Annotated in this window: 46 protein-coding genes and 1 tRNA gene (2 of these 47 running past the window's edge); 17 read left to right on the plus strand and 30 right to left on the minus strand. The window is 35.1% G+C overall.

All coding sequences use genetic code 11. The annotated features are described in order from the left end of the window. A protein-coding gene (locus tag DR871_RS05780) for a M3 family metallopeptidase (RefSeq protein ID WP_113664449.1) crosses the window boundary here: on the plus strand, positions 1-599 show its 3' end. The gene continues 1,549 nt to the left of window position 1, outside the view; the window shows 599 of its 2,148 coding nt (coding positions 1,550-2,148); its start codon lies off the left edge, out of view; it ends in the stop codon at positions 597-599. An 80-nt stretch (positions 600-679) separates the two neighbouring features. Here DR871_RS05780 and DR871_RS05785 read toward each other — a convergent pair whose 3' ends face one another. The 6 genes from DR871_RS05785 to DR871_RS05810 form a co-directional block, all read right to left on the minus strand. Beyond that, the gene (locus DR871_RS05785) at positions 680-1,042 is read right to left on the minus strand and encodes a nuclear transport factor 2 family protein (protein ID WP_073352809.1); all 363 of its coding nucleotides are present in this window, start codon (positions 1,040-1,042) and stop codon (positions 680-682) included. A gap of 84 nt (positions 1,043-1,126) precedes the next feature. Next, positions 1,127-2,035 (minus strand): pseudouridine synthase, encoded by a 909-nt coding sequence (locus DR871_RS05790; protein WP_113664448.1) that lies wholly within the window; start codon positions 2,033-2,035, stop codon positions 1,127-1,129. A 271-nt stretch (positions 2,036-2,306) separates the two neighbouring features. Then, positions 2,307-3,260, minus strand: a complete 954-nt coding sequence (locus DR871_RS05795; protein WP_113664447.1) for a geranylgeranylglycerol-phosphate geranylgeranyltransferase — start codon at positions 3,258-3,260, stop codon at positions 2,307-2,309. A 92-nt stretch (positions 3,261-3,352) separates the two neighbouring features. Beyond that, complete coding sequence (locus DR871_RS05800; RefSeq protein ID WP_113664446.1) at positions 3,353-4,291, minus strand: mevalonate kinase family protein; 939 nt, start codon at positions 4,289-4,291, stop codon at positions 3,353-3,355. 56 nt (positions 4,292-4,347) lie between these two features. Next, positions 4,348-4,542 (minus strand): hypothetical protein, encoded by a 195-nt coding sequence (locus DR871_RS05805; RefSeq protein ID WP_113664445.1) that lies wholly within the window; start codon positions 4,540-4,542, stop codon positions 4,348-4,350. Between the two features lie 41 nt (positions 4,543-4,583). After that, a complete protein-coding gene (locus DR871_RS05810; protein ID WP_113664444.1) occupies positions 4,584-5,666 on the minus strand; it encodes a diphosphomevalonate/mevalonate 3,5-bisphosphate decarboxylase family protein in 1,083 nt (360 codons plus the stop codon). Between the two features lie 113 nt (positions 5,667-5,779). Between DR871_RS05810 and DR871_RS05815 the strand changes: the two genes are divergently transcribed. Then, on the plus strand, positions 5,780-6,256 hold the full coding sequence (locus DR871_RS05815) for a TspO/MBR family protein (protein WP_113664443.1): 477 nt from the start codon (positions 5,780-5,782) through the stop codon (positions 6,254-6,256). 8 nt (positions 6,257-6,264) lie between these two features. Here the strand turns inward: DR871_RS05815 and DR871_RS05820 are convergent, their stop codons facing one another. The 9 genes from DR871_RS05820 to DR871_RS05860 form a co-directional block, all read right to left on the minus strand. Next, on the minus strand, positions 6,265-6,999 hold the full coding sequence (locus DR871_RS05820) for a hypothetical protein (protein ID WP_113664442.1): 735 nt from the start codon (positions 6,997-6,999) through the stop codon (positions 6,265-6,267). 125 nt (positions 7,000-7,124) lie between these two features. After that, complete coding sequence (locus DR871_RS05825) at positions 7,125-8,345, minus strand: BaiN/RdsA family NAD(P)/FAD-dependent oxidoreductase (protein WP_113664441.1); 1,221 nt, start codon at positions 8,343-8,345, stop codon at positions 7,125-7,127. Beyond that, positions 8,342-9,019, minus strand: a complete 678-nt coding sequence (locus DR871_RS05830) for a glycerophosphodiester phosphodiesterase (RefSeq protein ID WP_113664440.1) — start codon at positions 9,017-9,019, stop codon at positions 8,342-8,344. The genes DR871_RS05825 and DR871_RS05830 overlap by 4 nt, the downstream gene beginning before the upstream one ends. Positions 9,020-9,344: 325 nt before the next feature. Then, positions 9,345-11,003, minus strand: a complete 1,659-nt coding sequence (locus DR871_RS05835) for an alpha-amylase family glycosyl hydrolase (protein ID WP_113665425.1) — start codon at positions 11,001-11,003, stop codon at positions 9,345-9,347. Positions 11,004-11,120: 117 nt separating this feature from the next. After that, the gene (locus tag DR871_RS05840) at positions 11,121-12,998 is read right to left on the minus strand and encodes a glycoside hydrolase family 13 protein (protein WP_113664439.1); all 1,878 of its coding nucleotides are present in this window, start codon (positions 12,996-12,998) and stop codon (positions 11,121-11,123) included. A gap of 194 nt (positions 12,999-13,192) precedes the next feature. After that, the gene (locus DR871_RS05845) at positions 13,193-15,496 is read right to left on the minus strand and encodes a glycoside hydrolase family 65 protein (protein WP_113664438.1); all 2,304 of its coding nucleotides are present in this window, start codon (positions 15,494-15,496) and stop codon (positions 13,193-13,195) included. A 63-nt stretch (positions 15,497-15,559) separates the two neighbouring features. Beyond that, positions 15,560-16,213: a beta-phosphoglucomutase gene (gene pgmB, locus DR871_RS05850; protein ID WP_113664437.1), complete on the minus strand. Its 654-nt coding sequence runs from the start codon at positions 16,211-16,213 to the stop codon at positions 15,560-15,562. 2 nt (positions 16,214-16,215) lie between these two features. Next, a complete protein-coding gene (locus tag DR871_RS05855; protein WP_113664436.1) occupies positions 16,216-17,577 on the minus strand; it encodes an MFS transporter in 1,362 nt (453 codons plus the stop codon). Between the two features lie 190 nt (positions 17,578-17,767). Then, positions 17,768-18,790, minus strand: coding sequence for a LacI family DNA-binding transcriptional regulator (locus tag DR871_RS05860; protein WP_113664435.1), 1,023 nt, complete (start codon positions 18,788-18,790; stop codon positions 17,768-17,770). Positions 18,791-19,024: 234 nt separating this feature from the next. On the opposite strand from DR871_RS05860, the gene DR871_RS05865 reads away from it, so the two are divergent. The 5 genes from DR871_RS05865 (at position 19,025) to DR871_RS05885 (ending at position 28,334) form a co-directional block, all read left to right on the plus strand. Next, positions 19,025-21,967 (plus strand): SusC/RagA family TonB-linked outer membrane protein, encoded by a 2,943-nt coding sequence (locus DR871_RS05865; protein ID WP_113664434.1) that lies wholly within the window; start codon positions 19,025-19,027, stop codon positions 21,965-21,967. Positions 21,968-21,974: 7 nt separating this feature from the next. Next, complete coding sequence (locus DR871_RS05870; protein WP_242497076.1) at positions 21,975-23,591, plus strand: RagB/SusD family nutrient uptake outer membrane protein; 1,617 nt, start codon at positions 21,975-21,977, stop codon at positions 23,589-23,591. 23 nt (positions 23,592-23,614) lie between these two features. Continuing rightward, a complete protein-coding gene (locus tag DR871_RS05875) occupies positions 23,615-24,613 on the plus strand; it encodes a SusE domain-containing protein (RefSeq protein ID WP_113664433.1) in 999 nt (332 codons plus the stop codon). 16 nt (positions 24,614-24,629) lie between these two features. Continuing rightward, positions 24,630-25,379, plus strand: a complete 750-nt coding sequence (locus tag DR871_RS05880) for a SusE domain-containing protein (RefSeq protein WP_113664432.1) — start codon at positions 24,630-24,632, stop codon at positions 25,377-25,379. A gap of 66 nt (positions 25,380-25,445) precedes the next feature. Further along, positions 25,446-28,334, plus strand: coding sequence for an alpha-amylase family glycosyl hydrolase (locus DR871_RS05885; protein WP_113664431.1), 2,889 nt, complete (start codon positions 25,446-25,448; stop codon positions 28,332-28,334). A 123-nt stretch (positions 28,335-28,457) separates the two neighbouring features. Here DR871_RS05885 and acs read toward each other — a convergent pair whose 3' ends face one another. The 10 genes from acs to DR871_RS05935 all read right to left on the minus strand — a co-directional run bounded on the left by acs (position 28,458) and on the right by DR871_RS05935 (position 39,826). Then, on the minus strand, positions 28,458-30,365 hold the full coding sequence (gene acs, locus DR871_RS05890; protein WP_091255686.1) for an acetate--CoA ligase: 1,908 nt from the start codon (positions 30,363-30,365) through the stop codon (positions 28,458-28,460). 14 nt (positions 30,366-30,379) lie between these two features. Next, the gene (locus DR871_RS05895) at positions 30,380-32,278 is read right to left on the minus strand and encodes an acetate--CoA ligase (RefSeq protein ID WP_113664430.1); all 1,899 of its coding nucleotides are present in this window, start codon (positions 32,276-32,278) and stop codon (positions 30,380-30,382) included. 17 nt (positions 32,279-32,295) lie between these two features. After that, positions 32,296-32,658, minus strand: coding sequence for a response regulator transcription factor (locus DR871_RS05900; protein WP_113637591.1), 363 nt, complete (start codon positions 32,656-32,658; stop codon positions 32,296-32,298). A 3-nt stretch (positions 32,659-32,661) separates the two neighbouring features. After that, entirely contained in the window at positions 32,662-35,367 is a 2,706-nt protein-coding gene (locus DR871_RS05905) for a sensor histidine kinase (RefSeq protein WP_113664429.1), read from the minus strand. Then, on the minus strand, positions 35,360-35,554 hold the full coding sequence (locus tag DR871_RS05910) for a hypothetical protein (protein WP_113664428.1): 195 nt from the start codon (positions 35,552-35,554) through the stop codon (positions 35,360-35,362). Before DR871_RS05910 ends, DR871_RS05905 begins: the two co-directional genes overlap by 8 nt. Before the next feature lie 139 nt (positions 35,555-35,693). Beyond that, positions 35,694-35,921 (minus strand): DUF6814 family protein, encoded by a 228-nt coding sequence (locus DR871_RS05915; RefSeq protein WP_113665423.1) that lies wholly within the window; start codon positions 35,919-35,921, stop codon positions 35,694-35,696. Between the two features lie 10 nt (positions 35,922-35,931). Next, on the minus strand, positions 35,932-37,467 hold the full coding sequence (locus DR871_RS05920) for an MFS transporter (RefSeq protein ID WP_113664427.1): 1,536 nt from the start codon (positions 37,465-37,467) through the stop codon (positions 35,932-35,934). Positions 37,468-37,489: 22 nt separating this feature from the next. Continuing rightward, positions 37,490-38,869 carry a porin gene (locus DR871_RS05925; RefSeq protein ID WP_113664426.1) on the minus strand — a complete coding sequence of 460 codons (1,380 nt, stop codon included), beginning with the start codon at positions 38,867-38,869 and terminating at the stop codon, positions 37,490-37,492. 102 nt (positions 38,870-38,971) lie between these two features. Continuing rightward, positions 38,972-39,391: an IS1/IS1595 family N-terminal zinc-binding domain-containing protein gene (locus DR871_RS05930; RefSeq protein ID WP_129752527.1), complete on the minus strand. Its 420-nt coding sequence runs from the start codon at positions 39,389-39,391 to the stop codon at positions 38,972-38,974. A 362-nt stretch (positions 39,392-39,753) separates the two neighbouring features. Then, positions 39,754-39,826, minus strand: a tRNA-Phe gene (locus DR871_RS05935). A 98-nt stretch (positions 39,827-39,924) separates the two neighbouring features. On the opposite strand from DR871_RS05935, the gene DR871_RS05940 reads away from it, so the two are divergent. The 6 genes from DR871_RS05940 to DR871_RS05965 all read left to right on the plus strand — a co-directional run bounded on the left by DR871_RS05940 (position 39,925) and on the right by DR871_RS05965 (position 46,174). Then, positions 39,925-40,659, plus strand: coding sequence for a type III pantothenate kinase (locus DR871_RS05940; protein ID WP_113664424.1), 735 nt, complete (start codon positions 39,925-39,927; stop codon positions 40,657-40,659). Then, complete coding sequence (locus DR871_RS05945; protein WP_113664423.1) at positions 40,652-41,902, plus strand: hypothetical protein; 1,251 nt, start codon at positions 40,652-40,654, stop codon at positions 41,900-41,902. The genes DR871_RS05940 and DR871_RS05945 overlap by 8 nt, the downstream gene beginning before the upstream one ends. 39 nt (positions 41,903-41,941) lie before the next feature. Beyond that, positions 41,942-42,496 carry an LPS export ABC transporter periplasmic protein LptC gene (gene lptC, locus DR871_RS05950; protein WP_113664422.1) on the plus strand — a complete coding sequence of 185 codons (555 nt, stop codon included), beginning with the start codon at positions 41,942-41,944 and terminating at the stop codon, positions 42,494-42,496. 12 nt (positions 42,497-42,508) lie between these two features. After that, a complete protein-coding gene (locus tag DR871_RS05955; RefSeq protein ID WP_113664421.1) occupies positions 42,509-42,706 on the plus strand; it encodes a hypothetical protein in 198 nt (65 codons plus the stop codon). Between the two features lie 3 nt (positions 42,707-42,709). Continuing rightward, on the plus strand, positions 42,710-43,969 hold the full coding sequence (locus tag DR871_RS05960; protein WP_113664420.1) for a hemolysin family protein: 1,260 nt from the start codon (positions 42,710-42,712) through the stop codon (positions 43,967-43,969). 108 nt (positions 43,970-44,077) lie between these two features. Continuing rightward, positions 44,078-46,174, plus strand: a complete 2,097-nt coding sequence (locus DR871_RS05965; RefSeq protein WP_113664419.1) for a peptidylprolyl isomerase — start codon at positions 44,078-44,080, stop codon at positions 46,172-46,174. Positions 46,175-46,275: 101 nt separating this feature from the next. Here DR871_RS05965 and DR871_RS05970 read toward each other — a convergent pair whose 3' ends face one another. Both DR871_RS05970 and DR871_RS05975 read right to left on the minus strand, forming a co-directional pair. Continuing rightward, entirely contained in the window at positions 46,276-47,193 is a 918-nt protein-coding gene (locus DR871_RS05970; protein WP_113664418.1) for a GYDIA family GHMP kinase, read from the minus strand. 51 nt (positions 47,194-47,244) lie between these two features. Then, the gene (locus tag DR871_RS05975; RefSeq protein WP_113664417.1) at positions 47,245-48,561 is read right to left on the minus strand and encodes a hydroxymethylglutaryl-CoA reductase, degradative; all 1,317 of its coding nucleotides are present in this window, start codon (positions 48,559-48,561) and stop codon (positions 47,245-47,247) included. 179 nt (positions 48,562-48,740) lie between these two features. Here DR871_RS05975 and DR871_RS05980 point away from each other — a divergent pair, with 179 nt between their 5' ends. From DR871_RS05980 to DR871_RS05995, 4 genes are read left to right on the plus strand one after another with little or no spacing between them, the layout of a single operon-like run. Next, complete coding sequence (locus DR871_RS05980; protein WP_113664416.1) at positions 48,741-50,912, plus strand: S9 family peptidase; 2,172 nt, start codon at positions 48,741-48,743, stop codon at positions 50,910-50,912. Positions 50,913-50,921: 9 nt separating this feature from the next. Next, positions 50,922-52,466 carry a peptide MFS transporter gene (locus DR871_RS05985; RefSeq protein ID WP_113664415.1) on the plus strand — a complete coding sequence of 515 codons (1,545 nt, stop codon included), beginning with the start codon at positions 50,922-50,924 and terminating at the stop codon, positions 52,464-52,466. A gap of 4 nt (positions 52,467-52,470) precedes the next feature. Then, positions 52,471-54,276 carry a peptide MFS transporter gene (locus DR871_RS05990; protein ID WP_113664414.1) on the plus strand — a complete coding sequence of 602 codons (1,806 nt, stop codon included), beginning with the start codon at positions 52,471-52,473 and terminating at the stop codon, positions 54,274-54,276. Positions 54,277-54,320: 44 nt separating this feature from the next. Then, positions 54,321-54,779: a thioredoxin family protein gene (locus DR871_RS05995; protein ID WP_113664413.1), complete on the plus strand. Its 459-nt coding sequence runs from the start codon at positions 54,321-54,323 to the stop codon at positions 54,777-54,779. A 6-nt stretch (positions 54,780-54,785) separates the two neighbouring features. Here DR871_RS05995 and DR871_RS06000 read toward each other — a convergent pair whose 3' ends face one another. From DR871_RS06000 to lpxB, 3 genes are all read right to left on the minus strand, one after another. After that, complete coding sequence (locus DR871_RS06000; protein WP_113664412.1) at positions 54,786-56,822, minus strand: ComEC/Rec2 family competence protein; 2,037 nt, start codon at positions 56,820-56,822, stop codon at positions 54,786-54,788. An 84-nt stretch (positions 56,823-56,906) separates the two neighbouring features. Beyond that, positions 56,907-57,425, minus strand: a complete 519-nt coding sequence (locus DR871_RS06005; RefSeq protein WP_113664411.1) for a C40 family peptidase — start codon at positions 57,423-57,425, stop codon at positions 56,907-56,909. A gap of 46 nt (positions 57,426-57,471) precedes the next feature. After that, a protein-coding gene (gene lpxB / locus DR871_RS06010) for a lipid-A-disaccharide synthase (protein ID WP_113665422.1) crosses the window boundary here: on the minus strand, positions 57,472-57,671 show its end. 913 nt of this gene lie beyond the right edge of the window; the window shows 200 of its 1,113 coding nt (coding positions 914-1,113); its start codon lies beyond the right edge, outside the window; the stop codon is at positions 57,472-57,474.

The following is a 57,671-nucleotide window of genomic DNA, read 5'->3' on the forward strand; positions in this document are numbered from 1 at the left end:
CAAGTGTTCCAAGAGATTTCGTAGAACTTCCTTCTCAAATTATGGAGAATTGGGCGGCTGAACCAGAAGTTTTAAAAATGTATGCAAAGCATTATAAAACTGGCCAAGTAATTCCAGAAACGTTAGTGAATAAATTGAAGAAAGCGGGTACTTTCGACCAAGGTTTTACCACAACAGAATATCTTGCTGCGTCTTTATTGGATTTAGAATACCATTCTCAAACCAAAGATATTACTGTTGATGCAAACGCTTTCGAAAAAGCAGCAATGACTAAAATTGGTTTAATTTCATCTATTATTCCAAGATACCGCAGTACGTATTTCAGCCATATATTCTCAGGAGGATATTCTTCTGGATATTACAGCTATATCTGGTCAGGTGTTTTAGATACGGATGCTTTTGAAGCCTTCAAAACAACTACTTTGTTCAATCCTGAAAAAGCAAAATTATTCCGTGAGAATGTTTTGGAAAAAGGAGGAACCGAAGACCCTATGGTTTTGTACAAACGTTTCCGTGGTGCCGAGCCAAGTATCGAACCGCTGTTGAGAAAACGTGGTCTGGACAAAAAAGCGGAGCCGCTTAAAAAAATTAAAGGATAAGTATATTTTCTTCTAAAATAAAAACCCTACGACATAAATAAATTGTCGTAGGGTTTTTTGTTTCTAATCAAAATCGGTTTTTATCCGTGATACACTCGGGAAGCAATTATTTTGTCTTCTCTGATGTCCAATACTTCGGCTACCAGCAAATCTTCTTCACCGGTAACTGTTCTTATATATTCCATGAAAACGCGGTCGCCATTGGCGGTAAGTGATTTTACCTTGTAATTCAAGCTTGGTAAACGCTCAAAAGCATCTTTCCACCATTCTCGCAAGGCTTCTTTACCGGTAACAAAACCGTTACTTTCCGGTTTGTACATTTTTAGTTTTGGACTAAAATGAACGGCATCTTCATCATATAAAGACAATAATTTTTCTAATTCTTTATTGTTGAAAGTTTCAAACCATTTAAAAGCAATTGATTGTAATTTTTCTGGTGTCATACTTATTTAGGATTGAATTTTTAATTAAAAAAATCCCATTCCGTATAAACGGATGGGATTTCATTGTATAATTTCAAAGAAATATTAAACGTTCTTCAAATTGATAATTTCTTGGTCAGTAAGCAATCTCCAGTTTCCTCTTGGTAAATTCTTTTTGGTCAAACCAGCAAAAGAAACTCTGTCAATACGCAATACATCATAACTAAAGTGCTCAAAAATAGAACGAACTACTTTTACGTTAGCTGAACGCAATTGCAATCCAATTTCACTTTTCGCTTCGCCTTCAATGTAACTTACATCTTCCACAAAAACGCGGTGTCCGTCAAGAGTCAACCCTTTATTTATTTTTTCTAAATCCTCAAATTTCAAGTTTTTATCAAGTGAAACTTGGTAAATTTTAGATGATTTTTGACTTGGTAATGTAAATTTACGAATCATATCCGTATCATTCGTGAACAATAACAAACCAGTTGTATTCTTGTCCATTCTTCCCACTGCACCAATTTTTGCAGTCGTAGAACCTTTAACCAGTTCTAATACATTACGATATTCCTGACCTTCGTCCATCGCAGTAGTAAAGTTTTTAGGTTTGTTCAGTAAGATGTATACTTTTTTCTCCGGTGTCAAAGTAGCCCCGTCAAAATTCACAACATCACCTGGTTTTACCATATATCCCATTTCGGTAACAGGAATTCCGTTTACTTTTACCGTCCCAGATTGAATATAAATATCCGCATCACGACGCGAACACGCACCAGAATTAGCGATATATTTATTCAAACGAATTTCGTCTTTTACTTTCGGTCTCTTTGGTGCTTGATTTGGTTTTTTCTCTACTTTATCAGTAGCGATATCGGCAACTTTAGTATTTACTTTAACTTTTTTCGGCCCTTGAGCGCGCTTCTGCATGGCAGGTTTTGGCTTATTCGAACTTGGTCTTGAGCTAGGTGCTCTTGGACCACTTTTCTTATTATTGCCTTCCTTGTTATTCATAATATTCCAATAATTTGTGCAAAGATACTATTTATATACTTGACAATCAATAACCACCAATTATAAAAACGCTAACTGTCTAGTTAATAAGCCAATTAATATATTTTAGTGTGGTTTTTTGGACCTATTTCCCGCTATCGTTTCAATCTTTTATTTTTTAAAGAAAAAAATAAAAGGATTTCCGCTACTATCGGGGCTATGCTAATCGGGGAATATAGGAGAATTTCGAGAATGGTTTTTTATCCTTTTTATAATTTGGAAAAAGGCAAAATTAAACCATCAACAATCTTTTCCCGTGCCATAAAACACTTGGGTTAATCAAAACAATGCAAAATACTCCGGCAACAATAAGGAATTTCAATACATTGTGAAGCAGTAAAAACTGTGGTTTCGCATTAGATTTCCATAAGTATAACAAGAAAAATATCAAAACGATGAGGCAACAGTAAAAATAAATATCCATATAACCCACATCATAAATATCAATCAAAGCATAAACTGGTAAAACAGTCAAAATGGTTAATACCGTGATGGTTTTTTTTGATACTTCCTCACCATAAACAATAGGAATCGTTTTATAATCATTGGCTAAATCCCCTTTTAGGTTTTCTAAATCCTTTATCATTTCCCGAATCAACAGTAATAAAAACAAAAAACTGGCATGCGAAAAAATAACGCCTAATTGTCTTTTATAGTTTTCAATTTCTTCATACGGAATCCGAGTGTAAAAATACAATAGTATGGCAAAAAAAGGTAAAACAGCTAATAAAGCAGCCATTAGGTTTCCTATGATTGGGTATTTTTTTATTTTGTGGGAATAAAACCAGATGAAAAATATATATCCTGAAAAGAATAAAAATACACGCCAGGAAACAAACAAAGCCATTAAAGCAACAATAAAGTTGAGTGTAAAATAGACGTTTAGTTTAGTCTTTTGACTCACCAATCGATCCAACATTGACTTGTTAGGCCTATTGATTAAATCCTTTTGACTGTCATAAAAGTTGTTGATAATATACCCGGAAGCAATTGTAAGAGAAGATGCAAAAACCAATATAAATAAATTGAAATCAAGCAAAATATCTAACGCTCTTTTTTCCGGAGCTAAAATAAATACAGCCGAAAGGTATTGGGCTAAAATAATTACTGGAATGTTATAGCCTCTAACCACAGAGAACAAACTTGCAATTTTCATTAGGAGAAGTTTGTGCTGCCTGCTTAACATTTATATTTATTTAAGAATATGTTCCCAATAATAAGGAAACTATTTTAGGATTAAATCTCCCTCTCCTTGGGAGAGGGTCGAGTAGAGGATGTCTAAAACTGATATACCACTTCTAGTTTATAATCTTTCAACGATGCTCTGGCTTTTTCTAAATCTTCGGTAAAACCTAAGATGTATCCGCCGCCGCCAGATCCACACAGTTTCAAATAGTAATCATTGCTGTCAATGCCTTGCTGCCAGATTCCGTGAAATTGTTCCGGTATCATTGGTTTGAAGTTATTCAAAACTACTTTTGATAATTTCTTGGTATTCATGAACAATGATTTCATGTCTCCACCAAGGAAATTTTCAACGCAAGCATCGGTATATTTTACAAATTGATTTTTCAACATCGCACGGAAACCTTTATCTTTTAGGCTTTCCATGAAAATATTTACCATCGGAGCCGTTTCGCCTACAATTCCTGAATCTAATAAAAAGACAGCACCTTTTCCGTCAAAACTTTGTGTTGGAATTCCGGTGGCTTCAATATTGTCTTTCGAATTAATCAAAATTGGGATACTCAAATAGCTGTTTAATGGATCTAAGCCAGAACTTTTCCCATGGAAAAAACTCTCCATTTGAGAAAATATATTTTTTAATTGCAATAATTTTTCACGAGTCAAGTTCTCTAAAACCGTGATTTTGTTGTGTGCATATTTATCATAAATAGCAGCTACAAGTGCGCCACTGCTCCCTACACCATAACCTTGAGGAATACTAGAATCAAAATACATTCCAGTTTCCACATCGTTTTTCAATGTTGCTAAATCAAAAGTTACTAAATCCGGTTGCTCGTTTTGTAACGTTTCTAAATACGTTACAAATCGTTTCAAGTGACCGTTTGATTTAATCGCTTCTTCAGATGGATTTTCTTCTTTTTTAAGTGCTCCGTTGTAAAAATTATAAGGAATTGAAAGCCCTTTTGAGTCACGAATAATTCCGTATTCTCCAAAGAGTAATATTTTTGAGTAAAACAAAGGTCCTTTCATATGATGTTTTAAATTAACAATTTGGGGTTGATAATTAGGTATTTGTATAGTAATTTTTATAAATCAACTTGATCTCCACGATTTGCTTCTAAGATTCCTAGATCAATTTCTTCTTGTTGTTCAGGAGATAAATCTTTCCAAACGTCTTTTTTTTGTGATTTGAAAATGTTTTTGATAGCCTCGATTATAGTCGTATCGTCAGTTTCTAACAGCATTTTAATCAATTCTAATTTCTCTGATTGAATATCCATAATTTTAGCTCTTTAAAAAATAAAGATAGGGAAAAAATAGGTTAAATCAACACAGCGCCATTTCCAATTTCGTCACAAATGTACTGACCATTTTGACAATAGCCAACTAATTCGTTCTTAATAAATTGTAAAACTGTTTCGGCAACATTTTCAGGATACAAAACGTGCACATTTGCACCAGCATCCAGTGTGAAACAAACTGGAATTTTAGTCTCATTTCTAAATTTCCAAATTGCATTTATAATCTCCAAAGTGTTCGGTTTCATCAATATAAAATAAGGCATCGAGGTCATCATCATGGCATGTAACGTCAAGGCTTCACTCTCTACAATTTTGATGAATTCTTCCAGATTTCCATTTTCAAAAATTGAAATCAAGTGGTCCAAGTTTTCATGCGCTTGTGCAAATCGCCTTTCGGCAAAAGGATGGTTGTGCATTAAATCATGTCCCACGGTGCTTGAAACTTGTTTTTCACCTTTGTCAACCAGTAAAATGGTGTCTTGAAAATTCTTAAAATTAGTATGAATAACATTTGGAAATTCCACTCCAAATAAATTAGAACTTCCGGAGATATTAGCATGATTTCCCCAAACTACTACTTGTCCTTTTACACTTCTGCAAGCGCTTCCAGAACCCAAACGCGCTAATAAAGATGCTTTTTGATAGAAATATTCCTCAGTCATTTCAGGGTTTAACACTTTTTCTAAACTCATCAAGTTCATCGCTAAAGCAGCCATTCCAGATGCCGATGAAGCAATTCCGGAACTATGAGGAAAAGTATTTTCAGTGTCAATTGTAAAATGATAGTCTTTTAGAAACGGCAAATAGATTGCAATTCGCTCCAAGAATTTTTGGATTTTCGGCTTGAAATCTTCTTTTGGTTGTCCTTCAAAAAGTAAATCAAAGGAAAATGTACCATCGTTTTCTTTTTTGGTGAAAGCCAATTTGGTAATCGTTTTACAATTATTCAACGTAAAACTCACCGAAGGATTTGCTGGAATTTGATTGTCCTTTTTTCCCCAATATTTTACGAGGGCAATGTTACTGGGTGCGCTCCATTGAAAATTTCCCTTTTCAACTGAATGTGTATATTTTGATGGAATAAAATCGTTTGCTGAAATCATGAATGTATAAATTTACGCAAAGATACTTTTTTTGATTTACAAGCAGATTTGTTTATTCGTCGAATTATACTAAATTTTTGATTAAATTTGGCTCACATTAGAAAAATATAAAAATGAATAAAATCACCCGAATATTAGCTGTTGTTGTTACGTGTCTTGCCATTGGATATTTCTCTGGGACGGTTACTCGTTCTGCTATTACTGCTTGGTATCCCACTTTGATAAAACCAAGTTTTAATCCGCCCAATTGGATTTTTGCACCAGTCTGGAGTATGCTTTATGTGATGATGGGTGTTGCGGCAGGTTTAGTTTGGGACCGAATTGAAGTTGAGAAAGAAGCCGTGAAAAAAGCGTTGATTTTCTTTGCGATACAGTTGGCGCTAAATGCTTTGTGGTCGTATTTATTCTTTGGATTACGCAACCCGATGTTAGCCGGATTAGAAATTATTGTATTGTGGTTGATGATTTTTGAAACGTACATTCAGTTTTCCAAAATCAATAAAATTGCAGGTTATTTGTTTTTACCGTATTTGGCTTGGGTAAGTTTTGCTGCCGTTTTAAATGGAAGTATCTGGTGGTTGAATAGATAAAATTTTGTTTACAGTTTTTTAAATTCAATATTTTTCGCAAACAAAAAATCCATTACAGTCAATACATTGTTGCTTTCGGCTAATGTTTTTGATTTTGGGTCCGCATCGCAAAATTCTAGGAAAAGCTCTATTTGGTCAGGATTTAATTTTAAAGTTTGATGATAAAATTTTTCGTCATAGCTGTTTCTTGCCAATTGTTTGAATTCAATTTGAGGAGTTCCTTTAACGACTTCTTTTTCTTTGATGAACAACTTTAAAATCATTCCGCCAATCCGCATTAAATCCATGCCGTTTTCAATACTACCATTGTAAACGCCCGTTTTTAAGCTTCTTGCTGATTTTTCTACAGCTAATTGGTCAAGTTTTCCCTGTTCGTAGGCTTTGTCAGTGCCTAGTTTTATGGATGGTATTTTTGTAATTACTACTTCTTTTAATTCTTCCGGTTTAAGAATTAATAAAATAGGAAGGTTATTTTTATCAATGGTATTTTGATCTAATGCAATTTTTTTGATGTCATGGTCTTTTGAAATAAAAATGAGTTCATCACCCGCTTTTGCTATAATAAAAAATTCCCCAGCTGCGTTTGTAACTGCGACTTTTTTAGAGCTGAAATTGACAACGTCAACTTTTTCCACAGGAAATTGTTCGTGTAAAACTTTCCCGTTGATTAATTTTTCGGTTTGCGATAAACCGGATTGAAATACAAATAATAGTAAGAAAGCAAAAAAGTAGTTTTTAATCATTCGTAGTGATTTGATTACAAACATATTCAAATCGTTTCATGAAAATGAAAACAGAATGGTAAAGTCTTGTTAATCAAAAACTAAAATTCTCTTAATTAAAGTACTGATATGTAATGACTTTGGTTTTATATAGCACTCGCCACAATAAATCCGCTCGTCCAAGCATTCTGAAAATTGAATCCACCGGTAATAGCATCAATATTTACGATTTCACCAGCAAAATAAAGGTTTTTATGAAGCTTACTTTCCATGGTTTTGAAGTTGATTTCTTTTAAATCGATTCCGCCAGCAGTTACAAATTCTTCTTTAAATGTGCTTTTTCCGTTGACCTGGAAAGTTCCGTTCGTCAATTGATTCGCTAGATTTTGCAATTGAATTTTAGACAAATCGGCCCATTTTGTTTCCGCTTCAATTCCGGAAGCGAGAACCAAGCTTTCCCATAGTCTATTGGTTAATTCGAATGGTGATTTCTTTGAAACCGATTTTTTGGCGTGTTCCTGTTTTAATTCTTTTAGTTTTTTCTCGACATCTTCTTTGTCAGCATCATTAAACCAATTCACGTAAATCGTAAACTGATAATTTTTGTCATGCAAGATTCGGGCGCCCCAAGCCGAGAGTTTCAATATTGCGGGTCCGCTCATTCCCCAATGGGTGATTAACAACGGTCCCGTTGAAGTAAGTTTGGTGTCTTTTACTTTTACGGTTACTTGTGCCGCAACTCCGGGTAATTCTTTTATTCTGGAATCTTTGATGTTGAAAGTGAATAGGGAAGGAACCGGACTGACAACTGCGTGACCAAAATTCTGTAACATTTCCCATACTTTAGGATTGCTGCCTGTGGCCAGAATCAATTTTTCAGTAAGATAGCTTTCAGTTTGGGTTTCAATTTTCCAAAAATTTTCTCCCGACACTTCGGGATTGAAAATAGATTGCACACTTTGTCCTGTAAGTACTGCAATTCCCAGTTTTTGTGTTGCTTTTAGGAAACAATCAATAATCGTTTGAGACGAATTCGAAACGGGAAACATGCGTCCGTCAGCTTCAATTTTGAGTTCCACGCCATGTTTCTCGAACCATTCAATTGTATCGCCGGAGGAAAACTGATGAAAAGGACCGCGTAATTCTTTTTCGCCACGCGGATAAAATTTCACTAATTCATTCGGTTCAAAACAAGCGTGCGTTACGTTGCATCTTCCGCCGCCGGAAATTCGAACTTTTTGCAATACTTCAGCACCCCGTTCTAAAATTGCGACTTTCAGTTTTGGATTTTTCTCTACGATATTAATCGCTGTAAAAAAACCTGCTGCGCCACCGCCTACTATTATTATATCGAAATTCTGGTTCATATTCTATTTGGGAAATCAGTGATGATTCCGTTTACGTTGAATGTTTTTATTTTTTGAATGTCTTCTAATTCATTGATTGTCCATGGAAAAACCTGCAATCCTTTTCCCTGCATTTGTGCCGTGTTTTCTTTTGTCAATAAATGAAAATGCGGATGAATGGATTTCGCATGAATGAATTTGGCGAAAGCCAAAGCCAAGTCTAAATCGGTTTCCGTTAAAACGCCAATTGGAATTTCATCATTTAAAAATGCCACTTGTTGCAATGCATTCCAATCAAAACTGGAAACTAAAAACCGGTCGTATTTCCATCCTTTTTTAGTGACGTATTTTTCAATAAGCGAAACTACTTTATCGGTTGCCTCATAACTTTTGAGCTCAATATTGATAAAACAATCTTGGTTTACCAAATCAAAAACCTCCTTCAGCGTCGGAATTTCGTATTTTCCGTCTATTCGAAAAGTCTTTAATTCGCGCAAAGATAATGCATTTACAAAACCTTTTCCATTGGTCGTTCGGTCAATGGTTTCGTCGTGAATAACGATTATTTCGCCATCAGCACTCAAATGCACGTCGAGTTCAATGCCGTCAACTTGCATATCTAATGCTTTTTGGAATGAAACATAGGTGTTCTCTGGTTCATATCCTTTTGCGCCACGATGTCCAATTTTGAGCATTGTCTTTTATTTTTTGGTAAAGGTAAACATAAAAAAAACGCCTTCATTTCTAAAGGCGTTTGGATTAAATTATTTTAAAAATTAATCTTGTGGGTATAATTCAATTTGTTTGATTTTTTAACCACATAGAAACATAGATTTTAAAATTTTGAAAGGCGTTTCACTTTTTTAGAAAAAACCATAGCTATGTTAACCCAAGACCCGAGCGATAGCGAACAGGCGAAGCAATTGGTCTATACCACTCTTTTTTTCTATGTTTCTATGTGTTTCAATTTTTTATTTAATATTGATTGATGTTTTATTAATTTAATTCGACTGCTTAAAATTATTTTTTCACTTCTAACAAAACAATGTCAAATTCAGAATCGATACTTACTTTTCCATTTAAAACGGTTGCTTCTTTTCCAGAGTATGCATCATTTAATAAGGTACCGTTTGCGAAAATTGAATCTACAGCAAGTTCTTTGGTACCAATTGCCAAATCCAATCCAATAACTACTTTATCCGTAAAATCTCCTTCAGAGAAAGTTCTGGAAAAAGTATATGGTTGGGCGGAAATTTGCTTGTGAATTCCTGCTCCAATCGAAGGATGATTTTTTCTAAATTGACCTAATTTTTGCCAATGCAACAACGTTTTTTGGGTTTCAGGATTCGATTTGATAGCCTCCCAATTCATAAACGAACGTAAGGTAGCATCGCCTTTTGTTCCTTCAATTACTAACGAACGAGCACTTTCGTCACCGTAATATACTTGAGAAAGTCCTGGGCTCAATAATAATTTTGTTCCGCTTTCTATAGTTTTGGTACGATTTGCATCAAAAGGTCCGCCGTCATCGTGTGAAGACAAATAATTCAAAACACTATATCCTTTTAAGTCATTGTTTAGCTTGTCAGAATATTTGGAAAATATAAATTCATAGTCTTTTTGCGCGTCCCATTTGAACTCAAAATTGATCATGTTGTTGAAACCATTTTTGAAATAGTTTATTTTTTTGTCTCCAAAATCAAAATCTTGTCCGCCACTGATGCCGTAATTATAGACTTCAGCAATGGTGTAAAAAGGATTATTGTCCAAAACTTTTGTCGGGTTGTTTTTCTTCCAAGTTTTAAAAGCGTAATCACATTGGGTTTTAAAATCTGCCCAAACGGTTTCATCAGTATGTTTTACGGTGTCGCCTCTGTAACCGTCAATACCGTAATCTGCAATATAATCCGTTAACCATTTTATGATGTAATATTTTGGCGCTCTTGGATAACCGGTACGTGCAAAAAACGCATCTAGTTCTTTCATTTCTTGTTCGTAACGTCCTTCTTTTTTCCATTTTTCGATTAAAAAAGGAGGTACAGCCACAGCTTGATTGCTCTCTGTTTTTACATCTGGAAGATTAGCTACGAGTGTGCAAGCGGTTGTGTTTTCAAATGATTTATAATCGCAAGTTGGTCCCGTTCTCACCCAGTCATTTGGCCAAACCGTATCTTCTGCAGTTACGGGTCCAGTATGATTGATTACGCCATCAAGAATAATTCTGATTCCGTGTGCGTGTGCTTTTTGAACTAACGCAGCCAAGTCTTCTTTGGTTCCAAAGTTAGGATCTAAGTTGGTCCAGTCTCTAGCCCAATAGCCATGAAAGCCATAACTCAAACCGGTTCCTTCATCAACGCCATCATGAATTTGTTCCACTATTGGTGTAAACCAAATGGCATTGATTCCTAATTTATCAAAATAACCTTCGTCAATTTTTTGAGAAATCCCTTTGATATCGCCACCTTCAAAACCGCGAAGTTTACCCGTTGTTTTGGTTCTGTTGAAGTTTATATCATTTGAAGTGTCACCATTATTAAAACGGTCTGTCATGAGGAAATAAACATTGGCACCTTCCCAAACGAAAGGTGTTTTGTTACTCTCAGCAACCGTTTTTGTACTGGAGCAACTACTTAAAATTGTCATGGTTAACAGTAAAAGTGGGATTGAATATTTTTTCATTTTTTCAGTGTTAAATGATTGTTTTTTTTGAAACATATAAGTCATATAAGTTGAAATAATAGCGATACATTTTCTGTCAAGCGCTTTTGTTTTATGCTTTTTCTGATAGAATTTTAATTACTTCAATTCTAAAATCAAAACCGACTTAGGTTCTATTATAATTTCGTTTGTAACGTCAAATGTAAATTCAGAAATTACATCTTTTCCGGTTTTAAAGTTTTTGATGTTTTCTTTGAAACGATTGGTTTTTACCGTTTTTGTTTCGTTGCTGTTGTTCATTAAAACCATCACCGTTTCATCTTTGTTGTATCTAAAATAAACGTAAACATTGTTCTCTGGAATGTAGTGTGTCATTTTTCCAAAATGTACCGCCGCTTTTGTTTTTCTCCAATTGAATAATTTGGAAGTAAAGTCAAAATATTCAGTTTGTCCAGGAGTTCTTCCTTCTTTGACAAAAGCATTATTCTCATCACCTTCCCAACCGCCTGGAAAATCTTGACGAATATCAGCATCACCTTTGTCTTTATCGCCGGCCATTCCTATTTCACTTCCATAATACAATTGCGGAATTCCGCGAACGGTAGCCATCAAAGTCATTGCCATTTTGTATTTTCGGATGTCATTTCCGTAAGTTTGATTGATGCGATTAGTGTCGTGATTTTCGACAAAAATCAACATATTATTGATATTTGGATACAGAAAATCATTGGTAAAATTGTCATACATTTTTACCATTCCTTTGTCCCAAGTTCCTTCATCTTCGTTGAAAGCTTTGGTCGTTGCCTCATATAAAGTAAAATCCATTACGCTTGGTAGATACGAATTGTAATTTTGTATTTCAGCAATTTTACTGTCTTTTTGCCAATAGGCCATTTGTGCTTGGCTTTGCATCCAAACTTCCCCTACAATATTAAAATTTGGGTATTCATCGGTGATGGATTTTGTCCACTTTGCGATGCCTTTTGGATCTGAATAGTTATAGGTGTCGACTCTGAAACCATCTAAATCAGCGTATTCAATCCACCAAATCGCATTTTGAATCAGGTATTTTAAAGTCAAAGGATTTTGCAAGTTTAAATCTGGCATCGAAGGAACGAACCAACCATCTATCGTAATTTTTTTATCAATTTCAGATGCGTTAGTGTCGTGAATAACCGTTCTTTTATGATTGGTTTGGGTGTAGGTGTCAAATTGATTAATCCACTCTTTGGTTGGTAAATCTTTCATCATCCAATGTTCAATTCCCCAGTGATTCGTCACATAATCCATAACCAATTTCATATCTCGTTTGTGCATTTCTGAAGCCAAGCGAACATAATCAGCATTGGTTCCAAAACGAGGATCAATTTTATAAACGTCAGATTGACCATAAGTGTGATAGGAATGCTTAGCATCGTTATCCTCACAGAGTGGCGTACTCCAAATGGTTGTTGCGCCTAAGGAGGAAATGTAATCCAAGTTTCTTATAATTCCTTCAATATCGCCACCGTGTCTTCCTCCGGGTAATTCTCTGTTATATTTTTCTTGGGTCGAATTTTCGCTGTCGTTATTCCTGTTTCCATTGGCAAAGCGGTCCGGCATCAACAAATACATCATATCCGAAGAGTCAAAGCTTTTACGTTCCGCAGAATTTTCTCTTCTTTTATTTAAAGAATATTTTTGTGTGAACGTTTCTTTGTTTTTGCTTTTAAAGGTAAAAACGAAATCAGATGGCGCAACTTTTTTAGTGTCTATTGTAACAAAAATGTAGTTGGGATTCTCGGTTCTTTTTACGTTGGTTATTTTTATCCCATTAGAAACGGTGACTTGGTTTTCAGAAATGTCTTTACCGTAAAAAAGTATCTGCAATTCCGGATTTTGCATTCCCGCATACCAAAAAGGCGGTTCTACTTTGTCGATTTGAGCATGTAACGTTACAGACATAAAAAAAAGGAATAAGGTTATTTTTTTTAGAAAGCTCCTATTTGGGAAAGGTAAAGAAATAATTTTATTCATGGTGAAATAGATTGTTACATTAAATTTTAATGAGGATTATAAAAAAAAGAGTGCTGTTTCAGGGAATTATGTAAGGTATAATTCGAATGTGAATTAGACTTATATAAACAATCCCAATGTGAATTGGGATTGTTTTTTTGCCTGTCAAGGCACGAATCAAGTGATAGAATTAACTACAAGTTCCAGCAATTGTCTTATACGGTAACTAACTTTTCCGGTGTCACAATTACGGATTTTCCGTTTACTTTGAGTGCCAAATCGGTATCGCCAACAATCGAAAAAGTAGTCTCTTTATGATTGATTGCTACTTTCAAAATTTGGTTTCTAAAATTAATTTTAAACGAATATCCTTCCCATTCTTTTGGGATTTTTGGAGAAAAATGAAGTGTATCATCTTTAATTCTCATTCCCCCAAAACCTTCTACGATACTCATCCATGTTCCGGCCATTGAGGTAATATGACACCCTTCTTCTACTTCTTTGTTGTAATCATCAAGATCCAGACGTGACGTTCTTAAATAGAAGGTGTATGCCATATCCATTTTGTCCAATAAAGCCGCCTGAATGGAGTGTACGCAAGGTGAAAGTGAACTTTCATGAACCGTAAAGGATTCGTAAAATTCGAAGTTGTTTTTCAATTCTTCTTTCGAAAAATGATCTTCGAAGAAATAAAAGCACTGCAAAACATCGGCTTGTTTGATGTACGGTGAACGCAAAATTCTATCCCAAGACCATTTTTGATTGATTGGTCTTTGGCTTTTATCCAAATCAGCTACGCGAACCAATTCTTTGTCTAAGAAACCGTCTTGTTGCAAGTAAACATTATGTTCTTCCGAAAAAGGGAAGTACATATTGTCCGAAACTTTTTTCCAAGATTGTAATTCGGAATCCGAGATTTTTACTTTTTCAGTAATTCTTTTGTGGTCAATAGGATATTCCAGAGACACTTTTTGAATTTGCTCGTACGTATATTCGAGACACCATTTTGCAATATAATTGGTATAGAAATTATTGTTTACGTTATTTTCATATTCGTTAGGACCTGTAACGCCAAGTATTACGTATTGGTTTAAATTAGTCGAAAAATTCGCTCTTTGATGCCAAAAACGTGCAATTCCTATTAATACTTCTAATCCTTTTTCAGGAATGTAGCTGTAATCTCCAGTGTATCTGTAAAAGTTGTAAATGGCAAATGCGATAGCTCCATTTCTATGAATTTCTTCAAAAGTAATTTCCCACTCGTTATGACATTCTTCACCATTCATGGTAACCATTGGATACAAAGCAGCGCCATTAGTAAATCCTAATTTAGCGGCGTTTTCAATGGCTTTGTCTAATTGATTGTAGCGGTAAGTCAATAAGTTTCTGGCTACTTCTTGGTCTTTGGTTGCCATGTAAAACGGAATGCAATACGCTTCGGTATCCCAATAGGTAGATCCGCCGTATTTCTCTCCCGTGAAACCTTTAGGTCCAATATTCAATCGAGAATCTTTTCCTAAATACGTTTGGTTCAACTGAAAAATATTGAAGCGAATTCCTTGTTGTGCTTTTACATCGCCATCAATGGTAATGTCTGACATTTCCCAAATTTTTGCCCAAGCAGCAATTTGGTCTTGTAACATTTGATTATATCCTATTCCTAATGCGGATTGAATTACTTTCTCAGCAGCAGTAATGGTGTTTTCATGATTTAAGGAAACTGTGTAACCACCAATTTTTTGTATCGATGATTTTTGGCCTTGAGCCACAATTACATCATAGCTAAACTGAATTCTATCAGTTGTTGCATCAATATTAGAAGGAGAAATTCCTGTTTTTTCACCATTAGACAAAATGCTATTTTGCATAAAAGTGGTTGCTTTGAAATGTGTTTTGAACGTTTGTGCTGTTACAAAAGCTTCATTTCCTGACTTTTTTACATCAAGTGGTTCCCAGAATTTTTCTTCCCAGTTGGCATCTTCATTCGATACACCAGCATCAATATAGGGTTTGTAAACTATTTTTGAATCTTTGTTCAAAGGTGTGATTTCATAATTGATAACCCCAACTTCATCCAACTTCAACGAAAGGAAACGACGTACATTTACGGAAATTTCAGTACCGTTTTTTAACGTTGCTTCAAAAGATCGATTGTACCAACCTTCTTTCATATTGAGTTCACGGCGAAAGTTTTTGACCTCGGAACAGGTATTCAAATCTAACTTTTCTCCGTTGATTTCAATGTCGATTCCAATCCAGTTAGGTGCATTCAAAACTTTGGCAAAGTATTCTGGATATCCGTTTTTCCACCAGCCCACTTTGGTTTTATCAGGATAATAAATTCCGGCAATATAACTTCCCTGGAATGTTTCCCCAGTATAGTTTTCTTCAAAATTAGCACGTTGTCCCATGGCACCGTTGCCAATACTGAACAAGCTTTCGGATGATTTTACGCTTTCTGCATCAAATCCTTCTTCAATGATGGACCAATTATCCGGTTTTATATAATCTTGATTCATTTTATTTTTTGTTTAAAGTTTAAGGTTTCAAGTTGTCTCAAAACTTTAAAAATACATTTCGTTTTATTTTATCAAATTTGCAATGAATGATGTTTCTATCTCAGAAAAGTCTTTAAAGATATATTTCGCTTCATGCAAAGTACTTGCTTCTCCTATTCCTATGCTTGTCATTCTTCCAATATTTGCTGCTTGAACTCCCGCCACTGAATCTTCAAAAACAATTGAATTTTCTGGGGTGATGTTCAATAGTTTTGCGGCCATTAAGAAAACTTCCGGATCTGGTTTGGCATTCGTCACATCATTTCCGTCTACAACAGCTTCAAAATAAGACAGCAATCCTGTTTTTTCTAAAATAGGTCTTGCGTTTTTACTGGCTGAACCCAAAGCGATGGGTTGGTTGTTTTCTTTCAGAAATTTTAAAATTTCAAAAACTCCCGGAAGAATCTCGCTTGCATCCATGTCAACTAAATAGGACAAATAGTCCTCATTTTTTTGAACTAACCATCGGTCTTTGTCTTCTTGTGATGCGGTTACTTTTCCTAATTCTAATATGATATCCAAAGAGCGCACGCGGCTGACTCCTTTTAATAATTCATTATGTTCGTGTGTAAATTCGATATTTAATTCAGCAGCGATTTTTTGCCACGCTAAATAATGGTATTTCGCGGTGTCAACAATTACTCCGTCGAGGTCGAATATAAATGCTTTTGTATTCATTATTATTGTTTTATTACGTCATCAACATCTTTCACTTTTACCACTAAAATGGCAGCAATCAAGAAGCTGACTCCACTGGTAACTAATGCAAATATGGCGTTGTCATTATATATATACTTAACTAAGGGTCCTCCAATTAAGGCATTTACGATTTGGGGAATAACGATAAAGAAGTTGAAAATACCCATGTAAACTCCCATTTTCATTGGGGAAATTGATCCGGCTAATATGGCATACGGCATAGATAAAATACTTGCCCAAGCAATACCAACTCCAATCATGGAGAGAATCAACCAATTTTCATTGGGTACAAAATAGATCGAAATTAATCCTAGTCCACCGATAATTAGAGAGATGGAGTGGGTTAATTTTCTTCCGAATTTTTTTGCGATATATGGTAGCGCAAAAGCATAGAAAGCAGAAACTAAATTGTAAATACCAAACAGTACTCCAACCCAGTCACCAGCGTTTTGATACGCTTCACTTTTGCTGTCCGAAATAGGTAAACCATAAATATGATGGGCTATGGCGGGAGTGGTAAAAACCCACATTCCAAACAGACCAAACCAAGAGAAAAATTGCACCCAGCTTAATTGTCGCATAGTGGTAGGCATTTTTCTGAAATCATCAAAAATGTCTAATAAACTAGATTCTTTAGAACTGGCATCAGCCACTTTAGTTTCTTGATGCACCATTTCGTCTTCAAATTGAACTAACTCTTCAGGAGAATATTCTTTGGCAGAAATAATGGAAACCAAAATAGATACTACTAGTATTGCAGCTCCAATCACAAAGGATAGAATCAAGTGCATAGGAACGCCGCCATTCTCATCTCTATTTGAAACGCCAAACCAATTCGTTAAAACATAAGGAAGCCAAGAACCAATAACAGCACCAAAACCAATTAATGCGGTTTGTACACTAAACCCAAGTGTTCTTTGGTCCGTTCTTAAATTATCTCCTACTAAAGCTCTGAAAGGTTCCATGGCAATGTTGAAAGACGCATCCATAATCATCAGCATTCCGGCACCAACCCACAGGGCAGGTAAAAAAGCGATGAAAATTTCGGCTTGAGGCATTAATATTAGTCCAATTGAAGCTAATAAAGCACCTACTAAAAAGAAAGGTTTTCGTCTTCCGAATTTCCCCCATGTTTTGTCACTGTAATGTCCTATGATGGGTTGAACAATAAGACCCATTAGAGGGGCAATAATCCAAAACCAAGATAGTTCATGCACATCTGCGCCAAAAATCTGGAGAATTCTGCTGGCATTAGCATTTTGAAGGGCAAAACCCATCTGTATTCCCAAAAAACCGAAACTCATGTTCCAAATTTCCCAGAAACTTAATCTACGCTTTTCCATTATCGTAATTTAAATATTAATACGATAAGCGCTATGCTTATCAAAACTTATCTTATTTTTCGAAGTAAAAGTTAAAGTTTTGAGGGGTAAATATAAAAATATATTTCAAACTTTTGTTTTACGGAATGAAATTTTGGAGAACTTTTTCTACTACAAGGTTGTAGTAATGAATAATTTAACAAATAATAATTTAATTGGTGGATTCTCTTTCTATCAAATGGGTTTCGATAACCTCGGTTTTGTAATTTTCATCTTCTTCATCTTCTTTGGATTCGAGTCTTTCGATTAGCATTTTTGCGGCTTTATTCCCCATTTTTATTCCGCTCTGGCTGACGGTTGTAATAGTAGGTGTAGAATATTTAGAAATAATGCCATCCGTAAAGGCAATAACGGCTAGGTCTTTAGGTACATTGAGGCCTATCTTATTGGCGGTTTTGATTATGGTAACTGCGAATAGTTCATTTACCGCAAATACGGCATCAATGGCTTTGTCTTCTAATAGTTTTCCAATAGTGATTTCACAGGTATCTACATCTTCTATCTTGATAATCAGGTTTTCATTAAAAGGGATATCATTGTCTAATAGTGCTTTTATATAACCGTCGGTACGAAGTTTTCCAACGCTCACATAATCAACGGTGGTGACTAGGGCAATTTTTTTTCTTCCCTTATCAATCAGGCTTTGAACGGCTTCATAAGCGGCGGATTTATCGTCAATAATGACTTTGTCGCAAAGGATTTCATTTGTAACTCGGTCAAACATGACAACAGGCATTCCTTGATTGATGACTTCTGTAATATGATGAAAATCACCCCTGAATTGGGTTTCTTTGGAGAGCGACATGATAAAACCATCGATACTTCCGTTAGCGAGCATTTCCATGTTAAGGACTTCTTTGTCAAATGAATCGTCTGACAGGCAGATGATAACACTATATCCATTTTCATTTGCAACCTGCTCGATTCCGTTAATGACCGTTGAAAAGAAGTGGTGGACTATTTCGGGAATAATAATTCCAATTGTTTTGGTTTTTCTATTTTTTAAACTAAGTGCAATATTGTTTGGCTTATAGTGGTAAAATTTAGCAAATGCCTGCACTTTAAGTCTGGTTTCTTCGCCTATTTCAAGGCTGTTTCTTAGTGACTTTGAAACAGTGGAAATGGATACATCTAATTCTTTTGCAATTTGTTTAAGCGTTATTTTCCTTTTCATGTTGAAGCTCTGGTAAAAATTATTTCGTAATAAAGGTAAAATTTAATTTTAGAAATGGTAATTAAAGTGGTAAAAATTTAAATAAATCAGAAAGTTTTCAACACTATTACGTTTTCGTAACTCAATAAAAAATTGGCTTTGTCGGACATAACAAAATTTACATAAATTTAACATTCGAAGTATAAGTTAATGTTAAAAACTCAAAAAAAAATTAAATTAAATTAAACAAAAAGTATGAAAACAATTTATAAAAAGTTGTTATTTTTATTACTATTACTGCCTTTTAGTATTCTAGCTCAGAATACTGTAAGTGGATCTGTTATTGATAAAGTGTCAGGACAGCCAGTTCCGGGAGTAAATGTTAATGTGCAAGGTGCCTCTAATGGTGTTTCAACAGATTTTGACGGAAAGTTTCAATTGTCAAATGTAAAGAAAGGTGACAAAATCATATTTTCCTTCATTGGCTACAAAGTTTCTGTCGTGGATTATGATTCTCAAAAATCTTTGACAGTTTCTTTAGCTGAAGATGAAAATCAATTAAAGGAGGTAGTTGTACAAGTAGGTTATGGTACCGTTAAAAAGAAAGATGCTACAGGTGCAGTAACAGTATTAACAACTAAAGATTTTAATAAAGGTGCAAATGTAACGGCCGAAAACTTGCTTAACGGAAGAGTTGCGGGAGTTACCGTAAATACAAGTGGTGCTCCAGGTTCTGGTTCCCAAATTAGAATTCGTGGTGGATCTTCATTATTTGCAAGTAATGACCCATTAATAGTAATTGATGGTTTGCCAATTGAAAATAATTCAGACAAAAATTATGGTTCTACTTCTATTTTAGCCTCATTAAATCCGAGTACTATTGAGTCTATGACGGTTTTAAAAGATGCTTCGGCAACTGCTATTTATGGATCTCGCGCTTCTAATGGTGTAATTATTATTACTACCAAAAAGGGAGGGAAACAACTTTCTGTAGATTATAATTTCCAGTATGGAAGTGGTAAAATAGACAAAACAGTTGGTGTATTTGATGCGGCTGCTTTTAGAACTTTAATTGCAGAAAAACGACCTGGTGATGTGTCAAAGTTAGGTACAGCAAATACGGATTGGCAAAATGCAATTTACAGAAAAACGGATTATGTTGACAACAACATATCTATTAGAGGCAATCTGTTTAATACTATCCCATCTCGTCTTACAGTGGGGAATACGTATCAGGAAGGTTTGCGATTGACAAATACTTTTAATAGAAATACTGTTGGTTTAGCTTTAAATCCATCTTTTTTGAAAGATCATTTAAAAATAAAACTGAATGCGAATTACTCTAATGAGAATAACAGATTTGCAGAAGGTGTTGAAGGAAGTGCGCTACGTTTTGATCCAACACAACCTATCTATGATCAGACTTCGATCTACGGTGGATTTTTTGAATATTATGACCGTAGTAATGGAAGATTAACTTCTCAAACGCCAAGAAATCCTGTGGCGCAATTAATGCAAACGTTTGATACTGGAAAAAACAATCGCTTTTTTGGAAACTTTGAAGTAGATTATAAATTTCATTTCTTTCCAGCTTTACGAACAGTTATTAATGCAGGTTTTGATCAAGCAGATGGTGAAAGAACTAAATTGGCTTCAAATAATGTAGCTTCTTCAGGTTCAAACAACGACATTCCTTACGGGACCAATGAGTTTTCAAAAAGTATGAGAAAAAATAAGTTGTTAGATGCTTATTTGGTATATAACAAGACATTTGATAAATTGGTTTTTGATGCAACGGCTGGTTATTCGTACCAAAAATGGGATTCTGATAACTATCAATCAGGAAATATTAATGATCCAAATTTACCAACAGGTGTGACAGGGTTTCCAAAAACGAATGTAGATTATGATAGAGTTAATATTGGCTTTTTTGGAAGAACCAATTTAAATTTCAATGATAAATATTTAATGACTTTGTCTTATAGAAGAGATGGTTCTTCTCGATTTGACAAAGATAACAGATGGGCAAATTTCCCAGCTGCTGCATTTGCCTGGAAAATGAAAGAAGACTTTTTTGCTGATAGTAAAACAATTTCTGACTTAAAATTAAGATTGGGTTGGGGTATTACTGGACAACAAGAAATTGGAAATAACAATGATTATTTGCAACAATATAATCTAGGAAGCGGTAGTTCTCAATATTATTTTGGAACGGTAGCCTTGCCAATTGCAGTTTCTGCAAGACAAAGTTCAAATTTAAAATGGGAAGAAACTACAACCTATAATGCAGGTTTAGATTTCGGACTTTATGACAACAGAGTTTCGGGTAGTGTTGAAGTATTTTACAAAGATTCAAAAGATTTGTTAGCGGATGTTGCAACAGCAGACGGTAGTAACTTCTCAAATAGATCTTGGCAGAATATTGGAAGCTTTACAACTAAAGGGGTTGAATTTGCTTTAAGTTCCGATATTGTGAAAAATGAAGATTTTAATTGGAACCTAAACTTTAATGTAACTGCTTTTGAAAGAAAAATCACAGAATTAAATTCTGATTTTATTAGAACGGGAGATAATCTGGCGGGGACAGGAACGCAAGGCCAAGTACACCGTGTTGGGTATGCGCCAAATTCTTTCTTATTGTACAAACAATTATATGATACAGCCGGAAAACCACTTGAAGGTGCTTATGCAGATTTAGACGGGGATGGAATTATCAACTCTAATGATAAATATATTTATAAAAATCCTGATCCTAAAGCAACTTTTGGATTTGCATCAACTATGAATTATAAAAACCTTGATTTTTCTTTCAACTTAAGAGCAAGTGTTGGTAACAGAGTTTTTAATGCAGTTAACGCAAGTAGAGCTCAATACGATTTATTAACAACCGGTGCGACGGTTGGGAATATTCCAACATCAGTTTTAGACACAAATTTTAATACAACATCGAATGTAGTTTTGTCTGATATTTTTGTTGAAAACGCTTCATTTTTAAGAATGGATAATATTACACTAGGGTATACTTTTCCAAAATGGTTAGAAGGTAAAGCCTCATTACGTTTGTTTGCAGGTATGCAAAATGTTTTTGTTATTTCAGATTATTCTGGATTAGATCCGGAAATTGCTAATAATGGTGTTGATAATACCATTTACCCAAGACAACGCTCAATTTTAGGTGGAGTAAATGTTAAATTTTAATAATTAGATGATGAAAAAAATAAATATTATATACATACTATTTGCTTTTGTTGCATTACAATCGTGCACAAGTGATTTAGATGTAGTAGCAGAAGATACTAAAGTTAATTCACCAGAACAATTGTTTTCCACGCCCTTGGGATACAAACAAGCCTTGGCTGGAGTTTATGGTAATCTTAGTCTAACAGGTACTGGTGATGCAGGCTCATCGTTTTTGCAGGGAATTGATGCTGGAACAAGCCAGTTTGGAAGATGTATGTGGTACTTGCAAAACTTAACTACTGATGAAGTAGTGTGGACGTATGAGAACGATGAGGGTACAGCTGAATTACAAAGAAATACTTGGACATCTGCCAATCCTATATTATTGGGTATGTTTAGTAGAACTATGGCGGAAGTAGCACTTGCTAATGATTTTTTAAGACAATCTACTCCAGAGCTTTTAAGTGCAAGAGGTATTACCGCTACTGCTGACGTTGCCGAAATCAACTTTTACAGAAATGAAGTAAGAGTATTGAGAGCTTTTGCTTACTATAATATGATGGATTTGTTTGGTAAAGCACCGTTTGTTACAGAAACTGATCCTTTGAATTTTAAGGGGCCTCAATATGACAGAAAACAGTTGTTCTCTTTTATTGAGACAGAATTGAATGCCGTAATTCCTAATTTAAAAGCTGCAAGAGCCAATGAATATGGTAGATTAGACAAAGCAATGGCTCAAATGATTTTAGCTAAGATGTATTTGAATGCTGAAGTATATATTGGAGCGCCAAAATATGCAGAATGTATGGCTAAATGTAGCGAGGTTATTAGCGGTGGGTATACTTTAAATACAAAATATTTAAACAACTTTAAAGCAGATAATCAGACTTCATCTGAAATGATTTTTACATTACAATCGGATGGGGTTAAAACTCAAAATTATGGTGCAACGACCGTTATGATCAACGGACAAGTAGGCTCTCTTGAAGGAAACGGAGCAGAATTTGGTGTTGGAGGCTGGGGTGGAGCCTTGAGACTTAGAAAACAATTTGTGGAAAAGTTTGATGGTTCTAAATTCCTAACTGATGCAAGAAAAACATATACTACATCAGGCGCAAGAACGCTTGAAATCGCAAGTTTAACTAATGGAGCTCAAGGTTATATTTTACATAAATATTCAAATAAAACTGTCGCCGGAGTTGCGGGTGTAAATTCAACATTTGTGGATACGGATTTTCCTTTGTTCAGGTTAGCAGATGCTTATTTAATGTATGCAGAAGCTCAAATGAGAAAAGACGGTGCTACAAATGGTAGTACAGCTACAAACACAACCGCACAATCATTAAAATATATTAATGATTTAAGAGAAAGAGCTAATAATGGTTCGACGGCTGCAAATGTATCTAAAGGAGAAGTTAATCTTGATTTTGTTATAGACGAGAGATCTAGAGAATTACACTGGGAAGGTCATAGAAGACAAGATTTAATCCGATTTAATAAATACGGAGGAGGAAACTACAATTGGGCTTGGAAAGGAAATATTGCAAACGGTACTTCAATTGGTACTGAAAAGAATGTATTTCCAATACCAACAGCTGCTATTTCAGCTAATCCAAATTTAACACAAAATACAGGATATTAATAAATAATTTTATTTAGATATACATGAAAAATTCAATTAAATGTTTAATAGCTTTTATCAGTCTGATATCCTTGTCTTGTGCAAATGATGTTGAAGACGTACAAGCTCTTACAGCGGATTCAAGTTTAAAATTGCTTACGCCGACTTCTGATTTTAATCTTGTTCTTGATGGAGCAAAATTAAACGATTTGGCGACCACCTTGGTATGGAATGATCCTGCAAATGTTACAGGTGCTACCATAACTTATACAGTTCAAGCGGCTAAAACAGGAACTAACTTTGCAACTCCGGTAGTAGTAGGTACAACGACCAATCAGTTTTTAGACGTGACTGTTGGTAATTTAGACGCAACAGCGAAAAGCTTAGGATTACCAGCTCTTATTGAAGGTCAAATGGAGATTCGTATTAAAAGTAGTATTTCTGCAGAAACTTCAAATTTCTATACCTTAAAAGTAACTCCTTATCTTCCAAACTGGGGTATCATTGGTGGTGCAACTCCACTTGGTTGGGACAAAAGTACAGATATGGCTTTCAATCCAATAAGTGGGACTTATTCAATTTCATTAGCTTTAACAACTGGTGAATTTAAATTTAGATTAGATAATGCCTGGACAACCAATTATGGAGATGATGGGAATAATCTTTCCTTAGAATCTGGAGCAGCTAATATTCCTGTTACCGCAGGTAATTACACCATTGTAGCTAATTTTACGACTAAAACATATACCATAACGCCAATCATAGATGCTTGGGGTATAATTGGAGATGCCACAACAACGGGTTGGGATTCTGACACACTTTTAGATTACAATCCCACAACCAAAAAGTATTCTATTACCATGAAAATGAAATTGGGATCATTCAAATTTAGATTAAATCATGATTGGGGTACTAATTATGGGGATGACGGAAATAACTTATCATTAGATAATGGCGGTTCCAATATTGCTATTACGGATGCGGGTACCTATTATATAACTGTTGATTTTACAGGATTGACGTACACAATTAAAAAAATATAATTTAAAAGATATAAAAATGAAAAATATAATTAGATTTCTAATTGCTTTTATCAGTATCACAGCAATATCTTGTACAGATGAAGTTATGGATAGAGAAGCCGTAAGTACAAACGCTGCTCCAACTCTAAAAACGCCATCTACAAGTTTTGATTTAGTACTTGATAAAAACAAACCAAATGATCTTGCCACTACTTTTGTTTGGGATTATGCTACATATAATGGAACTTCAACCATTGTTACGTATAGCATTGAGTTTGCTGCTGCAGGAACAAAATTTGCAAATCCAACAGTTGTAGCTACTAGTACAAGTAAATTTAAAAATTTTACTGTAAATGAGTTAAACTCTGCTGCGTTAAGTGCTGGTTTTGCTCCCTTTCTTAAAAACTCAGTAGATGTACGTGTTTTATCTACTGTGGGTACAACAGGAAGTTTATCGCAACCATCAAACTCTTATACTATAAAGTTGACACCATATCCGGCATGGCCTAACTGGGGAATTATTGGAAGTGCTACTCCTACAGGATGGGACTCTGATACTAATTTGGATTATGACTTAGCAACTAAAAAGTATTCAGTTACCATGCTCTTAATCGCAGGTGGTGAGTTTAAATTTAGATTGGATGATGGTTGGGCAGATAATTTTGGGGATAACGGAAATAATTTGACGCTAGATGCTGGAGGAGCTAATATTCCAGTTGCTGTGACGGGAACTTATAAAATTGTTATCGATTTTGCAGAAAAAACATACACCATTACAAAACTATAATTATTTTATAATTACCGTAAAAGGGCTATTTTTTTAATAGCCCTTTTTTTATAAAACCCAAAAACTATGAAAAAAATTATACTTTTAGTATCGCTTTTCTTTTCAATTATCGCAATTGGGCAACAACAGTCGGTCGTTTATTCTGTTAGTCCAGCTACTTTTGAGGAGACAACTGCTATTATCATTAGCATCAATGGCGCCTCAGTAAATGAAGGTGTCTGGGGAGTTACCGGAAACGCATTATATATTTGGACATGGTCTTTTGATATAAATGACGCGAACAGTATTGATTGCCCTACGAATGGGATATGGAACGCATCTAACGAGGCGAATCGTTTTACCTATAATTCGGCTACAGATACCTATACCAAGACATTTACACCAAATGTTTTCTATAACAGAAACGGAATAGGTAAAATAGGTTTCCTAGTGAAAGCTAAGGATGGGACTGGGGACAAAAAATCGCAAGATAATTTTGTTGAAGTGGGTGCGTACCAAGTGACTCTAAATACACCCGCAGAAAATGGTTCTACAATTATAGCATCTGGTGGAAGTTTGAATATTTCAGCTTCTAATACGGGTGGAAATGCCAGTTATGTATTGAAAGCAAACGGTATTACATTAAATACAAATGCAGTAGCTTCCAGTTATTCTTATAATCATACGAATATTACAGGAAATCAAAATTATGAATTGCAGGTTACTCAAGGGGCAACTGTAATCACTAAAAAGTTCAGTGCGATAGTGAATCCAAATGTGGTTAGTGAAGCTATTCCTGTGGGTTTATTGGACGGAATCAATTACAATACTGCCGATGCTACAAAAGCAACTTTGGTTTTGGATGCTCCATTCAAAGATTTTATTTACGTAGCGGGAAGTTTCAACAATTGGCAACCAACTAGTTCTTTTGCCATGAAAAAGGACCCTGTTTCAGGAAAATTTTGGTTAGAATTAACCGGATTAGTTTCAGGAACAAATTATACCTACCAATATTGGGTAGTTGATGCAACACCTATAGCCGGAACTCCTTCTTTGGTGAAAACTGCCGATCCATATTCGACTTTAGTATTGTCTCCTGATGATGATCCTTTCATTCCTGCTACCAGTTATCCTAACCTTCCATTATATCCTGCTGGTCAGCAGCGTGAAGTAACAGTATTGCAAACAGGAAAAACTCCTTATGCTTGGAGTAGTGCCACCACAAATTTTGTCAAACCTGCAAAAGAAAATTTAGTGGTTTATGAATTGTTGGTTCGTGATTTTGATGCCAATAGAAGCTATCAAGACTTGATTAATAAAATCGATTATTTCAAAAATTTGAAAATAAACGCGATTGAGTTGATGCCGGTGATGGAATATGAAGGCAATGAAAGTTGGGGGTACAATACCTCTTTTCACATGGCTTTGGATAAATTTTATGGAACTTCTGAAAAGTTAAAAGAATTTGTTGATTTGTGCCATCAAAACGGAATTGCTGTAATTCTGGATGTGGCATTGAATCACGCTTTTGGAAGAAATCCAATGCTTCGTATGTGGATGAATGATCCTGATGGAGATGGTTGGGGTTCTCCTTCCACTGAAAATCCTTATTTTAATACAACGGCTATGCATAGTTATAGTGTTGGAGAAGATTTTAACCACCAACAGCCAAGAACACAAAATTATGTACAACGTGTCATCAAACAATGGGTAGAAGAATATAAAATTGACGGATTTCGTTGGGATTTAACCAAAGGTTTTACTCAAAATTGTCCTGCCAATGTTGCTGGTGGTCAAGAAGCTTGTACCGGTGTTAAACAACAAGATCGAGTGGATGTATTGCGAAAATATGCTGATTATTCTTGGAGTTTAGACCCAACGCATTATACTATTTTTGAACACTTAGGGAATGATGATGAAGAGCAGCTTTGGGCGAATTACAAGATTAATGAAACGCCAAGTAAAGGAATTATGATGTGGGGAATAATGACCAGTCAATACAATGAATTGTCTATGGGGTATTCTGGAAATATTTCTCGTATGAATAGTTCGAGCAGAGGCTTTACCTCAAATAGATTGATGGGTTATGCCGAAAGTCATGATGAGGAACGATTAATGTATAAAAATTTACAATTCGGGAACAGTACCAATGCTGCTCATAATGTAAAAACATTAAATGTAGCCTTGTCTAGAATGTCAGCAATTGGAGCGGTTTCTTTATTGGTTCCTGGACCAAAGATGATTTGGCATTTTGGGGAATTAGGTTGGGAAAATTCTATTTTTACGTGTAATAATGGAACGGTAAACACGTCGTCCGATGCAATATCTGGGGATTGTAAATTAGATACTAAACAGCAACCACAATGGGTTAATAATTGGCTTGGAGATGCCAATAGAAGTAAAATTTATAACGATTGGTCTAAGATGATTACGATGAAAACTATAGAGCCTGTTTTTTCAGGAACTGCAACCATGTCGAATACCAGTTCGTTGTATCCAAATATCAGAATTACCAATAGTGCTTTGGCGTCAAGCCAACTTAAAGATGTTTTGATCTTGGCTAATTTTAATGTAACCACACAAAATGTAGCAACTGGATTTCCTTATACTGGTGAGTGGTACAATTTGATGGATAATACAACAATCACTGTTGTTAATGTAAATGATCCAATAACAATTCCGGCTGGTGATTACCGAATCTACGGTAATAAAACAGCATCATTGGCAATAACTGATTACGAAAAATCACCAACGATTGTGTTGTATCCAAACCCTGCGTCTGATTATTTTACTTTAAATGCGGCGACTTCTAAAGTGCAGATTTTTTCTATAACAGGACAATTGGTAAAAACGTTTGATGCAAATCAATCTGAAGGACATCAATATATAATTAGTGATTTGAATCAAGGTTTCTATATAGTAAAAGCGTATGATGAGAATAATGGAATACAGGTATTGAAGTTCATTAAGGAATAATACGGTTTGTTTGTTTGTTTTAAGTGTTTGAAAGGCTGTCCCTACATGGACAGCCTTTTTTGTATAAAAAAAACTGCTCCATAAATGGAACAGTTTTCAACAAATTACTACAACTAAAAAAAACTATATTTTACCGTCTTTGATTTCATCTACGATTTCAGGATTCAACAACGTTGAGGTGTCGCCAAAATTAGAATAATCACCTTCGGCAATCTTACGCAGAATTCTACGCATGATTTTTCCGGAACGGGTTTTTGGTAAACCGGAAACAAACTGGATTTTATCCAATTTGGCGATTGGTCCAATATGATCCGATATGTGTTGGTTAATCTCTTTACTTAGGTTTTCTCTATCGCGATATTCTCCGGTTTCTTTTAGAATTACAAAACCATACAAAGCATTTCCTTTGATGTCATGTGGGAAGCCAACAATAGCACTTTCGGCAACTGCAGGATGCTCATTGATGGCATCTTCGATAGGTGCAGTTCCCAGATTGTGTCCAGAAACAATTACCACATCGTCTACACGGCCAGTGATTCTGTAATACCCAACTTCGTCACGCAAAGCGCCGTCGCCAGTGAAATATTTACCTGGAAAGGTAGAAAAATAGGTTTCCTTGTATCTTTGGTGATCGCCCCAAATCGTTCTGGCAATTCCTGGCCAAGGGAATTTAATACATAAACTTCCAGTAACCTGATTGCCTTCGATTTCATTGCGTTTTTCATCCATCAAAACGGGTTGGATTCCTGGTAACGGTAACGAAGCGTAGGTTGGTTTTGTTGGAGTTACAAACGCAATTGGCGAAATCATAATTCCTCCCGTTTCGGTTTGCCACCAAGTGTCCACGACAGGACATTTCTTGTCTCCTACGTGGTTATTGTACCAGTGCCAAGCTTCCTCGTTGATGGGTTCTCCCACCGATCCAATCACTTTCAAAGAAGTCAATTGATATCTTTGTACATATTCGATGCTTTCTTTTGCCAAGGCTCTAATGGCCGTTGGTGCCGTGTAAAACTGAGTAACTTTATGCTTTTCGATGGTTTGCCAAAAGCGACTGAAATCTGGATAGGATGGAACACCTTCGAAAATTACCGTCGTAGCTCCGTTCAATAATGGTCCGTAAAGAATATAGGAATGTCCGGTAATCCAGCCAATGTCAGCGGTACACCAGAAAATATCATTGTCTTCATAATTAAAAACGTTCTTAAACGTATACGCAGAGTACACCATATAACCTGCTGTAGTGTGTACCATTCCTTTTGGTTTTCCTGTTGAACCGGAAGTGTAAAGGATGAACAAAGGATCTTCGGCATCCATGATTTCTGCCACATTATTATCCGAAGCTTGGTCTAAAAGAGGCTGCAACCATTGGTCACGACCTTCTTTCATATTGATAGTGGAGTTGATTCTTTTAGCAACTAAAACGTTCTCTACACAAGGGCAATTCAATAAGGCTTCATCAACGATACTTTTTAAATCGATGGTTTTATTCCCGCGATATCCACCATCGGAAGTGATTACCATTTTACATTCGCTGTCATTGATTCTTGCTGCAACTGCGGAAGCAGAAAATCCTGCAAAAACAACCGAGTGAATGGCTCCAATTCTGGCGCAGGCCAAAGTGGTAATCGCTAATTCAGGAATCATTGGTAAGTAAATACAAACACGATCTCCTTTTTGTATGCCTTGTTCCTTTAAGACATTCGCCATTTTGCAAACACGTTCGTACAATTCATTATAGGAAATATGCAAAGCTTCTTCATTTGGATCATTTGGTTCAAAAATGATAGCTGTTTTATCTCCTTTTTTGGCAAGATGCCTGTCGATACAGTTTTTTACAATGTTTACTTTAGCATTGGTAAACCATTTTATATCGGCTTCAGCCATGTTAAAGTCTACAACTTTATCCCATTCTTGGTACCAAGTAAAATTTTCAGACGCTACTTTATCCCAGAATTTTTTGGGCTCACGAACTGATTTTTTGTAATGTTTAAAGTACTCTTCTAAATTATTAATTTTATAGTAACTCATGATTTTGGTAAATTTTAAATATTATAAACGCCTATTTTATACTTTTTTAATGTGGTAACGATTTCTTCGACAATGGTTTCGTCATCAATAGTGGAAGGAATCTGGAATTCCTCGCCATCTGTAATGCTGCGCATCAGTTTTCGGAGGATTTTCCCCGAGCGTGTTTTTGGTAATCGTTGTACAATAACTACATTTCTCAACGAGGCAACTGCGCCAATTTGCTGGCGAACCAGTTTAATAATTTCTTGTTCCAATTGATAATGTTCGATTTCATCTCCTGATTTGGTAACCACTAAAGCCAAAGGAATTTGCCCTTTCAACTCATCTTGAATTCCAATAACGGCACATTCAGCCACGGAGTAGTGGGAAGCAACAACTTCTTCCATTTCAGCCGTTGACAATCGATGTCCCGCTACATTTATTACGTCATCCGTTCTTCCGGTGATGAAAATATATCCGTCTTCATCTTTATAACCACCGTCGCCAGATAGATAATATCCATCAAATTTACTGAAATAACCTGCTTTGAAACGTGCTTCGTTTTCCCAAATCCCTAACATATTTCCAGGAGGCAATGGCAGTTTTACAACCACCAAGCCCTCTTCATTGGCGTTTAATTCGTCGCCGTTTTCATTAAAAATTCGAATATCATATCCGCAAACTGCTTTTGTGGCTGAACCGGATTTGACTGGCATTTTTTCAATACCAAGAGAATTGGCAATCATTGGCCAACCGGATTCTGTTTGCCACCAATGGTCAATTACGGGAATAGGAATGTGTTGTTGGTACCATTCTAATGTGGCATTGTCACAACGTTCTCCCGCTAAAAATTGGTTTTTAAGAGCGCTCAAGTCATATTGTTTGATGAATTCTCCGTCAGGATCTTCTTTTTTGATGGCTCGAATGGCAGTTGGAGCCGTAAACATCGTGCCCACTTTATGCTCCGAAATTATTCTCCAAAACGTACTTGCATCAGGAGTTTTTATCGGTTTACCTTCAAAAATTATGGTTGTATTTCTGTTTAATAACGGTCCGTAAAGAATGTAGCTGTGCCCCACTGCCCAACCCATATCCGATGCTGCCCAAAAAGTCTCATCTTCCTTTACATTGTAAATGTATTTCATGGAAAATTTCAATGCTACGGCATATCCACCAGTATCTCTAACAATTCCTTTTGGTTTTCCTGTAGTTCCGGAAGTGTACAAAATATACAGCGGATGATTCGAATTTACAGGAATACAAGGTGTTTCTTCGGAGCCGTAAACCAATGCATCGTAATCTACATCATACTTTTTAAACGGAATTCTAGCACCTAATTTTCTATTAAAAACGATTACTTTTTTTGGTCTGTGACTCGCCAATGCAATAGCTTCATCTACCAAAGGTTTGTATGCAATTAATCGGTCCACTTCAATTCCGGATGAAGCAGTAATAATCGCTCTGGGTTTGCAATCGTCTATTCTGATAGCCAATTCATGTGGCGCAAAACCTCCAAAAACAACCGAATGAATCACTCCAATTCTTGCGCAAGCCAACATGGCAAAAGCAGTTTGAGGAATCATGGGCATGTAAATTATGGCGGTATCGCCTTTCTTTAATCCTAATGATTGCATGCCTCCCGCGAGTTTTGCGACTTCGGTTTTTACTTCCGAAAAGGTGTATTTTTTCACGGTTTGTGTCACCGGAGAATCATAAATAAAAGCGACCTGATCTCCACAACCATCCTGAATGTGCTTGTCTAACGCCAAATAACAAATGTTCAATTCTCCATCTTTGTACCAAAGCGGATATCCATTTTCGTCTTTCGATAAAATTGTCTCCGGTTTGTTGTACCACTCAATTGCATCAGCTTGTTCTGCCCAGAATTTTTCTGGATGCGCAATGCTGTTCTCATAAATTTCCTTGTATTCCATTGTGTTGAATTTGTTTCTTATTGAATTAATTCATGAACTTGATCGACTAATTTTTTAACTGAAAAGGGCTTTACAACATATAAATTAGCACCTAATGAAAGTCCTTTTTCAATATCTTTTTCCTTGTTTTTTGCCGAAAGGAAAATGACCTTGCAATGCCGCAGTCGTTCGTCTTTTTTTATTTGTTCTAATGTGGCAAAACCGTCCACCATGGGCATCATTACATCCAGAATTATGACATCCGGAAGTTGTTTTTGTAAAATATCCAGTGCTTCCTGGCCATCACGCGCTATGAAAACTTCAAAATTGTTCTTTTTGAATGTGTATTCCAGTGACATTACAATGTTTGGTTCGTCGTCTACAATTAAAATCTTTTTCATTTTTTAACTATTTTCTGCTGTATTATAATTGGGTAGTGTGAAGATTAGAGTAGCTCCTTCAACCACATTATCTTCAGCCCAAATTTTACCTTTATGATGTTCAATAATTTGTTTACAAATGGCTAAACCCAGTCCGCTTCCTATGGGTTTTTTTACGTTTTGGTTTCGAGATTGATAGAATTTATCAAAAATAGCTTCAAAATCTTCTTTTTTAATTCCTTTGCCGTTGTTGTGTATTTTGACTTCGATATTGTCTTTATTTTCATCAATGGAAATCACTATTTTTCCGTCTGTTTCCGAACAAAATTTTATAGCATTTGAAACTAAATTATGGATGACCTGAACGATTCGCTCTTCGTCATAAAAAGCTTTTATTTCTTTGGAGGCATCCTCAAATTCAATGCTGATATTTTTGTTTTTTAATAATTGCTGGAGGGAATCCAACGTGTTTTTAATCGTTCTTGTGATGTTATTTTTAGACAAATAAATCTTTTGTTTTCCAGTTTCAAATTTTTCTAAATCCAGAATTTTATCAATCAAACGATTCAATCGATCCGACTCCGATATGATGTTTTGCAAAAACTGTTTTCTCAGTTCCTCTGGAATATCATCATCGTCATGTAGAATCTCGCTCGCTGCACGAATAGCGGTTATTGGTGTTCTCAATTCATGGGTAACGGTATCCAAAAATTCATCTTTTTGAATGTCTTTATTGACTAATTCCTGATTCGCATTTTTGAGTTGTTCTGATATTTTTTTTAATTCATTCGAAGTGTCTGTTAATTTTTTATTGATGATGATATTTTCTTTTGATTCCTCCAAAATTCGCAATACTTCGGGCAAACTGATTTTGTCTTCTTTGACCACACTCGATATTAATATTTTGGCGGAGGCCGTACCAATGTGTCCCGTCAATAAATTTTCGGCAAACTTTATGAATCGCGCATCGGCAGTGGTAATATCTTTGTCAATGTTGTATTTTAAATTAAAAATAGTCAAAGCTCGTTTGGTTCTTTCTTCGCCAAGAAATCGCTGTAAGACTTTTTGAATATCAGAAATATACGCAGTTCCTTTCCATACAAAAGCGTTTTCGTGATTGGTGATGTATTTGTCAATATCCACAAACATTTCGGCATAATTGCGTTCTCTATAATTGCCTTTGAAACTCACTGAAACCGCAGAATAACTCAGAATATTAATTAATAAGCTCCAAAAAACAGCATGTGGAATAGGGTCTAAATAATCCAAACCAAAAAGTTGAAAAGGCTTCAGTAATTCAATTCCCCAAGGTCCTTCCTGAATAAACATGCTGGTTGATTTTGTGATTCCAATAGCGTACGGAATTAGTAGGGTGTAAAAACAGGTTAAAAAACCAAGAATAATCCCCGTTACCGCACCAAATTTAGAACCTCTTTTCCAGAATAATGCACCAAAAAAGGAAGGAGCCAGTTGTGCTATAACGACAAAGGAAACCAGTCCGATGGAAACCAAAGAATAGTCTAAAATGAATATTCTATAAATGGCATACGCCAAAATGATAAGCGAAAAAATTCCTATTTTTCGACTATTTACAATCCGTTTACTGTTCTTTTTCTGTGAAGAATTTTCTAGTGAACCAATGAAGCCATACGGAATCAGTAAGTTGTTACTTAGCATTGTAGCGAGTGCAATTGAAGATACGATAATCATTGAAATCGCTGCCGAAAATCCACCCAGAAAAACCATCACTGTCAATACATTATTGTCAAAAAACTGTGGGATTAATAAGGAATACGTATCTGAATTATGCCCTTTTCCTTCAAAAAGAATATTGCCGCCCCAAGCAATTGGAAAAACAAAAAGGTTGAAAAGTAGCAGGTACAACGGAAAAAGCCAAATCGCTGTTCGGATGTGGGTTTCTTTATTGTTCTCGACAATTGCAGTGTGGAATTGTCTTGGCAAAAGGAAAATAGCAAACATCGATAAAATGCAAAGAAAGAACCAGTTGATTCCGTTTGTAATGCCGCCTATCGTATTTTTCTTGTCGAAATCTTTAAGGACAGCCGCTCTTTGATAAATGTCATCAAAACCGTCAAAAACAAAATAGGTAACATAAATCCCCACGATCAAAAAGAAAACTAACTTCAAGATAGATTCCATAGCTACGGCGGTAACTATTCCGCGTCTTTTTTCGGAAGCATCTACATATTTGGTACCATAATAGGAAGCAAATAATGCCAACGCTATGCAAACATAAGTGGTTGTATCAGTGAAAATATTGTCACTCGATTGTGTTTTTGTAACAATATGGAAGGTGTCTGAAATTGACTTTAACTGTAAAGAGATATAGGGTAAAATACCAACAATGCAAATCGTAGTTACTAAAGCTCCCAGAAATCTACTGTTTCCGTATCGTAAAGAAATAAAATCTGCAATACTGGAGATTTTATTTACTCTCGAAATTCGGATAATTTTCTTGAGAATAATCATCCACGTTGGGATAATTAATATGGGACCTAAATAAATGGGTAAATAACTCAAACCGGATTCTGCAGCAACACCAATACTTCCATAGTAGGTCCAGGCTGTACAATATACGGCTAATGAAAAGGAATAAATGTAGGGGTTATTTGTCCATTTAGAATGACTTCTTTTTTCAGACCAATAGGCAATGTAAAAAAGAATCGACAAATAAAGCACCAATATTAATAAGAGTCCAATGCTATTCATAATATCGTTTTATGATTAGGTAGGAAGTAGCAATTGAAAATAACCAAGCCGAGAAGATATAAATATAGATTATTGGGAATCCAAAAAGTGGTTTTGAACTGTCAAATAACAGCAAAAGTGGTATGTTCAACGCTAATAGTACTAGCATTGAAAGAATAACCAACTTTTGTTCATGTCTCTTTTTCATAAGGAAATGCGGTTTGCTTTTCAGCAGAATGTTCTTTCGCCTTTTTTTATAATTCTGTTTTAGAATCTAAGGCTTGATTAAAAAAATAAACAACCTCTGCAAATTAATGCAGAGACTGTCTATTTTGGTAATGGTTTGGTTAACTGTCTTTTTCATCGTAATCACCCATTAAGGAAAAGTACCCAAAGGTTCCCAATCCTAAAACAATTAATGGAGTTAGTATAAAGAGTATAATTATTCCGAAAACTAAGTCTTCTTGTTTTCCGGACATCAATTTTGGTAATCCAAAAGTGAAGATGCAAAAATAGGCTGCGGCAGCTGCTAATGCAATCCAAACTAGTCCTAATATTCTTTTTAATTGATTCATAGCTGTGTTTTTATTCGTGAGCGTTTTTATCTTTATTTTTAATGTAAACCATTCCAACTACAAAACTGACTGCAGCGATAACAATTGGATACCAAAGACCTTCAAGATAAAATTCCGGATGGCCTAGGTCTTTCGCATTGGTTACAAAATAGGTTGAAATAGCAGGAAGTAATCCTCCAAAAATTCCATTCCCTACGTGGTATGGCAATGACATGGATGTGTACCTGATTTTTACAGGGAACATTTCAACTAAAAACGCTGCAATAGGTCCATAAACCATCGTTACAAATATTACTTGCACAAATACTAGAAATATCAAAGCCCAATTGTCACTAGAATTAATTTTAACAGTTGTTTTAGTGTCAACCTTCGCTTTACCATCCACCACGATTGCTATGCCGTTTTCTAAATGTACGGTTTTTATTTCTTGAAAAGTAGTTCCATCTACATACTCTTTGTTAGTCGTATAGATAGAATCCATGGTTTGCTTCTTGTTTTCTTTCAATTCAGCAAGTACCGTAGTTTTTTCGACTATTTCGGTTTTGTTTTTCACCGATGTGGTTTCGTACATTTGTTTGTAGATTGGTCTGTATAATAAAATGGCCAATAACATACCGCCCATCATAATGTATTTTCTACCTACTTTATCACTCAACCAACCAAAAAACACGAAAAATGGGGTTCCAATAATTAAAGCAACTCCTAATAAAGTATCCACTTGAGAGGAATCAATGGACATTACTGTTTTCATGAAATTCATTGCATAAAACTGACCCGTATACCAAACAACACCTTGTCCCATTGTAGCTCCAAATAAAGCCAATAATACAAATTTCATATTGTAACGATTTCCAAAACTTTCTTTCAAAGGATTTGTACTTGTTTTTCCTTCGCTTTTAGCTTTGGCGAAAACAGGTGATTCATCCATGTTTTTTCTAATCAAATACGAAACTCCAACCATAACTATGGATAACCAAAACGGAACTCTCCATCCCCATTCATCAAATTGTTCTGGTGTTAAGATATTTCTTGTGGCAAGAATTACCATTAAAGAGATGAACAAACCAACTGTTGCCGTCGTCTGAATCCAAGAAGTCCAATATCCTCTTTGTCCTATTGGCGCATGTTCGGCCACGTAAGTCGCTGCTCCACCATATTCACCACCCAGTGCAAGACCTTGAAGTAAACGAAGAATTAATACTAATAAAGGTGCCATAAATCCAATAGTTTCATAACTCGGGATACAACCTATGAGGAAGGTAGCACCACCCATTAAAAGTAAAGTAACCATGAAGGTGTATTTCCGCCCAATTAAATCTCCTAATCTTCCAAAGAAAAGGGCTCCAAATGGTCTAACTACAAACCCTGCTGCAAATGTTGCCAAAGTTGACAGGAAAGCAGCTGTTGGATTATCCGAAGGGAAAAATTTAGTTGAAATTACAACTGCTAAACTTCCAAAGATGTAAAAGTCATACCATTCGATCATGGTACCCATTGAGGATGCGGAAATAACTTTCCAAATTCCTTTTGTTGATTTTTCTTTCATGTATTGTTATTTTTAAAATTGATTATAGATAAATTTGAAGTTGTACTACGAAGTCTCCTAATGATCCGGAGCGGTTTGTTAGAGAGGTGTATACGGGTCTAGTTGAATATTGTGCCGTTATTTTGGCATGGTGTCCGTCAATAAAAAAGTTTGATCCCACGTCAAATTGTGTACTTGACTGTGTTAAAGCATCAAAGTTTTTGTAAGTAACAGCACCAAAGGGTTGGATTCTAACTTTAGGTTTTGCCTCTTTATTAGGCAATAAAATACCCGCTTGTGTATACCAAATATTTCCAGATCCAATCGTTGGCTGTGCATTTCCAGCTCCCGCTATAGCTCTACTCCCTGTGAAATTTGGATCTACTGAGCCAATATTCATAATCCCAACATTACGCAAATAATTAGGACCAAAATCATAGTCATATAGTACACTGTAACCTGTAACGGCCATTTTGTTTTCTTTTTTTCCAATAGGCATATCAAGAAAAACATCGGCAGAGAAAAGTTTGATGTCATGTTTGTTGATAGTGCTGTTTACAGAAGTTTTTGTGGCATCAGGCGCAGTGTAAAAACCAGCACCAATGTTGAATACTTTTTTAGTTCCTAAATAGCTACCTACTTTAAAAGGCAGTACATTGGCTTCTTGATCTAAAAACTGGTATTCGAAATAACCAGCCTTAGACCATTTTGTCATACCACTGTTGTCTACGGCTACGGCATTCGATGCATTCGTGGTGTTTGTAGGTGTTAAGTTGGTAGCATAAGGTTTGTTGTAACTCAAGCGGTATTCTAGTTTGCCATATTTCCCTTTAGCAAATAAACCCACTTGTCTGGCAAACTGATCAGAGTTTTCGATTAGTGGCCAGTTAAAAATTGGTGCGTCTATGGTTAGGAAGTTTAGCGTTGAAGCCATCGTTAGTCTAGACAATCCCATGTAGTAGTGCAATCCAGCACCGAGGGTGAAACTAAATTTCTTATCTTTTTCTGGCAATACAACTGCATATTCATTCCATGCGTCATGAAAGAATAAACCAGGTTTTTTTCCGGCACCGTAGCCACCAGTACCTGAGGTTCCTGCTGCGCCACCGTTAATAAAAGTTTGGTTGTTGATTCCAAAATGGGTTAAGATCATGTATCTTTTGGATACTTGAGCATAAGCTAGAAAACGCAACCGTCGATTACCAATGTCGGTTGCAGTTGATGTTGCCTCTCCTCCAATCATGGTTCCAGGATTCATTTCGGAAGAACGCATCCAGATTTGATTCCAAGCAATCACACGCATGAACTTGGAGCCGTCTTCGTTCAGGTTAAATTTTAATCCTGCAGCATAATCTGTTGAGCCCTGAGAAAAACCCTGCAGAGTCAGTAAGAGGACCGAAGCTGTGAAAAATATTTTTTTCATAAAATAGGAATTGGTTATTAAATGGTTGGTTAATAAAGTGCCAAATTCAGTTATTTAATTCTAGAAAAAAATTTTGATATATTTTTGTGTAAACTGATATAGCTAATCTTTGAATCGCTCCCATTTTATCAGCATAAATTTATCACCAAGCTCGGTAATAATCATTCCTGCACCGGAGAGTAACTGTTTGTTTTTTAGATATTCAATTAGTTCTAAATGACTAAAAATCTTATAAGTAGGGTGGTAATTAGCATGAGATGGTTTTTTTATATTGTAGCTCTTTACCCAGTTGCTCACCGTGACATGTGAAACCCCGATAATCCGCTCGATTTCGCGAAAACTCAAGCCCTCGAGATAGAGTTGCAATGCTTTGGTCACATAGTAATCATCTATCTTTTTACCGATTTTATTAACTGTAAAAAAATAATTGCACTTTTTACATAAGTACCTTTGTTTACTGTTGATTATGCCGCTTTTTATGATGTGATTACTTTGGCATTTCGGGCAGGTTAAAATCTCCATATATATAAATTTTGCATAAATATAGTAATTTTGCAACTATTGTTATTTTAATTTCGCAAAAAAAGTGGAAAAAAAATACGAACCCTTTATTTTTATTGGATTATCGATGCGTTTTTAGTAAATAAAATTGCTTTGTGAAAAGAGTTTGATTTTGTAAACCATTTGTCATCTGACGAAATAATTCTTTAACAAATTAAAAAGAGAGGTTGTTGACCTAAAAGAAAAGGTTTGGGACTGTAACAATGGTTTAAAAACTAAAAATGCTCAACCGTGCTTGGTATAGATTGTCGATTCGAGAAGATTTAGGGTATTGTAGAAAAGGTATAAAAACAAAAAACCCGAATATTTCTATTCGGGTTTTGTGGTACCTCCAGGGATCGAACCAGGGACACATGGATTTTCAGTCCATTGCTCTACCATCTGAGCTAAGGTACCTCGCTATTGCGGGTGCAAATATAGAATGATTTTTAGTTTATCCAAAACATTTTTTAAAAAAAATCAATTCGTACCTTCGCCACATCAAAAAACAAATTATGATTTTAGTTGTCGATGTTGGGAATACCAGAATTAAAGCTGCTGTATTTGAGGATGCTACCCTTTTTGAAATTTTTGTTTTTTCTAAAATAGAACTCCGAAAAAATATTGAAAATATTTTGGAAAAATTTCGAAATGTAACGGATTTGGTCATTTCCTCTGTCGGTGATGTTGAAAAACAGTCTTTTCTTAATTTTGACAAAGTGCTAAAAGTGCATTTCATCTCACATGAAGATTCTTTCCCGTTCCGAAACTGGTACGCGACTCCTAAAACCTTGGGAATTGACAGAATGGTCCTTGCTGCAGGAGCGACACTACAGTTTCCGAATCAGAATCGATTGGTGATAGATGCAGGAACCTGTATTACTTATGATTTTATTGATGAGAATGATAATTATTTGGGTGGGGCTATTGCGCCAGGACTGCGCTTGCGTTACGAAGCTTTGCATAATTACACCGCGAAACTCCCTTTGTTATCATTGCAAACTCCGCAGGATTTGATTGGAAACTCCACTTCTGAATCTATTCATTCGGGAGTTGTTAACGGATTTGTCTATGAGATTGACGGTTTTATCGATGAATATAAAGCAAGATATCCAAATTTTATAATAATTTTAACGGGTGGCGATACAGATTTTTTGGCTAAACGATTAAAAAATACCATATTTGCCAATTCAAATTTTCTTTTGGAAAGTTTGAGCCAAACATTTCAATATAAAATCAAAAATGATTAAAAAAATTGTAGTAAGCGCTTGTTTGCTTTTATCATTAGTATCTTTTGCTCAAGAAGGAACATCTTCGCCCTATTCTTTCTATGGTATAGGTGATGTAAGGTTTAGAGGAACACTGGAAAATCGCTCTATGGGAGAAATTGCTGTCGAACAGGATAGTATTCACATGAACTTACAGAATCCGGCGAGTTATGCAAATTTGAAGTTGACAACCTTTACTTTAGGAGGGACTTATGCTACTACAAAATTGAAAACGGACACTGAATCAGCAAATGCCCGCAGAACAACCTTAGATTATCTTGCCGTAGGTTTGCCTTTGGGGAAATGGGGAGTTGGTTTCGGTTTGATTCCATATTCTTCTGTTGGATATAAAATTTCATCCGTTTCTGATGATCCGGCAGTGAATAACAGACGATTTAATGGTTCTGGTGGTATGAATAAGGCTTTTATTGGTGTCGGATATAAAATTACTCCTAATTTTAATATTGGTGCTGATGCCAGTTATAATTTCGGGAAGATTGAAACCAATAATTTTGAATACATCACAGATATTTCTATTGGTACAAGAGAATTAAATACGGTGGATTTATCTGGTGTAAATTTTAACCTTGGAATGATGTACAAAACTAAAATTAACAAAAAAGTATCTTTTTTTAGTAGCGTAAATTATTCATTAGAAAGCACTTTGAAAACTGAAAACACCAGAAACATTTCAACGGCACTTTATAATTCAAATTTTGATTTATCAATTGTTGATGTTTTGGATGATGTAAAAACGGAGAAGAATTTCAAAATACCAAGTAAATATACTGCGCAAGCAGGTATTGGCGAAGCTAGAAAATGGTTAGTTGGGGTTGGATATACTTTTCAAGGAGCAGGTTCTATAGGTAATAGTTACAATTCACTTGATAATGTAACCTACGAGAAACATTCTAAATACAGCATCGGTGGATATTACATTCCAAATTACAATTCATTTTCCAATTATGCCAAAAGAATTGTTTACAGAGCTGGTTTCAGATTTGAAAATACCGGTTTAGTAATTAATTCAGAGCCTATTGAGGACATGGCGTTAACAGTAGGATTTGGAATGCCTTTGACGGGAACCTTTTCAAATGTAAATATTGGTCTTGAATTTGGTAAAAGAGGAACTACTGCGGCAAATTTAGTGGAAGAAAATTATGCTAACGTGAGCGTAGGTTTTTCACTAAATGAAAGATGGTTTGAAAAACGAAAATTCAACTAGTATAGATTGTTTGCTACAACTTCTCTGTAAGTTCATTGTATGACTTTATTCAAAAAATATTATTTTAAATGGTTTGTCACGGCTTTTGCTGTGACACTGTTTTTTGGGTGCGAAAGTAATTTTAAAGAAATACAAAAAATCAATTTTTCTGAATTTGTTCCAAGTAGTGACGCTGATATGGTGAATCTAAAATACACGGATTCAGGTCGTATTACCGCTGTTTTGGTGAGTGCAAAAATGTTGGATTACGCAAGTGTTGAATTTCCTTTTACAGAATTTCCTAAAGGAATTGATGTGACTTTGTACGATAAAAAAGCAAAAAAAACTTTTATCAAATCAAATTATGCAATCTCTTATAAAGGAACGAATATTATTGATTTGCAAGGTAAAGTGAAAATTTTCACAGAACAAGGACAAACTCTGGAAACAGAACAGTTGTATTTTGATCAAAAAAACGAGTGGTTTTTTACAGAAAGAAGGTTTAAATTAACCGATCCAAAAGGAGTTTCTAATGGACAAGGAATTGATTTCAGCAGGGATTTTAAAGTGATTAACTCTCAAAAAATAACAGGCGAAATAGAATCTGCCGATTAATATAAACACAAAATGAATTACTTAAAATATACACAATACGTTTATCTTGTTTTTGGTGCGTATTTCATTTATGATGGTTTTACAAAAGTGAATGAACCAGCATTAGGAAATCCTTGGTTGAGTTTTATGATTGCAGGATTGGCGGTTTTCATGTTTTTCTTCAGGAGAAAATTTGCTAAAAAATTCGAAGATCGAAACAAAAAATCCTAGTTTATGGAAGTTAGTATTATCATATTGTGTCTAATACTAAGTGCTTTTTTTTCAGGAATGGAGATAGCCTTTGTCTCTTCGAATAAAATATATCTTGAAATCGAAAAAAAACAAGATAATTTTCTATCAAAAATACTGACCAAGCTTACTGAAAAGCCAACAAATTTTATTGTTACCATGCTTATTGGAAATACCATAGCAATGGTGGTTTACGGTTTTTTTATGGGTGATGTAGTGCTGCAATGGTGTGTTGCTCTAGGATTTCATTTCTCAGATTGGTTAAGTCTACTGTTACAAATCTTCATTTCGGCACTGATTATTTTGGTTACCGCTGAGTTTTTTCCAAAAGTTTTCTTTCAGATTTATGCCAACTCGGTAATAAAATTTTTTGCAATACCCGCGTACATTTTTTATAAGATTTTCTATTTTATCTCCACTTTTTTTATTGCGATTTCTGATTTCATTTTGAGGAAATTCTTCAAAACCGAAGGAGATACGATTCAGTTGTATTTTAGTAAAATTGAACTTGGAAATTACATTACGGAACAAATGAGCAGTGTGGAGGATAATGAAACCGTGGATTCTGAAATATTGATGTTTCAAAATGCATTGGAATTTTCAGGTGTGAAAGCCAGAGATGTGATGAGTCCAAGGATAGAAATAATAGCAGTTGAGGTTTTTGATTCTATCGAAGAACTGAAACAATTATTTATAGAAACGGGCTATTCTAAAATTGTGGTATATCAGAATTCCCTTGACGATATTGTGGGTTATGTACATTCTTTCGATTTGTTTAAAAAGCCAAAAAATATCAAAGAAATTGTGATTCCTGTTGAATTTGTGCCTGAAACAATATTCATCAAAGATGCTATGAATTTGCTTACCAAAAAGCGGAAAAGTGTTGCTGTTGTTTTAGATGAATATGGCGGGACTTCAGGAATTATTACTATTGAAGATATTGTAGAAGAGCTTTTTGGTGAAATTGAAGACGAACATGATTCTGATGAAGAATTGTTGGAAAAAGAATTGGGTGAAGGTGTTTTTTTATTTTCGACTCGTTTAGATGTGGAATATTTGAACCAAACCTATAAACTTCAAATTCCGGAAGGAGATTCTTACGGAACACTGGGCGGTTTTATTGTCGATTTCACGAAAGAAATTCCGCAAAAAGGAGCCGAAATTACCATAGGCAGCTATCATTTTATAATTGAAGAAGCCACAAATAAGAAAATTGAATTGGTGAAAATGACCGTGCAAGAGTGATTTTTATTATGAAAATAAAATTTCTTGCAAAATAAAACGCTACTAGTATAATTATTAATTAGATAATTGTATTTTCGCAAACTGAATATAAAAATTAACAACAATAAAATGGCAGTTTTACAAAAAATTAGACAACGTTCACTTCTTCTGATACTCGTTATCGGGTTTTGTTTATTAGCATTTATCATAGGTGATATATTCAACAGCGGTGGTTTCAACAGTACATCAAAAGATGTAGGAAGCATCGATGGAAAAGATATTTCATTCGAGGATTTTAGAGTTAAAGTTAGTAATGTTGAAAAAAGTGGTCAAGGGATAACTTCAACTGAAGCCGCAAACAGAGTTTGGGAGCAAGAGGTTTCTGTTGCTTTGTTAACTTCTGAATTTGAAAAATTAGGACTTAGAGTAGGTGAAAAACACCTAATGGAAGTTTTGAAATCAGATCAAAATATTGGTGGAAATCCATTGTTTTTAAATGCTGCTGGAGTATTTGATGTTGCTAAATTCAAAGAATATTTTAAAGCGAATCCTGCGCAAGCTCAATTCTTAAAAGATAGAGAGAAAGATGCAGATCTTAACGCAAAATACCAAATTTACAATACATTGATCAAAGCTTCAGTTTTTACAACTGAAAGCGAAGGGAAAATGAAATATGAGATGGAAGCAAATAAAGTTAATTTTGCTTACGTTGCGGGTTTGTATTCTACAATTAAAGATAGTGAAGTTAAAATTACTGATGCTGAAATTGTTGATTTCATGAAGAAAGATGAAAAAAAATACAAAGCTGACGAATCTCGTGAAGTAGAATATGTTTTGATCGAAGACAAAGCATCTCCATCGGATGAAGCTGAAGTAAAATCGAAAATTACTGCGCTGTTATCAGGAAGCGTAGTGTACAATCAAGCTTCAGGTAAAAATGATACTGTAGCAGGATTTAGATCAACTACTAATACAATTGACTTTGTAAATTCAAATTCTGATGTTCCTTATGATTCAACTTATATCGCTAAGAAAGATTTGCCTGCTGTAGATGCTGATAAATTGTTCAACTTAGCTCCAGGTCAAGTTTATGGTCCGTATATGTTTGGAAAATACTACTGTATTTCTAAATCTATGGGAATGAAACCAGGGGTAAATGCTAAAGCAAGTCATATTTTAATTGGTTACGAAGGAACTCAAGTTCCAAATCAAAAAGAGAAAAGAACTAAAGAACAAGCTAAAGCTAAAGCCGAAAGTATTTTGGCACAAGTAACCGCAAATCCGGATAGTTTCATGATGTTGGCTTTTACAGCTTCTGATGATTCATCTGCACAACAAGGTGGTGATTTAGGTTATTTTGGTCCAAACCAAATGGTGAAACCGTTTAATGATTTTGTTTTCAGTAATGGGATTGGTAAAGTAGGTTTAGTTGAAACTGATTTTGGTTTTCACGTGATTAAAATTACGGATAAGCAAGACGGAATTCGTTTGGCTACTGTAGCCCAAAGAGTTGAAGCTTCAGAAGCAACTTCAGATAAAATATTTACGCAGGCAACCAAATTAGAAATGGATGCGGCTGATAAAGATTTTAATAAAGTTGCAAAAGATATGGGACTTAAAGTTGCTCCAGCTGTTTCCGTAAAAGGAATGGACGAAAACTTTGGAACATTAGGAAATCAAAGAACAATCGTAAGATGGGCTTTTGAGGACGGAGTAAAAGAAGGATCTGTGAAAAGATTTGAAGTTGCTAATGTTGGACACGTTATTGCAAAGTTAAAAAGTATTGATAAATCTGGTTTAGTTGCCGTTTCTGTCGCGAGACCTTATGTAGAGCAAATACTAAAAAATAAGAAAAAAGCGGAACTGATCAAAGCAAAAATGACGGGTTCTTCACTTGAAGCAATTGCGAAAGCAGTAGGTGGAACGGTGCAACAAGCAGCTGGTCTTACTATGGAAAATGCAATGTTGCCAAATGTTGGTCCAGAGCCAAAAGTAGTGGGTAATGCATTTGCTTTATCAGCAAATAAAATGTCCGCTCCAATTGACGGAAATACTGGTGTATATGTGGTTAAAAACACAAGTACAGTAAAAGCGCCAGCTTTGAAAAATCATGCGCCTTACGTTGCTAAATTGAAAGCGCAAAGTGCTTCAGATGCGAACAGAGTTGTTCCTGCTTTGAAAGCTAACGCTAAAATTGAAGATAACAGACAAGATTTTAATTACTAGTCAAAAAGTAATTAATCATAATAAAAAATCCCGATACATGCTGAATGTATCGGGATTTTGCTTTTATTCAATTTTTTGAGGAAGAGGATTCAGTATTGTAATTAAGACAATATCATTTCATGATAGGGAATTATAGTTTTATATCCTTTAGAAGTAAAATAAGCTGTTGGATTATCCTCTGCAATTGCCATCACAAAATCACCTCCCCAAGCTCCCAGACTTTTTATCACACCATTAAAATCGGGAAACAAAGATTCCTTTATAGTTTGTGTTTCCAGGATATTACTCATTTGTATTTCATGTTTTTGTATTGCTGTAGCAAAAGAGGGAAGCGTAGCGGCATTCAAAACTTCAGAAGTTATGATGTCATTTAAAGCGATTGTCCTCGGCAGATTATTCTTTTTATTCATATTGTAAGCCGCTATTGCACTTTTACTGCTTTGCTTTTTATTCAAATATACAAAGTAAAGGTCGTCCGTAAAATCCGGATTAAAAGATACTTTTTCAATTTTAGGATTTCCTTGTTCCAATTGATATACAATAGGGCCGTCGTTTTGTGCGCACGCAATATCATAACCACTGCCTCCAAAACTGTTTTTAAGCAATGTGAAAGCATCGATTTGCAGCCACTGGGCAATGTTGTTTATCAAAGTCGATGACGTTCCCAAACCCCAGCTTTTGGGAAAGCCAAGTTCAGTTGTGATTGTGTATCCGTCAGAATTTAAAATGAAATTCGGATTAAGTTTAAATGCTTCGTGCAAAATGGTCGTAAGAGTATTCTTGACGGATTCGTTTTCAGGATTAACTTCTTTAGAAATATCAGAGAATAAAAGAGTGTCCTCGAACCAAATGCTTTCATCAAAATCATAACTTTTCCAGTTGATCTCTTTGTTGTCTCCTTCTTCAATAATGAGATTTTGTCCCATTTTTGTGGGTAACGCAAAGGCTTTCGCACCATCAAGAACCAGATATTCTCCTGTGATTAAAAGTTTTCCATTGCTGTAGAATGTTTTTTTCATTGTCTTTGCGAGGAACGAAGCAACTTTGTTCTTTGTTGCTTCAAGATAAAATTATTTTCTTAAATTTTCAATAAAGGTGACGACGGCGCTATGCGATACAGTATTTTTTTTGAAATATTTCTGTATTAAAACCCGTTCTTCATCAGTGGCTTCAAACTGGTTGATGATGTTATTCAAATGCATTTTCATGTGTCCTTCCTGAATTCCGGTTGTAGTCAAAGAACGTAAAGCGGCAAAGTTTTGGGCCAAACCGGCTACGGCTACAAACTGCATTAATTCTTTGGCAGATGGTTTTTCCAGCATTTCCAATGATAATTTTACCAATGGATGTAAGGAAGTTAAACCACCAACAGTTCCTAATGCTAAAGGGATTTCCAGCCAAAAAGTAAAAATTCCATTTTCTATTTTGGCGTGTGAAAGACTGGAATATTTTCCGTTTCGGGAAGCATAGGCGTGAATTCCTGCTTCGACAGCGCGGAAATCATTTCCTGTTGCTAAAACAACTGCGTCCACTCCGTTCATAATTCCTTTGTTATGCGTAACGGCACGATACGGCTCGACTTCGGCGATTTGAACGGCTTGTACAAATTTCTCGGCAAATTCCAGAGGATTCGTAATGTGTTTCTCTTCTAATTCTTCTATTGGACAAGAAACTTCCGCTCTTACAATGCAATTTGGAACATAATTCGAAAGAATGCTCATTATCACTTCAATTTCTTTCTCCGTTTCTGTAAACAAGTCGTAACTATGTGCTTCTTCTTTTAATGTTTTGGAAAATTGTTCCAGACACGAATTGATGAAATTGGCTCCCATGCTATCTTTGGTTTCAAAAGTGGCATGCAGCTGAAAATAATTAGGCAATAAATCGGTTTTGTCTTTTAGAATAATGTCTAAAATTCCGCCACCGCGTTTTTGCATATTTGTGGTAATCGATTCGGTTTCTGAGAAAAATTTGCTTTTGTGTTGAGCAAAAAACAAATTCAATTTCGACACATCGCCCTTATAGATAAAATGAACCTGCCCAATTTTTTCGGTATTGATTACGGTTGCTTTAAATCCGCCACGCGTGGACCAAAACTTAGCCGCTTTAGCGGCAGCAGCAACGACAGAACTTTCCTCAATAGCCATGGGAATCGTGCTGTATTTTCCATTAATCAGGAAATTAGGAGCCACTCCCAGTGGAATGTAGAAATTGGTTATCGTATTTTCGATGAATTCATCGTGTAATTTCTGTATTTTTTCATCAGAATTCCAATAGTTTTTCAGCAAGGTAATGGCTTCTGTAGGTGTTGAAAAATATTGATTGGCAATCCATGTAATTTTTTCTTCTTTGGATAATTTAGAAAATCCGCTAATAGCCTTGTTCATTCTCAATTGATTATGGTGTAATTAGTTGCAAATATACGGTTTTAGGCGTTTTATTTACAATCAAATTATATTCAGTGAAAGGTTATTTTTTATATTGCTTTTTACATTTAACATATAAAATGACCGATAATTGTAATTTTTTCACTAAAATTGACGGTTTTTATCTTTAAATAAATAGTATGTATTCGAAAAAAATTATAGCATTATTTTTATTCTTGTGTTTTACGGTTGTTGGTCAACAAAAAATCACAATTGATGAGCTTTATAACGGTATATTTCGTGCTCAGGGAATGGATGAATTGCAATCGTTGAAAAACACAAATCAGTACACGGTTTTGAATGCTGACAGGCAGTCCAGAAGCATGCAGATTAATTTGTATGATTTTGCTACATTAAATAAAGTATCTACATTAATCGATACAAAATCGCACAGAGAATTATCAAACGGTATTGACAGTTATACGTTTGATGCTTCAGAAAAAATGATTTTATTGGCGTGTAATACGAATCAAATCTTCCGACACTCGTTTACTGCAGATTATTATTTATATGATATCGCTAATAAAAAATTAAAAAAACTATTTGATTTTCAGGTTCAGGAGCCTACTTTTTCACCTGATGGAACAAAGATTGCTTACGCCAAAGAAAATAATCTGTATGTATATGATTTAGCTTCTAATAAATCGACTCCAATTAGTACAGATGGACAAAAAAACAGCATTATTAACGGTATCACGGATTGGGTTTACGAAGAAGAATTTGCTTTTGTGAAAGCTTTTGACTGGAGCGCTGACAGCAAAAAAGTAGCCTACATTCGTTTTGACGAAAGTCAAGTCCCGGAATTTTCGATGTCCATGTTTGGAAAAGAGTTGTATCCAATGATGCAAACGTTTAAATATCCAAAAGCAGGGGAGAAGAATGCATTAGTTTCGTTACATATTTATGATGTAAATTCGAATGCGGTAAAAAATGTAAATCTTGGTAATTACAACGATTTTTATATTGCCAGAATGAAATGGACAAATGATGCGAATACATTGTCTGTGCAGGTATTGAATCGTCATCAAAACAATTTGGATTTGTTGTTTATCGACGGTAATTCAGGAGCTGCAAAAGTAGTTTTGAACGAAAAAGATAAAGCGTATGTTGATGTGACTGATAATTTAACGTTCTTGAAAGACAACAGTTTTATTTGGACTTCAGAAAAAGACGGTTTCAATCATATTTACTTATATGATAAAAACGGAAAATTGAAAAACCAACTGACCAAAGGAAAATGGGAAGTAACTAATTATTATGGTTTAGACGAAAAGACAAATACGGTTTTCTATCAGTCTGTAGAAAATGGATTTATCAACAGAGACGTTTACAGAATAGGTCTTGACGGGAAAAACAAAGTGCGTTTGTCGCAAAATACAGGAACGAATGCTGCGACATTCAGTCCGAATTTTCAATACTACATCAACACGTTTTCTAGTGCGTCTCAACCTACCACTTATACGTTGAACGAAGCTAAAGCAGGAAAACAAATTCAAGTTATTGAGAATAATGAATCATTGGCTGCAAAGCTAAAAAGCTATGATTTACCGGCTAAAGAGTTTTTTGTTTTGAAAACAGCAAAAGGGAATGAACTAAATGCTTGGATTATTAAACCGAAAGATTTTGATCCGGCTAAAAAATATCCTGTTTTCATGTACCAATATTCTGGTCCGGGTTCCCAACAAGTAAACAATGAGTGGAATAGTACTGATGATTATTGGTTTATGATGTTGTCACAACAAGGTTATATTGTAGCTTGTGTTGACGGAAGAGGAACTGGTTTTAAAGGAGCTGATTTCAAAAAAGTGACGCAATTACAATTGGGGAAATACGAGGTAGAAGACCAAATAGATGCTGCTAAAGTATTAGGAAATTACGCATTTGTTGATAAAGCTAGAATTGGTATATTTGGCTGGTCGTATGGTGGTTTTATGGCATCCAATTGTATCATGAAAGGAAACGATGTTTTCAAAATGGCAATTGCTGTAGCTCCGGTAACAAACTGGCGTTTTTATGACAGTGTGTATACGGAGCGTTACATGACGACACCGCAAGAAAATGCGAATGGATACGATGATAATTCACCAATAAATCATGTTGATAAATTGAAAGGGAAATTCCTTTTGATTCATGGTTCGGGTGATGATAATGTGCATGTTCAAAACTCCATGCAAATGATGGAAGCTTTGATTCAGGCCAATAAACAATTTGATTCCCAAATTTATCCAGACAATAATCACGGGATTTACGGCGGGAAAACCAGAGTTCAGTTGTACACCAAAATGACTAATTTTATTAAAGAAAATTTATAACAGCGCTTTATGACAAACGACGCATTGAATAAGGAAGAATTTTTTGGACATCCAAAGGCGCTTTTTATATTGTTTTTTACCGAAATGTGGGAACGCTTCTCCTTTTATGGAATGAAAGCCTTGTTGATTTTTTATCTGACAAAGTACCATTTGTTCTCGGATAGTTCGGGAAATTTACTGATTGGAAGTTACGCTGCTTTAGTGTATGCCGTTCCAGTTTTAGGTGGCTTTATTGCCGACAGGTATTTGGGTTTTAGAAAAGCCATTGTTTTTGGAGGGATTATGTTGGTGCTGGGACATATAGGAATGGCTTATGAAGGGAATGCCGCAACACAATCCATTACTGGCGAAATTACACGGGATGAAACGGCCTTGCAGATATTTTACTTTTCATTATCCTTAATAATTGTCGGAGTTGGTTTTCTAAAAGCTAATATCTCTTCACTGGTAGGAGAATTATATGAAAAAGGTGATAAAAGAAGGGATTCCGGATTCACGTTGTTTTACATGGGAATCAACTTAGGTTCCTTTTTGGCTACGCTAATTTGTGTTTGGCTTGGTGAAAAATATGGTTGGAGTTATGGTTTTGGTGCCGCTGGAGTCGGAATGTTTTTCGGATTATTGACTTTTATTTCCGGAAGGAAATTATTAATGGGCAAAGGAGAATCAAATAATCCCTCTTTCTTAGAAAACAAATCATTTGGACTTAAAAACGAATGGTTAATTTATATTGGAAGTGTTTTGTCAACATTATTGTTTTGGCAAATGGTTCAAAATCATGATGCAGTTTCATGGGCTTTAAAAATTGCAGGTGGAATTTCTTTTATTTATATTGTCTATTATGCGATCACACAGTTAGACGGAAAAGCACGTCATCAATTGATTGCTTTAACCATTCTGATTGTATTTACGATTGTCTTTTGGGCATTGTTTGAACAAGCGTATACTTCTATGAATTTATTTGCTGACCGGATTTTAGACCGAACTATATTCGGTTACGAAGTCTCTGCTGGGCAATTCTTAAGTTTTAATGCCTTATTTATAATTTTGTTAGCTCCAGTTTTTGCTTGGATATGGCCAAAATTAGGAAAATACAATCCGAATACAGCCGTGAAATTTGCTTTTGCATTAGCTTTCGTTGGTTTAGGTTTTGGAGCATTAGTTATGGGGATAAATCTTTCTGGAGCAGGAAAAGTAGCAGCGATTTGGTTGATATTAGCTTATTTTTTACACACTTGTGGGGAATTGAGTTTGTCGCCGGTAGGACTTTCTGCGGTAACTAAATTATCCCCTGCTAAAATAGTTGGTTTCATGATGGGCGTTTGGTTTTTGGCAACAGCCAGTTCTGAATTTATAGCTTCCATTTTAGCGAATATCGCTTCTGTCGATACGTCAAATGGTACAGCGCCAGATTTGAATTTAGCAAAACAGAGTTATTTAGTGCTTTTTGAATATTTATTTTACACAGGGCTTGGTTTCGGACTGCTACTATTAGTACTTTCGCCAGTAATTAAAAAATTAATGCACGGAGTAGATAAAGAATTAAACAATTAATAATATGAGTCAAAATAATACAGATCAATTTTTTAAAAGTACCGTTTTAGGGCACCCTGCGGGATTATTCGTTTTGTTTTTCACAGAGATGTGGGAACGTTTCTCATTCTACGGAATGCGTTCTTTATTGATATTATTTTTAACCGCTTCCTTTACAGATGGTGGTTGGGAATGGACTCGTGAAAATGCTTCTGCATTATTTGGATCCTATGTAGGTCTGGTTTATTTATCTACCATGTTAGGTGGTTATTTTGCTGATAAAGTTATTGGTTTTAGATGGGCTGTTGTGGTTGGAGCTACTTTAATGACTTTAGGACATGCTTCTATGGCTGTCGAAACTGAATTTTCTATTTATTTAGGATTAGTATTGTTAGTTTTTGGAAATGGTTTCTTTAAACCAAACATGACATCAATCGTATCTGAAATGTACAAAGACCGTCCGGAAAAGAAAGATGGTGCGTATACTTTATTTTACATGGGTGTAAATGCCGGCGCGTTCTTCGGGATTTTACTTTGTGGTTATTTAGGTGAAAAAGTAGGATGGACGTACGGTTTTGGTTTAGCCGGGATCTTTATGTTCTTTGGAATGTTACAGTTTTGGTTGTCTCAAGATATTTTTGGAGATATTGGTTTGAAACCAAGTAAAGAAAGCAAAGCAAAAGCAGAAGCTTTGGATACGGATAAAAGAAATCCTTTTTCTCCAATACAATTAGCAGCAATAGCTTTCTCTTCTATTTTAGCATTATTGTGGCTTGTAAATGATCCTGCTTCTAAAATATCGGGAGGTAAAGTGAATATTTTTTCATTCCTAGGACCTAATGGAAACTCTATAGCTATTGTTTCCGCTTTAGTTGTGTTCATTATCTTATTGGTTTACAGATTTACTCAATATTCTAAAATTACTAAGGAGAAATTGATCGCAGTTACATTTTTTGCATTTCTGACTATTTTCTTCTGGGCAATTTTTGAACAATCACCAAACAGTTTAACGATTTTTGCCAGTGATTATACAGATCGTGTTTTAACAGGTAATTGGAGCGTAGTGTTTTTAGTGATGAATTCATTGATTACTATTCTGCCTTTGGTAATTATCACTTGGGTGTTGATTTTATTATTCAAACAGACCTTTAAATTCTATGCGCTTGCAAATATTATTCTAAGCGTAAGTTTTATCATTATCTGGGCTATAGCAATCTGGATGTTGACAAAAGATTATTATACTGCTGGATATTTATCATTATCAGATTCAACTTTGCAAGCATTGAAAATCGACAAAGTTACCACGGCATTAACCGAAGTTCCTGCAACTTGGTTTTCTACCTTAAACTCTTTGTTTATTATTTCATTAGCGCCGTTATTTTCTAAATGGTGGGAAAGTAAATACAATCCTTCTGCAAACTTGAAATACGGAATCGGAATGGGATTATTAGCGCTTGGGATGGCTTGTGTAGCTTTTGGCGCAAGCGGAATCGAAGCAGGTGCAAAAACAGCTTCAGTGAGTATGATTTGGTTGATTCTAGTGTATCTTTTCCATACTATGGCTGAATTGTGTATATCACCGGTTGGGTTGTCTTATGTAAGCAAATTAGTTCCGGCTCGAATGATTGCATTCATGTTTGGTGTTTGGTACTTAGCGGTAGCAATTGGTATGAAAGGTGCAGGTATGTTTGGAGAAAATATTGATAAAATAGCCAATGAACACGGATTGAGTTACTTCTTTTGGATGTTGACTATTATTTCCATTGTAGTTGCTTTATTCTCCGTTGCGATGACTCCGGTTATTAAAAAATTGATGCACGGTGTGCGATAAATTTTAGGCATCATTTTTGATTTTGAATCAATAAAATTATAAATATGAAGAAAATTATAGTTGCTTTGTTATTGTTTGCTGGCTCATTTGCCGCCGAAGCACAAGAATTAGTTTGGGAAACCAATGTGACTAAGGCCATGGCAATTTCCACTGAAACCAAGAAACCACTATTACTGTTTTTCACGGGAAGCGATTGGTGCGGATGGTGTATCCGTTTGCAAAAAGAAGTTTTGAAAACTCCTGAATTTGCGGCTTGGGCCAAGGAAAATGTGGTTTTAGTAGAATTGGATTATCCAAGGAAAGCGCCACAGACGGAGGAAATTAAAAAACAAAATAATGAATTGCAAATGGCTTTTGGAATTCAAGGATTTCCAACCATTATACTAGCAAATGCTAGCACAAAAGAGGGCAAAGTCAATTTTGAAGGCATTGGAAGTACCGGTTATGTTGCCGGTGGTCCATCAGCTTGGTTAGCTGTCGCAAATGGTTTTCTGAAAAAATAAAATTTCTTAATTCAATTTATAAAATCCCTTTTCACCAGTTGCGTGAAAAGGGATTTTCTGTTTTTTACAACTGGCTTTCCATAGTTTTTGTATGTTTTTAAAGTTGGATGCATCAGCGATAACTAATTTGGGTTTCATTATTTGGAAAAAACGGTCTGCATTTATTTTAGCGGATTGTGTCAATACGATTATATCAGGGTGTATATTTTTTGGATAAATTCCGGAGCTGTCTAAAACAAAAATCTTCTTCCCATTAAAGAAGATAAAATTTTGAAGTCGTTTTTTCTGTTCCAAAGTACTTAAGTTTCCAATGCGGTAGGATTTTACCAGACTATTTTTTTGAACGGTTTTCAAAATGCTATCGTTGGCATAAATTAAAATGTTTTCTCCTTTTCTTTCCGCAATCAAGGTGTTTTTTGTGCTGTTGAAAACAACTAATTCTTGTTCAGTTTGAATTTTCCACTGTATTCTAAAATAAGATAATTGTAAAATAATGATGGATATTAAAATTACAGATAATCTATTAAAGCCTGGTTTTTTGAACCAAATGATTATCGTAAACAGTAGAAAATAACTGCTAATCAACAGGTAAAAATGAAGTGGAATATCCTGAATAATGAACTTTTCTAATGAGGCAATTGCATTGATGATTTTGTTTAAATAATAAATACTCCATTCCAATAGTTGTGACAGGAATATTGGAATCATATTGAACGCAGCCAAAAGCATGACCAAAACGCCTAAAATCATGATGATGCTAAGAAGAGGAATTATAATCAGATTAGTAATAAAAAACAAACCCGGAAACTGATGGAAATAGTAAATGCTCAGTGGTAAAGTGCCTATTTGGGCGGCAAAGGAAACCGTCAGAATATCCCAAATATATTTTGAAACTTTGTATTTCGGTTTCCAAATGGAGGATAAAAGGGGCTGCAGCCAAATGATGAAAAACAATGCGATGTAGCTTAATTGAAAACCAACATCAAATAGGAAAGAAGGTTCAAAAAGTAAAATCAACAAAACAGAAACTAACAGTGTGTGGTAAATATTGACACTTCTGCGTAGATGATTTCCAATGGCGACAAAGGAAAACATGGTTACAGAACGTACTACAGAAGGCGCTAAACCCGCAATTATCCCGAACATGGATAAAGAGATAAGGATTGTGATTAACTTAATAAAAGAACCTCGTTTTGTGTTTGGGATTGGTTTTAGAATAAAGGTTACAAAAAGTAATATAAAACCAATGTGTAATCCGGAAACGGATAAAATATGAACCGCTCCTGAGTATTGATAATCCCGAATAATATCAGGTGAAATATCTTGTTGTTGTCCCATTATTAAAGCAATGGCAACGTTTAATTCTGTTTTGTTGAAGTTTTTTTTTTTTAAATTCCGAATAATCCTTGTCCGTAATTTGGATGAATAATACCAAATGTCTTTCTCTATTTTACTTCCAATTTTGATTTCGTCAACATCAGCATACAGTTGCGCATAGATTTGTTTGTTTTCCAAGTATTTGCTGTAATCAAATTGATTGGGATTATTGGGTGGTTTGTTTTTTGTTAAAGTGCCTTTTATTAGTAACGAATTTCCAACTTGAAGAGCATGATGTAAACTGTCGTTTTGAATGTTCAATATGATTCTGCCGGTTTGTTCTTTCTGATCGATATGATTCACAATGGCGAGGTAGCGATCGCTAAACGGAGAACTTTTCATTTTTTCTCGAATCGTTAAAGAAATGAAATGAGGTTGTTCAAAAATACTCGTATTGTAAATGTAATTGCTTTTTTGGAAATAATCGGTATGTGTAATTTGGGTTGAAACGCCGATGATAAAAGACAAGAAATAAGTTCCGACACCAAAATAAAGGGAGAGTTTGCTTCTGCTTTTGGATAAAAAATAAAACAAAATAAAAATACTGAGAGAGGAGATAAGTGCAATAAAAACAGCCGAAATAGAAGGTTGCAGGTAAAAAGCAAAAAGTATACCTAATATAAACCCGATTGTTATTCTTGCCAGTGGGAAATGTAGTACTTTCATAGTTCTAAAGTACACATTTTTAGTAAGAAACGTATTTATTTTTATAATTAAAAAACAAATAAATTTTAGCTAAATGTCTATTAATTAAAGCACACGATTAATCTGAACAAAGGTTTTTTGGTAATAAGGTTCTTTAGTAGAGGAAATAATTACTCCTTTTGAGGTGGAGGAATGAATGAATTTTATTTCTTCATCGGACGCTTCAATCACAATTCCAACATGATTTATTTCTCTGTTTTTGTTAGTTTTAAAAAATATTAAGTCGCCTTTTTGAGCTTGATCTTTTTTTGGATTTAAAACAACCCCTATTTTTGATTGTTGTAATGAGTTGCGCGGAAGAGTAATGTTTTCTGCATTAAAGATACTGTACATTAATCCTGAACAATCATAACCCGCTTTAGTTGTTCCTGCATATTTATATTTTATGCCCAAATTATCAGCAGCTGCCTCAATTAATTGTTCTGCTAATTGGTTTGTTTTTCTCTTTTCGGATCGAGATAATTTCTCTTTTGGTGCTCCCTTTTTCGAAGTTACAATGGGTGATGTCGATTTACAAGCCGTAAAAAAGATTACAAGGAATAAGAGGAATACAAAACGTTTCAAAAGAGTTTTTTTAAGTTAATATTAAAGTTCGGAAATAAACTGTAGATTATTTTAAGTCATTTACAATCAATGCAGCCGTTTTCTCACTAGCTCCAATTCCGCCCAAATGCTCTTCTAATAACGCATATTTTTCTAAAAGCGTATTGCGATGGTCCGTTTTTAATATTTTTTCGAGTTCCTCCCGAATGCGTTTTGTGTTGCATTCTTCTTGAATTAACTCGGTTACCACTTCTTCGTCCATAATCA

This window comes from Flavobacterium petrolei, from assembly GCF_003314435.2.
In the GTDB taxonomy this organism is placed as follows: domain Bacteria; phylum Bacteroidota; class Bacteroidia; order Flavobacteriales; family Flavobacteriaceae; genus Flavobacterium; species Flavobacterium petrolei.

Coding starts and splice junctions, on each gene's coding strand:
- DR871_RS05785 (WP_073352809.1), bottom strand. CDS start 1,042: ATGACACCAGAAAAATTACAATCAATTGCTTTTAAATGGTTTGAAACT.
- DR871_RS05790 (WP_113664448.1), bottom strand. CDS start 2,035: ATGAATAACAAGGAAGGCAATAATAAGAAAAGTGGTCCAAGAGCACCT.
- DR871_RS05795 (WP_113664447.1), bottom strand. CDS start 3,260: ATGTTAAGCAGGCAGCACAAACTTCTCCTAATGAAAATTGCAAGTTTG.
- DR871_RS05800 (WP_113664446.1), bottom strand. CDS start 4,291: ATGAAAGGACCTTTGTTTTACTCAAAAATATTACTCTTTGGAGAATAC.
- DR871_RS05805 (WP_113664445.1), bottom strand. CDS start 4,542: ATGGATATTCAATCAGAGAAATTAGAATTGATTAAAATGCTGTTAGAA.
- DR871_RS05810 (WP_113664444.1), bottom strand. CDS start 5,666: ATGATTTCAGCAAACGATTTTATTCCATCAAAATATACACATTCAGTT.
- DR871_RS05815 (WP_113664443.1), top strand. CDS start 5,780: ATGAATAAAATCACCCGAATATTAGCTGTTGTTGTTACGTGTCTTGCC.
- DR871_RS05820 (WP_113664442.1), bottom strand. CDS start 6,999: ATGATTAAAAACTACTTTTTTGCTTTCTTACTATTATTTGTATTTCAA.
- DR871_RS05825 (WP_113664441.1), bottom strand. CDS start 8,345: ATGAACCAGAATTTCGATATAATAATAGTAGGCGGTGGCGCAGCAGGT.
- DR871_RS05830 (WP_113664440.1), bottom strand. CDS start 9,019: ATGCTCAAAATTGGACATCGTGGCGCAAAAGGATATGAACCAGAGAAC.
- DR871_RS05835 (WP_113665425.1), bottom strand. CDS start 11,003: ATGAAAAAATATTCAATCCCACTTTTACTGTTAACCATGACAATTTTA.
- DR871_RS05840 (WP_113664439.1), bottom strand. CDS start 12,998: ATGAATAAAATTATTTCTTTACCTTTCCCAAATAGGAGCTTTCTAAAA.
- DR871_RS05845 (WP_113664438.1), bottom strand. CDS start 15,496: ATGAATCAAGATTATATAAAACCGGATAATTGGTCCATCATTGAAGAA.
- pgmB (WP_113664437.1), bottom strand. CDS start 16,213: ATGAATACAAAAGCATTTATATTCGACCTCGACGGAGTAATTGTTGAC.
- DR871_RS05855 (WP_113664436.1), bottom strand. CDS start 17,577: ATGGAAAAGCGTAGATTAAGTTTCTGGGAAATTTGGAACATGAGTTTC.
- DR871_RS05860 (WP_113664435.1), bottom strand. CDS start 18,790: ATGAAAAGGAAAATAACGCTTAAACAAATTGCAAAAGAATTAGATGTA.
- DR871_RS05865 (WP_113664434.1), top strand. CDS start 19,025: ATGAAAACAATTTATAAAAAGTTGTTATTTTTATTACTATTACTGCCT.
- DR871_RS05870 (WP_242497076.1), top strand. CDS start 21,975: ATGATGAAAAAAATAAATATTATATACATACTATTTGCTTTTGTTGCA.
- DR871_RS05875 (WP_113664433.1), top strand. CDS start 23,615: ATGAAAAATTCAATTAAATGTTTAATAGCTTTTATCAGTCTGATATCC.
- DR871_RS05880 (WP_113664432.1), top strand. CDS start 24,630: ATGAAAAATATAATTAGATTTCTAATTGCTTTTATCAGTATCACAGCA.
- DR871_RS05885 (WP_113664431.1), top strand. CDS start 25,446: ATGAAAAAAATTATACTTTTAGTATCGCTTTTCTTTTCAATTATCGCA.
- acs (WP_091255686.1), bottom strand. CDS start 30,365: ATGAGTTACTATAAAATTAATAATTTAGAAGAGTACTTTAAACATTAC.
- DR871_RS05895 (WP_113664430.1), bottom strand. CDS start 32,278: ATGGAATACAAGGAAATTTATGAGAACAGCATTGCGCATCCAGAAAAA.
- DR871_RS05900 (WP_113637591.1), bottom strand. CDS start 32,658: ATGAAAAAGATTTTAATTGTAGACGACGAACCAAACATTGTAATGTCA.
- DR871_RS05905 (WP_113664429.1), bottom strand. CDS start 35,367: ATGAATAGCATTGGACTCTTATTAATATTGGTGCTTTATTTGTCGATT.
- DR871_RS05910 (WP_113664428.1), bottom strand. CDS start 35,554: ATGAAAAAGAGACATGAACAAAAGTTGGTTATTCTTTCAATGCTAGTA.
- DR871_RS05915 (WP_113665423.1), bottom strand. CDS start 35,921: ATGAATCAATTAAAAAGAATATTAGGACTAGTTTGGATTGCATTAGCA.
- DR871_RS05920 (WP_113664427.1), bottom strand. CDS start 37,467: ATGAAAGAAAAATCAACAAAAGGAATTTGGAAAGTTATTTCCGCATCC.
- DR871_RS05925 (WP_113664426.1), bottom strand. CDS start 38,869: ATGAAAAAAATATTTTTCACAGCTTCGGTCCTCTTACTGACTCTGCAG.
- DR871_RS05930 (WP_129752527.1), bottom strand. CDS start 39,391: ATGGAGATTTTAACCTGCCCGAAATGCCAAAGTAATCACATCATAAAA.
- DR871_RS05940 (WP_113664424.1), top strand. CDS start 39,925: ATGATTTTAGTTGTCGATGTTGGGAATACCAGAATTAAAGCTGCTGTA.
- DR871_RS05945 (WP_113664423.1), top strand. CDS start 40,652: ATGATTAAAAAAATTGTAGTAAGCGCTTGTTTGCTTTTATCATTAGTA.
- lptC (WP_113664422.1), top strand. CDS start 41,942: ATGACTTTATTCAAAAAATATTATTTTAAATGGTTTGTCACGGCTTTT.
- DR871_RS05955 (WP_113664421.1), top strand. CDS start 42,509: ATGAATTACTTAAAATATACACAATACGTTTATCTTGTTTTTGGTGCG.
- DR871_RS05960 (WP_113664420.1), top strand. CDS start 42,710: ATGGAAGTTAGTATTATCATATTGTGTCTAATACTAAGTGCTTTTTTT.
- DR871_RS05965 (WP_113664419.1), top strand. CDS start 44,078: ATGGCAGTTTTACAAAAAATTAGACAACGTTCACTTCTTCTGATACTC.
- DR871_RS05970 (WP_113664418.1), bottom strand. CDS start 47,193: ATGAAAAAAACATTCTACAGCAATGGAAAACTTTTAATCACAGGAGAA.
- DR871_RS05975 (WP_113664417.1), bottom strand. CDS start 48,561: ATGAACAAGGCTATTAGCGGATTTTCTAAATTATCCAAAGAAGAAAAA.
- DR871_RS05980 (WP_113664416.1), top strand. CDS start 48,741: ATGTATTCGAAAAAAATTATAGCATTATTTTTATTCTTGTGTTTTACG.
- DR871_RS05985 (WP_113664415.1), top strand. CDS start 50,922: ATGACAAACGACGCATTGAATAAGGAAGAATTTTTTGGACATCCAAAG.
- DR871_RS05990 (WP_113664414.1), top strand. CDS start 52,471: ATGAGTCAAAATAATACAGATCAATTTTTTAAAAGTACCGTTTTAGGG.
- DR871_RS05995 (WP_113664413.1), top strand. CDS start 54,321: ATGAAGAAAATTATAGTTGCTTTGTTATTGTTTGCTGGCTCATTTGCC.
- DR871_RS06000 (WP_113664412.1), bottom strand. CDS start 56,822: ATGAAAGTACTACATTTCCCACTGGCAAGAATAACAATCGGGTTTATA.